The organism is Nonomuraea glycinis, from assembly GCF_014646515.1.
GTDB classification, from domain to species: Bacteria; Actinomycetota; Actinomycetes; order Streptosporangiales; family Streptosporangiaceae; genus Nonomuraea; species Nonomuraea glycinis.
This window is the reverse complement of the sequence record NZ_BMNK01000006.1, coordinates 343006-398925: the sequence shown is the minus strand read 5'-3', so window position 1 is coordinate 398925 and position 55920 is coordinate 343006. Positions and strand designations below refer to the sequence as shown.

Sequence of the window (55920 nt, the reverse complement as noted above, 5' to 3'; positions counted from 1 at the left end):
CTTGCGCAGCAGCCGGGCCGAGACGCCCTTGAGAGAGTTGACCAGAGTCGAGAGCGCGACCTTGGGCGGATAGTGCACCAGCAGGTGGACATGGTCGTGCTCGCCGTTGAACTCCACCAGCGTGGCGCCGAAGCTGTCACACACCTCGATCATGATGTCCTCACAGCGGCGCAGGGTCTCATCGGTGAACACTTCGCGCCGGTATCTGGTGGTAAAGACCAAATTGGCGTGCAGGCTGTGGACCACACTACGGCCCCGCCGGACCTCGGGGTTCGGCTCCCATCGCGGTGACATAGACCTAATGATAATATGTTCGATTGTGAAACTGGTGGTGCAGGTGAAGCTCCTGCCGACGCCGCAGCAGGCGGCGGCGCTGGAAGCCACCCTGCACGCCGCCAACCGGGCGGCGAACCTGGTCGCGGCACTCGCGTTCCAGCAACGCTGTTTCCGCACCTTCGACCTGCGCAAGCACACCTACGACCAGATCAAGGCCGACTTCGGCCTGGCCGCCCAGGCCGCCCAGCACGTCATCAAGAAAGTGTGCGACGCCTACCGCACCCTGCACGCCAACCTCGCCGCCGGGAACCTGGGCAAGCCCGGATCGCCACGCCGGATCAAAACCGAGACCAAACCGATCTCCTTCCGACCGCTGGCGGCCCAGCCCTATGACGACCGGTGCCTGTCCTGGCAGCATGATGCGCGGACGGTGTCGATCTGGACGACCACCGGGCGACTGAAAGGGCTGGCCTTCACCGGCTCAGCCGGACAACTGGCCCTGCTGGCCGCCCATCGACGCGGTGAGTCGGATCTGATCTGCCGGGACGGGATGTGGTTCCTGTATGCCACGGTCGAGGTGGCCGACCGGCCGCTGTCGGAACCGGACGGCTTCGTCGGGGTGGATCTGGGCATCGCCAACATCGCTACCACCTCTGATGGGGTCCGTCATTGCGGCAAGGGCCTCAACGCGGTCCGCCACCGTCATCGCCAGCTCCGCCGCCGCCTGCAGGCCAAGCGGACCAAGTCCGCCAAGCGGCTGCTGAAAAGACGCCGCCGTAAGGAGGTCCGTTTCGCGGCGAATGTCAACCACGTCATCGCCAAGAGCATCGTGACCGAGGCGACACGCACCGGGCGCGGGATCGCTCTGGAGGATCTCCAGGGCATCCGCGAACGGGTACGGCTTCGCAAGCCCCAGCGGGTCACGCTGCACTCCTGGAGTTTCTACCAGCTCGGAGTCTTCATCGCCTACAAGGCGGTCCGGGCAGGAGTGGCGGTGATCGCCGTGGATGCGGCCTACACCTCACAGCAGTGCTCGCACTGCGGGCATGTGGACAGGCGCAACCGGCCCGACCAGGCCACCTTCTCGTGTACGTCGTGCGGTTTCGCTGAGCACGCCGACGTCAACGCAGCCCGGAACATCGCCTCACGCGGTGAGACGGGCTGGGCAGTCAGTCACGCTGCCTGACGCGGACCGGACCGTCGAAGCCATCGACGGCGAGGAGCTGCAAGCTCGGTCGTTCACGGCCGAGAAGCTGACAGGCCCAGCGTCGTGCGCAGGGAGGCGGCGCCGGTGTAGTGGATGCCGGTCATGCCGGCTGCCTCGGCGGCCGTGACGTTCTCCGGGCGGTCGTCGACGAAGAGCACGCCGGCGGGGTCGGCGCCGAGCTCGCGCGCGACCTCTTCGTAGATCTTCCGGTCCGGCTTCGCCAGGCCCATCCTGCCGCTGTAGAAGCGGCGGGGGATGGCGGCGACCCAGGGCAGCTCGTCCAGGCCGTCGGCGACGCGGGCCGGCGCGTTCGACAGCAGGGCGACGTCGCGGCCGGCGGCCAGCAGCTCACCCAGGAGGGCGACCGCCTCCTCGTCGGGATGGGCCCAGCTCGCCACGTCCAGCGCGATCAGGCGGTCGAGCTCGGCTCCGGTCACCGGCCTGCCGGCCACCAGCGACCAGTAGTCCGCCGGGGTCAGGGAGCCGGCGTCGAACGCCAGGCGGTGCTGCCAGTAGCCCTGCCCGAACGCCGCCGGGTCGGCGCCGGCCGCGTGGGCCATCGCCTCGGCGTCGGCGGCGGGCTGGGCGAGGGACAGGACGTTGCCGTAGTCCAGGAGAATCCAGTTCACCCCAGGAATGGTCGCAGATGCGGGTGCAGGGCCGGGCAGCCGAGGTATTTCTCCGCGGTGTGAAAGTCGATCCAGTCCAGGTTGACCAGCTCCTCGACGTCGACGCCGGTGAAGCTGCTCGCCAGGGCGGGCGGGATGGCGGCGATGTCGTCCTTGTCGGCGATGTTCACCCAGCGGCGCACGCCCTTGGGGCGCTCGCCCCGGCCGTTGATGGGGGCGGGCAGCAGGCGTTCGAAGATGACGTTGCGCATGCCGAGGGGGCTGCCGAGGGTGAGCAGCAGGTCGACTTCGAGCTCCGGGTGGGCCCAGAGGGTCTCGTAGGCGACGACGCTGCCCAGCGAGTGCGCGATCACCACTTTAGGCTGATTTTTCCGGATAGCTTCGGCTACGGTCCGCCTGGCCAGCTCCCGCTTCTCCTGGTCGGCCAGGTAGATGGCCACCTCCGGCGCGAACAGCTCGGCGAACGCCGCCGACCTGCGGTCGAGCCTGGTCAGCAGCCAGCCGGTGAACGACCTGAGCGCCCCCGTGAAGTGCTCGCCGAACCCCAGGTTGGCGGCCCAGCCGGCCACCACCCGCTGGGTGGACGCCTCCACCGCCGCGACCCGCCGCGGATCGTCGCCGCCCTCGTCCTCGGCGAGCAGGTGGGAGAAGTACGCCACCTCGCTGAAGTAGCCGCGCGCCTGCCCGCCGAGGGAGGCGTGCAAGTAGCGGTCCCATTTGAGGCGCATCGCCTCCGCCGCCCCCGTGGCCGAGCGGCCGGCGTCGAGGTAATAGTTGTACTTGCCGATCCCGTGCACGCCGACGATGCCCGCCGTACTGCCCGCCACAGCGACTCCCTGCCTGGAAAGGTCTTCTGCCTCGTAGTTTCCGCGCGATATTGGCATACGCCGCCCGCGTGCGGCCGTCAAGCCGAACCCTCTCGCACAGGTCGCCATATACGGAAATGCTGTTGCTCGCCGCATATGTCGTACAGATACGGTGAGACTCGCTTACGAGGGATATTTCAGAATCAGGAGCACCTTGCCATGCCCGGCCCGCTGGTCGTCAACGCCTCGGTCGTCATCCCCGACGCCGAGCTCGTATGGCGTTTCTCCCGCTCTTCCGGCCCCGGCGGCCAGGGCGTCAACACCACCGACAGCCGGGTCGAGCTCACCTTCGACGTGGCGGCGAGCACCGCGCTGTCACCGGCGCTGAAGGCCCGGGCGGTGGAGCGGCTCGGCGCCGCCGTGATCACCATCGCCGCCTCCGAGTACCGCTCCCAGCTGCGCAACAGGGAGGCGGCCGAGCAGCGGCTGGCTCAGCGCATCCGCGAGGCCATCGCGCCGCCGCCCAAGCGCCGCCGCCCCACCAAGCCGAGCCGCGGCGCGGTCGAGCGCCGCATCGCCGGCAAGAAGCGCCGCTCCGACCTCAAACGCCTGCGCCGCGACCTCTGAGCCCCACCGTCACCACGACAGCACCGTCACCCCGACAGCACCGTCACCACGACAGCGCCGTCACCTCGACAGCACCGGCTCCCTGATCTGCGCCGGGCAGAGCTGCGAGATCACCTCGCGCACCTGGGCGCGCAACTCCCGGGCCCACAGCCGGCCGTCCTCGTCGAAGTGCGGGCAGACCGGCGAGATGACGAGCTCGGCCCCCATCACCACCGCCCCCGCCGCGACCAGCTCCTTGAAGAGCTCCGCCTGAGCCCACATGGCCCCGCAGGCCCGCGCGCTGGCGCACATGACGGCCACGTGCCGCCCCGCCAGCCCGCCGCCCGCCGACATCCACGACAGCGTGTGGTCCAGCTCGGGCGGCAGCAGGCTGTGCTCGGGAGCGGTGAGCACGATCGCGTCCGCCTCCTCGATCAGGGTGAGCAGCTCGCGCACCACCGCGGGCACCGGACCCGGCCCATAGGGCGGCACCTCACCCAGTCCCTGCCACGCCTCGAAGCCGACGCCGGGCGGCAGCTCGCCGCGCACCGCCTCCAGCAGTCTGTTGATGTACGAACCCGCGTGGAGACTGGCGGCGATCCCGACGACCCTCATCCGGCACCCACAGCGGAGGGAAGGGCGAATCCGGTTGTGCGCATCTTGATCCCTCTCGTCCCAGTGAACGACATACGCCCTGCATGGCGTCGATGGGGAGGAGCCACTGCCCACGACTCCCTGAAGGATGTGGGCCGGTAGTCGGAAACCTGCCCGATGCCGTGGATGTCCAAGACCATCCACTGGTCAAGAAGATGTACTGGCTTGTAGACCTATGCCCGAGCCGCCTGATTTACACCATTGGGCGGTGCGGCTCGGCGTCACGGGGACGCCGGAAGATCAGGACGAGCACGCGCAGCACGAGGATGGCGCAGATGACCAGCAGGTTGTAGCCGATGAGCTCGAACAGGCTCAGGTCGAGCGCGCCGCTCACCCGTGGGCCGCCGTCGGTGCCGAGCAGCAGGACCGCCATCAGCCCCGCGGTGGCGCCCAGCACGGTGAGCAGCACCTGGTGCAGCAGGCCGGTGACGAAGCGGCGGTCGCGGTCGTCGGCGAGCAGGCGCACGTTGAGCCCGAGGCGGCCGTGCTCGGCGGAGCTGGCGATGCGCTCGACCCGCCGGGGCAGGCGGCGCAGCATGGGGATCAGGGCGGCGAGCTCCTGGGTGGCGGCCTCCTTGAGGGTGCCGCCGTCGAGCTTCTCGGACAGGTGACGGCCGGCGAACGCGCGGGCCTCCCCGATGAGGTCGAAGCCGGGCGAGAGTCGTACAAGAGTGCCTTCGAGCGTCGCCAGCGCCCGGAAGACGGCGGCGACCTCCGGCGGGATCGACAGCCCGTACGCGGAGACGATCTTGAACAGGTCGGTGAACATCTGGACGCTGTTCATGCCGGGCCCGAGGTTCTTGGCCATGAACTGGCCGAGCGCCCGCTCCAGCGCGGCCTCGTCGATCTCCTCCGGCCGGGGCACCACCTCCAGCAGCGCGTCGGTCACGCCGAGCGGGTCCTGCCGGTTCATGGCCAGCAGGAAGCGCTGCAGAGCCGAGCGGATGGAGGCGTCGAGGCGGCCGACCGAGCCGAAGTCGAGCAGGCCGAGGCCGCCGTCGTCGAGCAGCATGAGGTTGCCGGGGTGCGGGTCGGCGTGGAAGACGCCTTCCACGAGGATCTGCCTGAGCAGGCAGTCCAGCAGGTCGCGGGCGAGCCGCGGCCCCTGCTCGGCGGATGCCCTGGTCACCGGCCCGCCCACCAGGCGCTGCATGACCAGCACGCGCTCGGTGCACATGGGGCCGATCGGGGCCGGGTAGGTGACGCCGCCCCCGTTGGTGGCGGCGACGGCCGCCATGTTGACCGCCTCGACGCGGAAGTCCAGCTCTTCCCTGATGGCGATCGCGAAGCCCTCGGCCAGGTCGCCCACGCCGAGCGAGCGGCCCCAGCGGGTCCTGGACTCCAGCGTGCCGGCCAGCCGCCGGACGATGTCGAGGTCTCGGTCCACGGTCGGGCCGATGCCCGGCCGCCGCACCTTGACCACCACGCTCTCACCGGTGTGCAGGCGGGCGGTGTAGGCCTGCGCGATCGAGGCGGCGGCCAGCGGCTCGGTGTCGAACGCGGCGAACACCTTGTCCACCGGCCCGCCGAACTCGGCGGCGAGCACCGGCTCGATCTGCTCCCAGGGCACCGGCGCCACCTGGTCCTGCAGGAGGCCGAGCTCGTCGATGAACTCGGCCGGCAGCAGGTCACGCCTGGTGGACAGCACCTGTCCGAGCTTGACGAAGGTGACGCCCGCCTCGTCCAGCGCCTCGCGCAGGGAGCGGGCCAGCCGGACCGTGCCCGGCCGGTCCGTCAGGCGCTCGCCCCTGCCGCGCAGGTAGGGGCCGAGGCCGTGCCGGACGGCGATCCTGGTGATCTGGGAGTAGCGCCTGGCCCGGGAGATCCGGCCGCGCAGCGATCGGAAGAACTCCAGCGGTCCCGGGATCGAGCCCGGCGGCACCAGCGCCTCGGCGAGCACCAGGATGACCATCGGGATGAGCACGACGCACATCGCGACGAGGAACAGCACCCACACCGGCCCGATGCCGGGGTCGCCCGCCACCCCGGTGCCGTTCAACGAGCCGAGGATCGGTGACAGCAGCGGCCCGGCCAGGACGAAGGCCAGCAGAGCTGCCAGGAATGTGCGGATCACCCCGAATCTGACGCCCAGCAGCCGCCGCGCCGCCGTGGCCAGCGCCACGATCATCAGTAACGTGACAAGCGCGACAATCAGTGCGACAGGTGCATCCATGGGGATGAATCATTTCATGGCGCGCGCCTTACGCTCCTCACGCCGGGCGACGAACCTGGCCGCCGTGGCGTCGGCCCTCTCCAGGTAGGCCGACAGCTCCTCGCGGGCCTGCTCCCCCTCGGCGTTGAGACCGGTCTGGTCGAACACCGCCCACTGGCGCAACACCGGCATGAGCACGTCGTCCAGGTGCAGGCGAAGGTCGTAGATGCCCTCGTGCGCGATGATCATGGCCTTGCGGGCGAAGCCCTGGATGTTGGAGCCGGGCATCTGGAAGGTGGTGACGACATCGGTCACCGCCCGCATGGTCTGGTTCGGGTCCAGCTCGAAGGCGGCCTTGAGCAGGTTGCGATAGAAGAGCATGTGCAGGTTCTCGTCGGCGGCGATGCGGGCGAGCAGGCGCTCGCAGCCCTCGTCGCCGGAGGCCCTGCCGGTGTTGCGATGCGCGATCCGGGTGGCCAGCTCCTGGAACGACACGTAGGCGAGCTGCTGCAGCATCGTGTCGTACTCGGTGATGAAGCCGCTCTGCATGTGCTCCATGCGGGCCCGCTCCAGCGCGACCGGGTCGACCGCGCGGGTGACGGTCAGATAGTCGCGCAGCGCGGTGCCGTGCCGGTCCTCCTCGGCCGTCCAGCGGTGCACCCAGGTGCCCCAGGCGCCGTCACGGCCGAAGGTGCTGGCGATCTCGTGGTGGTAGCTCGGCAGGTTGTCCTCGGTCAGCAGGTTGACGACGAGCGACACGCGCGCCGGCTCGGGCAGCTTGGAGTGGCTCTCCTGCCAGGCCTCGCCCCCGTAGATGCCGTCGAAGTCACGGCCTTCGCTCCACGGGATGTACTCGTGCGGGAACCACTCCTTGGCCACCTTCTCGTGGCGGTCGAGCTCCCCCGCCACCACGGGCTCCAGCTCGTGCAGGAGCTGCGTCTGGGTCATCGCCATGCAAGGATCCTCTCCCTCAAGGTTACGGCACCGTAAGTTAGATTACCGGAAGGAGATACAGGGCGAATAAGGTGGTCCGTATGCAACCCAGTGTGCGGGGCATTCTGCTGGATCAGGACGAGCGCCTGGTGATCTTCCGGCGCACCGTGCCCGACCGTGACATCTACTGGTCGGTGCCGGGCGGCCATGTGGAGCCCGGCGACGCGACCCTGGAGCACACCCTGCACCGCGAGCTCCTGGAGGAGCTCGGCGCGACCGTCTCCGCCGTGACCCCGCTGACCACGGTCAGCTACCCGTGGCAGGGCGGGGTCAAGATCCAGCACGTGTACGGATGCCGCCTGCTGTCGATGGATCCGGCCCTGCGGCACGGCCCCGAGTTCGAGGACCCCTCGCGCGGCGTCTACGAGGTGGAGCGGCTCCCGCTGGCGGAGTCGGAGATCACCTCACGCCACCTCGTCCCCGAGGCGGTGGCCGCCTACCTGTCGGCCCACATCACGGCCCTGCCGCGGCTCATCGCCGATCCTCGATCTCCCACAGATGGTCGATGACGTGCCAGACGAGCCGCCGCCTGGCGTAGCTCGGCGGCCAGCCGGTCTCCAGCGGCGGCTGCCAGGCGCGTGACAGCGTCTCGGCCAGCTCCGCCCGCATCGCCTCCCGGTCCGCCCGGGACTTCAGCGGCCGATGCTTGACGCCGACCTTGCGGGCGTAGGCGCGCTCGGAGTCCTCCACGTGGTGCACGATCTTGGTCAGGTCGCGCCCGCCGCCGCGCGGGCCCTTGCGCAGGTCCTCCGGCGCGACGGCGGCCACCTCGTCGAACAGCTCCCAGGCGGTCCGCAGCAGCGCCACCTCGCGCCGCGCCGTCGCCTCGTCGAACGGCTGGAGGTCCAGGTCCGGGACCTCGTACGGGACCCCGAAGTCGGTCATGTCGCCGCCCTTCACCTGCGCGACCACCACCGGTTCACCGGGCTCGAACGCCAGCCCGGTCCGCTCGGCGATCACCCGGTAGCGCGGCGCGTAGTCCATGAACCGGTCGATCGCGGCTTGTTCGTCCTTGGCCAGCCGGCACCAGCCGGGCCAGTCCAGCGAGCAGGCGAAGACCTTCTTCGTCCCTAGTTCGAGGTAGATACGGGTCATGCTGCCAGACAATCACTTTCGCTGGTCAGCGTCCTGCGGGTTCGACCAGATCGATCAGATCGGCGACCGAGTCGACGATCAGGGAGGGGCGGTAGGGGAAGCGGTCGATCTCGTGGCGCTGAGTGACACCGGTGAGCACGAGAATGGTGAACAGGCCCGCCTCCATGCCGGAGACGATGTCGGTGTCCATCCGGTCGCCGATCATGGCGGTGGTCTCGCTGTGGCCGCCGATCTCGTTGAGCGCGCTGCGCATCATCCGCGGGTTGGGCTTGCCGACGAAGTACGGCTCCACGCCCGTGGCCCGGGTGATCATGGCGGCGACCGCGCCGCAGGCGGGCAGTGAGCCCTCGGTCGAGGGGCCGACCGGGTCCGGGTTGGTGGCGATGAAGCGGGCGCCCGCCTCGATGAGGCGGATGGCGCGGGTGATCTGGGTGAAACTGTAGGTGCGGGTCTCGCCGAGCACCACGTAGTCGGGGTCGAGGTCGGTGAGCACGTAGCCGGCCGCGTGCATCGCGGTGGTCAGCCCGGCCTCGCCGATCACGTAGGCGGAGCCGCCCGGCCGCTGGTCGTCGAGGAACTGCGCGGTGGCCAGCGCCGAGGTGTAGATGGACTCGGCCGGCACGTCGAGACCGGCGCCGGCCAGCCGTACGGACAGGTCGCGCTGGGTGTAGATGGAGTTGTTCGTCAGGACCCTGAAGGGCATGCCCGACTCGCTGAGCCGCTTGATGAACGTGTCGGCCCCGGGCACCGGCCGCCCCTCGTGCACGAGGACGCCGTCCATGTCGGACAGCCAGTAGTCGATCTTCCTTCGGTCGGTCACGCGGCCCATCGTACCGATTCCGGCATATCGACTTCCCACCCCGTACGTGAACAATGTTCTTCATGTCGTTCACCGAATCCGCGCAGGACATGCGGGACGAGCTCGTCCAGTTGCGTCACTCGCTGCACACCACACCGGAGCTGGGCCTGGCGCTGCCGCGCACCCAGGAGAAGGTGCTCACCGCCCTCGACGGGCTGCCGCTGGAGATCACCCTCGGATCGGGCCTCAGCTCGATCACCGCCGTCCTGCGGGGCGGCCGGCCGGGGCCCGCCGTGCTGCTGCGCGGGGACATGGACGCGCTGCCCGTCGCCGAACGCAACGACCTGCCGTACATCTCCCAGATCGACGGGCGGATGCACGCCTGCGGGCACGACCTGCACACCACGATGCTGGCGGGCGCCGCGCACCTGCTGAGCGCCCGGCGCGAGGAGCTGGCGGGGGACGTGATCTTCATGTTCCAACCAGGTGAGGAGGGGTATGAAGGCGCCAAGCACATGATCGACGAGGGGGTGCTGAACGTGACGGGCACGCCTCCGGCCGCCGCCTACGGCATGCACGTCGTCTCCTCGATCCTGCCGCCGAAGGTGTTCGCCTCCCGGCCCGGCCCGATCATGGCGGCGGCCGACGTGTTCACCGTGACGGTCAAGGGCAGTGGCGGGCACGGCTCCACCCCGCACCGGGCCAAGGACCCGATCCAGGCGGGCTGCGAGATGGTCTCGGCGCTGCAGTCGATGGTCACCAGGACGTTCGACGTGTTCGATCCCGTCGTGGTCACGGTGGGCAGTTTCCACGCCGGGTCCACCGACAACGTCATCCCGGACGAGGCCCGCTTCGAGGCCACGGTGCGCACCTTCAGCAAGAGCAACCGGGCGCTGGTGAAGCGGCGGCTGGTGGAGGTGGTGGAGGGCATCGCGGCGGCGCACGGGCTGGGCGTGGAGGCGTCGTTCGGGATGGGCTATCCGGTGACGGTCAACGATCCCACCGAGGCCGACTTCGCCGGGCGGACGGCGGACGCGCTGTTCGGGCCCGGCCGTTACTTCGTCGCGCCGCAGCCGGTCATGGGCTCGGAGGACTTCTCGTACGTACTGGCGGAGGTGCCGGGCGCGTTCGTCTTCCTCGGCGCCTGCCCGCCGGACCGCGACCCGGCGACCGCGGCCTACAACCACTCCCCCGAGGCGCAGTTCGACGACGCGGTGCTGCCGGACGGGGCCGCGCTCTACGCCTCGCTCGCGCACACCCGGCTGAGCACCGCCGATGCGAGCCTGGGCGGTTGACCGGCCCGGCCCGATGGGGTCCCGGCCGCTGCGGATGGTGGAGCGGCCGGTGCCGGTCCCCCGGCCCGGCGAGGTGCTGGTGCGCGTCGCAGCGTGCGGCGTGTGCCGGACCGACCTGCACCTGGCGGAGGGGGATCTGGCGCCGCACCGGCCGCTGACGACGCCCGGCCATCAGGTGGTGGGGCGCGTGGTGCGGCCCGACGGAAGCGACGGGGGCCGCGCCGGCGTGGCCTGGCTGCGCTCGACCTGCGGAAGCTGCCGCTACTGCCTGCGTGACCAGGAGAACCTCTGCCCCTCCTCCACCTACACCGGCTGGGACGCCGACGGCGGCTTCGCCGAGTATCTGACGGCGCCCGCCGCGTACGTGTACCCGCTCCCTGAGGACGTGCCGGCCGAGCGGCTGGCGCCGCTGCTGTGCGCGGGGATCGTCGGCTACCGGGCGCTGCTGCGCTGCGACCTGCCGCCGGGCGGCCGGCTGGGCGTGTACGGCTTCGGCGCGTCGGCGCACCTGACCGCGCAGGCCGCGATCGCGCTGGGCGCCGTCGTGCACGTGGTCACCAGGGCGGCCGCGCACCGGGAGCTGGCCCTGGAGCTGGGCGCCGCCTCCGCGCTGGACCGGCCGCCGGAGCCGCTCGACGCGGCCATCCTGTTCGCGCCCGCCGGCGAGCTGGTGCCCGTCGCGCTGGAGGCGCTCGATCGGGGCGGCACGCTCGCCGTGGCCGGGATCCATCTGACCGACATCCCGTCACTGAACTACGACCGGCACCTGTTCCAGGAGCGGACGCTGCGCAGCGTCACCGCCAACACCCGAGCGGACGGCCGCGCTTACCTGGATCTGGTACGAGCGCATCCGCCCGTGGTGCGCAGCGTCCCCTACGCCTTCGAGGACGCTGACCAAGCCCTGACAGATCTGTCCAATGACCAGGTCAAAGGCGCTGCCGTTCTGCACGTATGCTGAGGACACGCAGCGTGGAAAGAAGCGTCATCTCGCAGGGGCATGAAGGAAAGTTACATTAGCCTCACAACCACTGGAGATTATTGACGCGCCCCGCCCCCGACCGTAGGGTCCGGTCAACCCCAACAGATCCTCATCAGGTCCGAACTTCCCCGGAGCGGTACATGAAGCGACTAGCAGCGGTAGTGACGCTGGCGAGCCTCGCCGCCGTCACGGCCTGCAGCGGCGGCGGCACCACCAACCAGTCCGGTTCGGGCGGTGGGGGCGGCCTCTTCACCACGATCGACGTGAACAGGCCGGGCCTTGAGCCATCGGCCCCGGCCAACCCGTACGCCCCCAAGGGCAACTCGTTCGTCGGCTACAACGCGATGAACATCGCCTGGGTCAACAACCATCTGACGGACCCCAACCAGGCTCTGCCCGGCATCGCGGCGAGCTGGGAGATCGCTCCGGACAACTCCTCCATCACCCTCAAGCTCCAGCCGAACGCCAAGTGGTCCGACGGCAAGAGCGTCACCGCCGAGGACGTCAGGTTCTCCATCGGAGTCGCCTACACCCAGGGCAGTACGGCCTTCTCGACCACCCCCGGCGCGGCGGGCGCCGCCGCTGAGGTCACCGTCGTGGACAACACGACCGTGAAGATCACACAGGACATGGCCAATCCCAGCCCCAAGTTCGCTCGGGGAGTTTTCGACACCATCGTGCTGCCCGCACACGTGTGGTCCAGCGTGCTGCCCGCCGACTTCTGGGACAAGTTGAAGGCCTCGCGTGGTGAGGGCGCCGACGCGGAGAAGGCGCGGGAGGAGATCCTGGCCCTGGGTGCGAAGGTGCTGGCCTTTGCCCCGCCGAAGGACGTGTCCGCTGGTCCGTTCGTGCTGGAGCGGGTCAACCCCGGCGAAGCCCTGCTGGTCAAGAACAAGAACTTCTTCAACGCCGCCAACGTCGCCCCCTCCCAGGTGAAGTTCCTCAACTACACCGGCAACGAGCAGATCTGGAACTACCTGAGCTCCGGCAAGCTCGACCACTCCGGCTTCGTCGCGGCCCCCACCGACGTGATGAACCGGATCAAGGCGGCGCCGGGCAGCGAGGTCATCAAGGGCTACTCACCGGTGGCCGTGGGCCTGGCGTTCAACCAGTCCAAGAAGCCCTACGACAACGTGCATGTCCGCAGAGGCCTGGCCTACCTCATCAATCGCGAAGAGGTCACCAAGGTCGCCTCGCCCGAGGGCGGCACGGCGGCGACCACCACCAGCGGCATCCACCAGAAGGCCGCGCAGGCGTGGATCCCCGAGACAGTGGGCGAGCTGGAGCCGTACAAGACGGACGTGGCCAAGGCCGAGGAGGAGTTCAAGGCGGCCGGGCTGACCAAGAAGGACGGCAAGTGGACGCTGGCCGACGGCAAGCCGTGGAAGATGTCCATGCACGCGCCGTCCGGCTTCTCCGACTGGCTGTCCGCCCAGGAGAACATCAAGAGCCAGCTCATCAAGGCCGGGGTCGACGCTGAAGTCGTCACCACCACCGACTACCCGCTCTACCTGGAGGAGCTGGCGGCTGGCAAGTATGACGCGGGCTTCTGGCTGATGGCACTCGGCCCCGCGCCGTACGACATCTTCCAGCGCCTCTACGGCGCCTCCAACGGCTGGGCCAACGTCGCGGGCAAGGTCTCGCACTCCCCCGCCGGCAAGAGCGGCAACTGGATGGGCGGCGCCGAGGAGATCGAGGTCGACGGCGCCAAGATCAACCCTGGCGAGCTGACCGGCAAGCTCAACTCGTCCACCGCGGATGAGGCCAAGCCGATCATGGCGCAGCTGGCCAAGGCCGCCAACCAGGACCTGCCCGTCATCCAGCTCTGGGACTACGTCAACAACCAGTTCGTCAACAACAGCCGCTTCACCGGCTGGCCGCATGACGACGAGATCCTCCGTTCCGGCGCCAAGGTGCTCCTGTCCGGTGTGTGGATCCAGACCGGCATGATCAAGGCAAAGAAGTAGCGGCTTATGACACCTATCGCCAAGCGACTCGCGGGCCACCTGGCCCGCGGGTTCGTCATGATCCTCGTCGTCGCCACGATCAGCTTCTTCATCATCAACAACATCCCCGGCGATCCCATGGCGGCTCGCTTCGAGGAGCTGATCGAGCAGGGCGCGTCGCCGGAGGCGGCCGCGCAGTCGGTCAAGGTGCTGTACGGCTTCCAGCCGGACGGCTCGATGTGGCAGCAGTACCTCGACTACATGGCCGGCCTGTTCCGCCTGGATCTCGGCCAGTCCGTCACCAGGCCGGGCACCCCGGTGCTGGACGTGCTCCTCGAAAAGGCGAAATGGACCGTTCTACCGGTGCTGATCGGCACGCTGGTCAGCTTCCTCGTCGGGATCATCCTCGGGGTGTACGCGGCGATCAAGCGCACCGGCAAGCTGGGTGACGCCCTGGCCATCTCGGGATCCCTGCTGCACGGCATTCCGCAGTATGTGCTGGCGATGCTGCTCGTGGTGATCTTCGCGACGCTCATCCCGATCCTGCCGGCCGACGGGCCGGTGGACATCCTGTTCGAGCCGGGCTTCAACGCCGGCTACATCGGCTCGCTCGCCGAGCACGCGGTGCTGCCGGTGGTCACCTACGCGCTGTCGGCCTACGGCGGCTGGATCCTGGCCATGAAGTCCAGCGTGGTGACCGTGCTGGGCGATGACTTCATCCTGGCCGCTGAACTGCGGGGCATGAAGCGCTCGATCGTCTTCCGTTACATCGCGCGCAACGCCATCCTGCCGCTGTTCACCATCCTCGCCCTCTCCCTGGGGCTGCTGATGGGCGGCGCGGTCTTCATCGAGAAGATCTTCAACTATCCGGGGCTCGGGCTGCTGCTCATCGACAGCGTCAACGAGCGTGACTACGCGACCATGGGCGGCGCCTTCCTGCTGATCACGGGCGCGATCATCATCGCGAACATCGTGGCCGACCTGTTCTACACAGTCATCGACCCACGGGTGCGCAGCGGAGAGGAGTCGGCATGAGCGCCACACTCATCCCCGAGGCGGCGTCGGCCACCGGGACCATACGCCGCAACTTCTGGCGCGGCGTATGGCGGGTGATGAAGCGCAAGCCGAGCCGGATGGCCGGTGTGATCATCTGCGCCGGCTTCGCCTTCATGGGCGTCTTCGGGCCGATGTTCTACCCGGGCAACCTGCCGGGCGACGCCAACCAGATCACCCAGCCGCCGAGCTGGGCGCACTGGTTCGGCACCGACCCACAGGGCCGGGACGTGCTGGCGCTGGTGATCACGGGCTCCCGCTACGTCCTGCTGTGCGCGGCGGTGACCGCGGTCATCACGGTCGTCGTCGGCACCTCGCTCGGCCTGTTCTCCGGCTTCAAGCGGGGGCGCTGGGACACGGTGCTGATGCGGATCACCGACATGAAGCTCACCATCCCCGGTCTGCCGCTGCTGCTGGTGCTGGCGACCGTGTGGAAGTTCGGCAGCCCGATCCAGATGGGCCTGGTGCTCGGCCTGCTCGGCTGGGGCGGGGTGGCCAGGGCGGTGCGCGCGCAGACGCTGTCACTGCGGGAGCGCGGCTTCATCGAGGCGGCGCGCGGGCTCGGCCTGTCCACGAGACACATCGTGAGCAGGGAACTGCTGCCCAGCATGGCCCCCTATATCGCGATGAACATGCTCATCTCGGTCACGGGTGCGGTCTATGCGCAGGTGGGCCTGTTCTTCCTCGGTGTTCTGCCGTACGAGTCCGACAACTGGGGGGTCATGCTCAACCTGGCCGTGTTCCAGGCAGGGGCCATGATCCAGCCGAACGCGCTGGGCTACCTGATGGCGCCCTTGCTCGCGATCCTGCTGCTGACGCTCGGCATCGTGCTCGTGGTGGACGCCATGGACGAGATCTTCAACCCCCGGCTGCGTGAGGAGTAGCAGTGCCAGAACAAGCGCCGGGAGTGCGCATCGACGGCCTCACGGTCGTCTACAAGACGGCGGCGGGCGAGCTGCCCGCCGTGCGTGACATCAGCCTGACCCTGGAGCCCGGCACGATCACCGGCATCGTCGGCGAGTCCGGCTCCGGCAAGTCGACGCTGGCCCTGTCGCTGCTGAACGCGGTCCAGCCGCCGGGCCGGATCGCGGCCGGCAGCGTGGAGATCGACGGCCTCGGCGACGTGGTGGGCCTGCGGGGCGAAGAGCTGCGCAAGGCCAGGGGCAGGCACGTCGGGTACGTCTTCCAAGCCGCCCAGAACTCCCTGAACCCTCTCAAGACAGTCGGCAAGCAGCTGCTCGACCTGGGCCGCTCGCACGGCGTGGAGGACCTGCGGGGCCTGGTCCGCGAGGCCAAGGAGCTGCTGGGCCGGATGGGCCTGGACGGCGCCCGGGTGCTCGACTCGCACCAGCACGAGCTGTCGGGCGGCATGCGCCAGCGCGTCGGCATCATGCTGGCGCTGGTGCTCAACGCCCACCTGGTGGTGCTGGACGAGCCGACCACCGCCCTGGACATGATCACGCAGGCGAACATCCTGAAGATCGTCCGTGAGGTGCACGCCGAGCGCGGCCTGACCACCCTGGTGATCACGCACGACATCGGCGTGGTGGCCGAGGTCGCCGACCGGCTCGCCGTCATGTACGGCGGGCGGCTGGTGGAGCAGGGTCCCACCCGCGAGGTGCTGGGCGCGCCCAGCCACCCCTACACCAGGGGCCTGATCAAGGCCATCCCGCGCCTGGTGGGCGACATCGACGAGGCCCAGGCACTGCCGGGCCGGCCGCCGACGCTGACCTCGGTGCCGGACCAGGGCTGCGTCTTCAGGGACCGGTGCCCGCTGCGCATGGACGTCTGCGACACCGTGGACCCGGCGGCGGTCCCGCTCGGATCGAGGATCGTCGCCTGCCATGCGGTGAACGTGAAGGAGCACGCGTGATTACCGGCCAGGGCATCGTCAAGACCTTCAAGCAGCGCGGCAACATCCTGGGCAGCCGGGAGGTGCGGGCGCTGCGCGGGGTGGACTTCGCCATCCCCAAGGGCGGCGCGGCGTCGTTCATCGGCGAGTCCGGCTGCGGCAAGACCACGCTGGGCCGGATCATCGCCGGGCTGGAGTCCTACGACGAGGGCGAGCTGGTCATCGGCGACACGGCCATGTCGGAGCTGAAGCACAAGCAGCGGCAGCCGCACTTCCGCAAGATCCAGCTGATCCACCAGGACCCCTACTCCGCGCTCAACCCGACCCGGACCATCCACCAGACGCTGCACGCCCCGCTCAGCCTGCGCGCCAAGCAGACCGGCCGGTCGAAGAAGTGGATCGAGGAGCGGGCGGCCGAGGTGCTGTCGCTGGTGGGGCTGGACGCGGGCACCGTGCTGGCCCGCTACCCGCACCAGCTGTCCGGCGGGATGCGCCAGCGGGTCGTGATCGCCCGCGCGCTGACGGTCGACCCGGAGATGCTGGTCGCCGACGAGGCCGTGTCGATGATCGACGTGTCGCTCCGGCTGGGCATCCTGGCCCTGCTGAAGGACCTGCGCGAGCGGCTCGGCGTCAGCGTGCTGTTCATCACCCACGACGTGGCCACCGCCCGCTACATCGGCGGCGACGGCGAGCTCTACGTGATCTACCGTGGTCAGGTCGTCGAGCGCGGCCCGGTGGACACGGTCATCGCCGATCCGGTGCACCCGTACACGCAGTCGCTGCTGTCGGCCATCCCGGTGCTGCACGGGCTGGAGCAGCCCGGCGAGCAGCCGGTGGTGCCGCTGGAGCCGCTGGACCAGCTCCTGGACGACACCGGCTGCCTGTTCACCGGGCGCTGCCCGTTCCGCGGCGAGCGGTGCGCCGGGGAGCGCCCGCTGCTGCAGGTCACGGAGGGGGTCCCGCAGGAGCACGCGTGTTTCTATCCGGAGCGCCGCAGCGTGATCGCGCGCCCGCTGAGCGAGGTGTGAGGTGGCCGCTGCCGAGCGGGTCCGTCTCGCCGGGGCGGCCGAGCTGGACGAGGCCGGCGAGGTGGCGGAGGCGGCGCTGACGTACGACGCCGGCGAGGGGGCCGAGCTCGTGCGGCGGCTGGCCCGCCCGCCGCGGGACCGGCGCTGGACGGCGTTGCTGGCCGACGGCGGCGTCGCCATGGCGTCGATGTCCACCGCCGACCCGGCCGTCGGCCACCTCGACCTGCTGGCCGTGCACCCGGACGCGCAGGGGCGCGGGCTCGGGCGCGAGCTGGTGCGCGCGGCCGAGGACTGGCTGCGCGAGCAGGGCGCGCTACGGGCCCGCTTCGCCGGCAATCCGCCGTGCTACGCCTGGCCGGGCATCGACGTGCGCTACACCGCCGCCGCCTGCCTGGCCGAGAGGCTCGGCTACGAGCGCTACCAGGTCGCCTGGAACATGACCGCCGACCTCGACGACGCGGATCTGAGCGTGGCCGAGGGCCTGGAGCGGCTGGCGGAGGCCGGCGTGGCCGTGCACGCGGCCGGCCCGCCGGCGAGCGAGGACCGCGAGCGGGTGGTGGCGTTCGTCCGCGAGCACTGGAACGACAGCTGGGCGTGGGAGGCCGCCACCGCCGCCGGCGTGCACTACGCCGAGCGGGACGGCGCCATCCTGGCCTTCGCCGCCTGGGGCGCCAGGCCCGGCTGGTTCGGCCCGACGGGCACCGCGCCGGCTGCCAGGAAGCTCGGGCTGGGCCGGGTGCTGCTGCGCCGCTGCCTGGCCGACCAGCGCGCGGCCGGCCAGCGGACCGCCCAGATCGGCTGGGTCGGCCCGCTGCGGTTCTACTCACGCGCCGTCGGCGCCCGCGCCGAACGGGTCTTCTGGCTGTACGGGCGCGAACTGGCGTGAAATCACCCGTACAGGAGCGATCCGTCGGGGTGGCCGGGCTCGGGGCAGAGCGCGCGCGGATCCTCGCCGGCGTCCAGGCTCCGGCTGAGCGTGTCGGAGCCCCACAGGTGGTCCAGGAACAGCTCGGGCCCCCGCCAGACCAGGTCGTCGGCGTACAGGGTGCGGGCCACGTGCAGCATCGACAGCCCCGTCAGCACGGGCCGGAACGCCGACGCGTCGTGCACGTGCAGCTGGACGCCGCTCACGGGGGTGCCGGCGTGCTTGTGGAACGTCGGGGTGAACCACGTCTGCCGGAACCGCACCCCCGGCAGGCCGAGCGCGGTGAGCGCGGGCGCGAACCTGTCGTCCGCGTACGGTGCGCCGACCAGCTCGAACGGCCGGGTGGTGCCGCGCCCCTCGGAGAAGTTCGTCCCCTCGAACAGGCCGGTGCCCGGATAGACCAGGGCGGTGTCGGGCGTCGGCATGTTCACCGACGGCATCACCCAGGGCAGGCCGGTGGCGGCGAAGGTGAGCTGGCGCCGCCAGCCTTCCATCCGGATCACCCGCAGATCCACGTCGAAGCCGAACAGCGTGGCCAGCTCGCCGGCCGTCCTGCCGTGCCGCAGCGGCAGCGGGAACCTGCCCACGAAGCTGGCGAACGCCGGATCGAGCGGCGGCCCCTCGGTGATCGTGCCGCCGAGCGGATTGGGCCGGTCGAGCACCACGAACCGCAGCCCCAGCCGCGCCGCCGACGCCAGCAGGTCGTACATCGTCCAGACGTAGGTGTAGAAGCGGGCGCCCACGTCGGCGATGTCGAACACCAGGGTGTCCACGCCGGAGCGCGCCACCAGCTCGTCCAGCGCCTGGCCTGCGGCCTTGTGCGTGTCGTAGATCGGCAGTCCGGTGCGGCGGTCCACGGTGTCCTGCTCGCTGAAGTTCGCCTGCGCGGTGCCCCGGACGCCGTGCTCGGGCCCGAACAGCGCGGTGAGCGGCACACCGGCCGCCATCAGGGCGTCGACGGTGTGGGTCAGGTCGGGCAGGACGCCGGTGGGGTTGGTGATCAGGCCGAGGCGGGATCCGCCCGCCAGCGAGGGATCCGCGGCCAGCCGTTCGGCGCCGGTTCGTACATAGGTCATAACCCCATAGTCTGAAAGATATTTACAACAGATACGTAAAGGGTGGAAATTAGCGTCATGATTGATTCGCTACCCGAGCTGCCCACCGAGCAGAGCGATCCCCGCTACAGCCAGATCGATCAGCTCCCCACGGGCGAGATCGTCAAGCTGATGAACGAGGCCGACGCGAGCGTGCCCGCGGCCGTCGCGCTGGCCGTGCCCGCCATCACCGGCGCGATCGAGGCGATCGCGGCCCGCATGCTCAAGGGCGGCCGGCTGCTCTACGTCGGCGCGGGCACGTCGGGGCGGCTGGCGGTCCTCGACGCCTCCGAATGCCCGCCCACCTTCGGCACCGACCCCGAGCTCGTGCAGGGCGTCATCGCCGGCGGCCCGGACGCGCTGACCCGCTCCGTCGAGGGCGCCGAGGACGACGCCGAAGCCGGCGCCGCCGCGCTCGCCGGCCTTGACGTGGGCCCGCTCGACTCGGTGGTGGGCGTCTCCGCCAGCGGGCGCGCCCCCTTCGTGCTGGGCGCGCTGGCCGAGGCGACCCGGCGGGCGGCGCTGACCGTCAGCCTGTCCTGCAACGACGGCGCGCCGCTGTCGGCCGCCGCCGAGCACCCCATCGAGGTGGTCGTGGGACCCGAGGTGGTGACCGGCTCCACCCGGCTCAAGGCCGGCACCGCCCAGAAGCTGGTGCTCAACATGATCTCCACGGTCTCGATGGTCCGGCTCGGGCGGACGTACGGCAATCAGATGATCGAGATGTCGGCGATGAACACCAAGCTCGCGGGCCGGGCGGTGCGCATGGTCAGCGACATCGCCGGCGTCGGCCGCGAGGTCGCCGCCGAGGCCCTGGACGCGGCCGGGGGGCAGGCCAAGGTGGCGGTGCTGATGATCCAGCACAGCCTGGACGCCGAGCAGGCCCGCGCCCTGCTGCACTCCCACGGCGAGCGCCTCAGCGACGCCCTGAGCGGCTGAACACCTGACGAGCCTGAACGAACGGGCTCACGGGGACGAGAGAACGGGGATGTGGGGGAATGTCTGATCGGCTGGACGCCATCCTGGCGGAAGCGGTGCCGCGCGTGTGCCCGGCCGCGGTGGCACTGATCGCGGTGGACGGGGCAGTGGTGGCCGCCCGCGCCACCGGCGAGCTGATCCGGTACGGCGACGCCGCCTTCACCCTCGCCGAGGACAGACCGCCCGCGCGGCGCGACTCGGTCTTCGACCTGGCGTCGATCAGCAAGCTGTTCACCACATCCGTCATCGGGTCGCTGGTGGAGGAGGGGCTGCTGGATCTGGACGAGCCGGTGGCGACCTGGCTGCCGGGACGCGACGCCAGGATCACGATGCGCCGCCTGCTGACCCACACGGCCGGGTTCCAGCCCACCCGGCGCATCGACCTGGAGCTGCCGGACGCCGACCCGGCCACCCGCCTGGCCGCCATGCTGGACACGCCCATCACCGCGCCGGTCGGCGGGCCGTACCTCTACTCGGACGTCGGCCTGATCATGGCGGGCCGGGTGGCCGAGGTGGCCGGCGGCGCGCCGCTCGACAAGCTGGTCCGGGCCCGCGTCACCGGAGTGCTGGGAATGGCCGGCACCGGCTACCGGCCCGCGGCCGGCCTGCTGCCCCGGATCGCCGCCACGGAGTGGAAACCCGAGCGCCCGGGGCCCGGCTGCGTGCGCGGCGCGGTCCACGACGAGACCTCCTACGCGCTCGGCGGCGTCGCCGGGCACGCGGGGGTGTTCGGCACCGCCGACGACCTGCTGCGCCTCGGCGAGGCGCTCCGGCTCGGCGGCGGCCCCATGCTGGGCCCGGAGATGGTGGCCGAGATGCTGCGCGACCAGGGGGCCGAGGGCGCGCCGTTCCGGCACGGGCTCGGCGTCCGGCTGGGCGACCCCGGCATCGTCGGCCCGCTGGAGGGCGCCTTCGGCCACTCCGGCTTCACCGGCACCAGCCTGGTCGTCGACCCGGCGCACCGGCTGACGGTCATCCTGCTGACCAACGCCGTACACCCGCTGCGCGGCCGCGACGGCATCCGCGACCTCCGCACCGCCGTCGCCACCGAGGCCCTGCACCTGGCCCGCCGAACGTAGCCTGGCCCGCCAGATCCAGGCCGGCCTGCCGGACGTAGCCTGACTCACCGAACCGAGCCTGGCCCACCGACCCAGACCGGCCCGCCGGACGTAGCCTGGCTCCTGAAGCCTGGAAGGAGCGCACCCGTGCCCGTGCACCTGAATCACACCATCGTGGCGGCCCGCGACAGGGACGCGACCGCCGAATTCCTGACGGACGTCCTCGGCCTGCCACCCGCCACGACCTTCGGACCGTTCAAAGTGGTCTCGCTCGGCAACGGCGTCTCGCTCGACGTCGTCCAGGCCGGGCCCGACGTGCCCTCCCAGCACTACGCCTTCCTGGTCGGGGAGGACGAGTTCGACGAGATCTGGGGGCGTATCAAGCGCTACGGCCTCACCTACTACGCCGACCCGTACCACCGGCAGGCCGGCCAGATCAACACCAACGACGGCGGCCGCGGCCTCTACTGGCTCGACCCGAACGGCCACAACCTGGAGATCATCACCGTCCCGTACGGCGGCTGACCCGGCGGGGACGACGTCCGGCTCCCGCACGGCGGCCGGACGGTGACCCCCGGGCCGTGGACCGCAAGAATTCCCGGGAAGGACCGTGTACGGGCGGGCAAAGACAGGTGTGCCCATCTCATTCCGGAGTTCTTGAGTGATCACCGCCCCAGACGCGTTCACAGCGGTCTTCGACGCCCACTACACGGAGATCCACCGATATCTCGGCCGCCGGGCCGGCCTGGACGTGGCCGAGGACCTCGCGGCCGAGACCTTCCTGATCGCCTTCAGACAGCGGAAGCTGTTCGACGCCTCGGTCGGCGAGATCAGGCCGTGGCTCTACGGCATCGCCACCAACCTCCTCAGGAGGCATCGGCGTGCCGAGCTGCGCCACTACCGTGCGCTGGCCAGGACCGGGCCGCCACCCGACGACGACGGACACGACCAGCGGGTGGTGGACCGGCTCACCGCCGGGGTCACGATCGCCCGGCTGGCCGAGCTGCTGTCAAGGCTCTCGACCGGCGAGCGTGACGTGGTGCTGCTCGTCGCGTACGCCGGGCTGAGCTACGCGGAGGTGGCCCATGCCCTGAACGTCGCCGAAGGCACCGTCGCCTCACGGCTGAGCCGGGCCAGGACGAAAATGCGCGAGGCGCTGGGAGTGGAAGCATGAAGAGCGAATTCGAGTTCATCGACCGCGTGATGCCGGACGTCCCTCCGCCCACACCCGCGCAGCTCGCCGCGGCGCGCGCCCGGCTGGCCGAAGCCGCGCGTGCCACGCCCCCGGCGGCACCGGGCCGGCGGGTGATGGTGCTGGCCGCGGCGGCCGTCGTGCTGGTGATCGGCGCGATCGCGGCCCTGATGCCCCCGGCCGCGCGGCAACCCGCCGCCGCCACGCCCTCGCAGGTGCTCGCCGCGGCGGCCGGCAGGCTGGCGGCCCAGCCGCCGGGTGCCGGGCGCTACTGGCGGATGGAGACCGAGGAGCTTCTCAGGACCAAGGGCGTGGACGGCTACCTCGTCGAGGAGCGCGGCCTCGATGTGCTGGCCTTCGGTCCGGACGGCGACGTGTACGGCTGGTACGAGGCCGTCTCCACCACACCGTACGGCGCGAAGAACACCGAGACCTGGCGACGGGCGGGCTCCCCCAGGCTCTGCCCCGCCCCCGGCTGCGACGAGAACCTGCGCCACTACCCGCGCCAAGCCCTCGATGAGGCCCTGACCTTCCACGCGGTCCGGAGACCGGGCGGCGGAGGGGCCAGGTGGGCGCCGACGCGGGCCGAGCTGCTCGCACTGCCCCAGGAGGCGGCCGCGCTCAAGGCCGAGCTCTCGAAGAGGTATCCGGCCGGCGGCTCGGTGAGCCGCGCGGACTGGCTGCTGGAGACGGGCTCCCGGTTGGTGCTGAACGTCCCGGCCACCCCCGGCACCCGTGCCGCGGCCTACCGTATGCTGGCCACGCTGCCCGGCGTCAGTGTGATCGACGACGTGCGCGACCCCGCAGGCCGGGCCGGGGTCGCCCTCCAACTGCCCGCCTCGGGAGCCGACCTGGTCCAGCTCGTCATCGACCGGCAGAGCGGTGACCTGCTCGCGGTCCAGCACGTCGCCCCCGTACCGGGGCTGCCTCCGGGCGTGCCGTGGTCGGCCTCGATCATCAAGCGGGCCGGCTGGGGTGACGCCCGCCCGGTGCCGCCGCCCGGTTGCGCGGGTTGTGCGGGTACGTACTGAAACCTCGCTCAGGCCGGCGGGGCCAGGGCTTCCAGGGCCTCCGCGGCCCGGCGCATCGCCTCCTTCGGGTCGGCGGAGATGATGTCCGGCGAGAAGTTGAGGTCGTGGAACACCTCCGTCACCCCTTCGGCCGCGAGCGCGTCGACGTCGCGCCGGATCTGCTCCGGCGTGCCCTGGAGCAGCCGCCGGTCCGGGCCGCCGTCCGGCCCGATCCGCGTCACCCCCCGGCAGACGAACCGCAGCGCCTCAGGGTCCCGGCCCGCCTCCTCGGCCTCCGCCTTGATCATCCGGATCCGCGGCCCGATCGCCGACAGGTCCTCCTTGCTGGAGCTGACCCACCCGTCCGCCAGCCGGCCCGCGCGCCGCAGCGCCGCGTCGGTCTTGCCGCCGAGCAGGAGGGCCGGCGCCGGCTCCGGCTTTGGCTCCAGGTAGGACGGCGGGATCCGGTAGAACTCGCCCCGGTGCTCGACCACGTCGTCCGTCCACACCTTGCGCAGCACCTCGACGAACTCCTCCGCCCTGCGCCCGCGGCGCGCGAAGTCCGTCCCGGTGGCCTCGAACTCCTCCGGCACCCAGCCGAGCCCGATCCCGGCCGTCAACCTGCCGCCGGAGAGGATCTGCAGCGTGGCGAGCTGCTTGCCCAGCATGGCCGGCTGGACGTAGGCGTTGAGCACGGCCACACCGAGCCGGATGGAGTGCGTCGCCCCGGCCAGGTAGGACAGGGCGACGAGCGGATCGTGGGCGCTGCGGTAGGTCTGCCCCATCGGGTGCCCGACGGGATAGAGCAACCGCTGGAAGGTCCACAGCTCGTGATAGCCGAGCTCCTCCGCCCGGGTGGCCACGCGGCGCATGTGGTCGGGGGTGGCCCAGGGCCCTGACTGAGGCACGGCGAAACCTATTCTCATGAGCCCTAGTCTGTACGAGTGGGTCTTGAGGCGGAGCTGGCAGGGGTCGCGGGAGCGTACGGCGGCAGGGGTGAGCCCGTCCTCCATCCGACGCGGACGGACGTGGTGGTGCTGCGCCGCGGCGAGGTCGTGGTCAAGGCGCACTCGTTACGCGACGACGTGGAGGCGCTGCGGCCACGGCTGCGCGCGACCGCCTCGGCCGCGCTGGCCGGAATCATGCTGGCGCCGCTGGAGCCGGAGGTGCTGTCGGTGGCGGGCCGCGCGGTGACGGTCTGGCCGGCCGGGCGCCCCATCAGGCAGGACGAGACGGACTCCGCGCCCTGGGAGGAGGGGGCGAGGCTGCTCGCCCGGCTGCACGCCGTCCCGCTCACGCTGCTGCCGGCGCTGCCTCCCGCGGGTGGTCCCGCCCGGGCGGCCCGCGCGGTGCGGCGCATGACCGGCGACGGCCCCGTCGAGCAGCTCGTACGGCGGGCGTTCGCGGAGTTGCCCGCCCCGGAGCGGCTCCCGGCCCTGGCGACCCATGGCGACTGGCACCTGGGCCAGCTCGTCCGGCGGGACCGCTGGCTGCTCATCGACGTGGACGACCTCGGCGTGGGCGACCCGGCCTGGGACCTTGCCAGACCGGCCGCCTGGTACGCCGCGGGGTTACTCGAACCTGCCGTCTGGGATCGCTTTCTGGGCGCTTACCAAGCCTCCGGCGGGCCCGCGCTGGGCGCCGGTCAGGACCCGTGGCAGCGCCTCGACCTGCCCGCCAGGGCGCTGACCGTGCAACTGGCCGCGGTGGCGGTGGTCAACGCCGCCCGCGAGAGCCGGGAACTGGACGAGGTCGAGCATTCGTTGGTCGAATCGTGCAACAGAATCGTCAGAGCATGACGGCGTTGCGCGCGGTAGGTTTTGCTCAACACCACGAGGCCGAGGAGACCGACTAGATGCAGTGCCCGAAGTGCCGCGGAAACATGCGGACATATGAGCGCAACGGCGTCCACATCGAGCAGTGTGACGGCTGCCGGGGAATCTTCCTGGACTACGGCGAGCTCGAGACGCTGTCCCGGATGGAGTCGGCCTACCACGCCACTCCCCCGCCTCCCGCGCCCGGCCCGGCGTGGGGAGCCCCTCAGCACCATGGCGGCCACGGCGGCCACTACGGTCACAAGCGCCAGCGCAGCTGGGTCAACCAGCTGTTCTCGACCTGATCGAGCGAGCCGGCCGCGCGCCCCTGGTGCGCGGCCCGGTTCGTACGGCCGGCTCAGCCGAGGATTACGGCCGGCTCAGCCTTCGTACGGCCGGCTCAGCCGGGGAAGTCGTCGGGGTCGACCGGTGAGGTGCGGGCGTTGCCGCCGGTGATCGCGTGCAGGGTGATGCGCCAGTCGGTCCAGCGGATCTGCGTGGCGGTGATCGTCGTCTTGAACTTCACGGACTTCTGAAACCGCTGGAAGCTGCATTCGCGGTTGAAGGCGCCCCCCTTGCGGTCCCAGTCGACGCCGTGGGTGAAGTAGACCCGGTAGGTGCCGTCGCTGACGTTGTTGATCTTGAACTTGGCCTTCCTGCGCACGTACACGCTGAGCACTTTCGACTTGCCGCGCATCACGTTGATGACCGCGTCGCGGCTGCCGCCGTTGTGGATCTGCAGGAAGCTGCGCCCGCCCAGGCCGCTCTTGCGCAGGAAGGTGCCGTTGCTCAGCCGCCTGGTCTGCTTCTTGCCCGCCTTCACCGACACGATGTCGGCCGGATAGTCGCCGGCCGCCTGCAGCGCCTCGCCCGTCTTGTCGAGCTCGGACAGCGAGCCGCCGAGGTCGGCGAGCACGGCGGGCGGGGTGCACAGGTCGAAGGCGCCGACCTTGACCGCGGTCGCGTCGAGATCGCCCGCCACCTGGCGCAGGCTGGCGACGTAGGCGTCGTGCTGGGCCTGGACCTCGGGCGGCGGCGCCAGCGCGGCGAGCTCGGTGGCGGCGCCGTCGAGCGCCTTCCTGGTCCGTTCCACCCGCTGGTCCAAGGTCTTGACGGTACGCGCGGCCACCATCGACTTGATCGCGCCGCTCATGCTCTTCTGCCTGGTGGCGAGCTCGGTCTTGTACGCCTCGGCGGTCAGCGCGCTCGGCGTGGGGCTCTGCTCCACCGAGGTGCCGGGGTCGCCGCCTCCGGCGACGCCGCTCGCCTTGGGCTCGCCGCCGGTCAGGGTCGGGCCCGTCGAGGTGCACGCGCTGAGCGTGAGTGTCGCCAGGGCGAGTGCGCAGGGAATCATCCGGGAGGCAGCCACCCGCCACACTATTTCCCGCTTCATCCCACCACGTCAATCTGCGTTCAAGCCACTACACCCTTTATGTCCCGCAGCAGGTGACAGGCCACGACCATCGACTGATTCGCTCCGTTCGTCCTAGAGTCGGCTCATCCCCCCACTGGAGGTCAGGCATGTCGAGCATCCCCGTCCTGCTCCGCGACCGGATCGCGGCCACTCCCGACGCCGAGGCCTACCGCACGCCCTCGGGTGACGGCTGGAGCTCGATGTCCTGGCGGGAGGTCGGCGAGCGGGTGCGCGGGCTGGCGCTCGGGCTGGCCGAGCTGGGGGCCGGCCCGGGCACCAGGGTGTCGATCCTCTGCTCCACCAGGGTCGAGTGGGTGCTGTGCGACCTGGCGGTGCTGTCGACCGGGGCCGCCACCACCACGATCTACCCGTCCAACACCGCGGCCGAGTCGGCCTTCGTCATCACCGACTCCGGCAGCACGATCGTCATCGCCGAGAACGACGACCAGGTGGCCAAGCTCACATCCGTGCGCAAGGAGCTGCCCGACGTCACCAACGTCGTGGTGATCGACGGTACGGCCGGCGACGACGGCTGGGTGATCACGCTGGACTCGGTGCGCGGCGAGGGCGACTACGACGCCATGGTGGACGCCATCGGGCCGGACGCCGTGGCCACGCTCATCTACACCTCCGGCACCACGGGCCGCCCCAAGGGCGTCGTCCTCACCCATGACAACTGGCTCTACGCCGCCGGCGCCGTACGCGAGCTCGGCCTGCTGTCCGGCGATGACCTGCACTTCCTGTGGCTGCCGCTGTCGCACTCCTTCGGCAAGCTGCTGGAGGTGGTGATGATCGGCGTCGGCGTCCCCACCGCCATCGACGGCCGCCTGGACCGGATCGCCGACAACCTCGGCATCCTCCAGCCGACCTTCATGGCCGCGGCGCCGCGCATCTTCGAGAAGATCCACAACACCGTGACCGCCACCCAGCGGCGCGAGGGCGGCGTCAAGCTGAAGATCTTCGAGTGGGCGCGGGCGACCGGCATCAGGGTCGTCAAGGCACGCCAGCACGGCGCGGCGATCCCGCTGACCACCCGGCTGGAGTTCGCGGTGGCGGACCGGCTGGTCTTCAGCAAGCTGCGGGCCAGGTTCGGCGGCCGTATCCGCTTCTTCATCTCGGGGGCGGCGCCGCTCTCGCAGGAGATCGCCGAGTTCTTCGACGCGGCGGGGCTGACGATTCTGGAGGGCTACGGCCTCACCGAGTCCTCGGCCGGCAGCTTCCTCAGCCGGCCCGGCAACGTGAAGTTCGGCACGGTCGGGCTGCCGTTCCCCGGCACGAAGGTGCGCATCGCCGAGGACGGGGAGATCCTGATCGGCGGGCGCGGCATCATGCGCGGCTACCACGACCTGCCGGCGGAGACGGCCGAGGCACTGGAGGACGGCTGGCTGCACACCGGCGACATCGGCGAGCTCGACGCCGAGGGACGGCTGGCCATCACCGACCGCAAGAAGGAGCTGATCAAGACCTCCGGCGGCAAGTACGTCGCGCCCACCTATCTGGAGGGCCGGCTCAAGGCGACGTGCCCGTACCTGTCGCACGTGTTCGTGCACGGTGACCGCCGCAACTACTGCACGGCGCTGGTGACGCTGGACCTGGACGTGACCGTACCGTGGGCGCGGTCGCTCGGGCTGCCCACCGACCCGGAGGAGCTGCGCACGCACCCGCGCATGCGCGAGGAGGTCGAGAAGGCGGTCGAGCAGGTCAACGCCGAGCAGGCCAGCTATGCCACGATCAAGAAGTTCGCCATCCTGGCCCAGGACTTCACGGTCGAGGGCGGGGAGCTCACGCCCAGCCTCAAGGTCAAGCGCAAGTCCGTCGAGCAGCGGTACGGCGACACCCTCGACGCCTTCTACCAGGATCCCGTCTGAGCGGCGGGACGCCCTCCGACGAGCTTCCGCGGCGTCGGCGCACCAACCCCCGAGGTGACGTTCCACGAACGGTTCCGGCGCCGCTCGTCACGTCGCCACGCCGACGGCGTACGATCTCCAAAGCGCATGGTGGCCGAACCGTTCGGCATGGCAAGATAGTCCGATCGATTCGCGGCGATCTTCGCCGATCTAGGAGCATCTATGCGACGTGCTCGCAGTATGGGTGGCCTGAGGGACATGCCCGAGGGGGAGTCCCGCAGGACAGGGCCGACGGCCCTGCGCATGCTGGTCGGGGCGCAACTGCGGCGGCTCCGCGAGGCGCGGGGGATCACGCGCCAGCGCGCCGGCCACGAGATCCACGGCTCGCACTCCAAGATCAGCCGCATGGAGCTCGGCCGGAGCGGTTTCAAGCTCCACGACGTGGCCGACCTGCTCTCTCTGTACGGCGTGGACGAGGCCGAGCGCTCGGCCGTGCTCTCCCTCGCCGAGCAGGCCAACTCCCTCCCCTGGTGGCAGGAGTACCGCGACGTGATCCCCGACTGGTTCGAGGGCTATCTCGGGCTGGAGCAGGACGCGTCACTGATCCGCATCTACGAGGTGCAGCTCATCCCGGGCCTGCTGCAGACCGAGGACTACGCGCGCGCGGTCATCGCCCAGGGCTATGACACCGTCACGGCCGAGCAGATCGAGCGCCGGGTGGCGATGCGGATGCACCGCCAGCGGATCCTGATCCCGCCCTCCTCGCGCAAGGTCTGGGTGGTGCTGGACGAGGGCGCGCTGCATCGGCAGGTCGGCGGCAGCGCCATGATGCGCGCCCAGCTCGAACACCTCGCCGAGGTCGCCGGCCGGCCGCACATCACGATCCAGGTGCTGCCGTTCACCTCCGGCGCCCATGTCGGCGGGGTGGGGCCGATCACCATCATGCGCTTCGCCCAGGCGGAGCTGAACGACGTGGTCTACCTCGAACAGGTCAACGGCGCCCAGTACCTCAGCAGGGAGTCCGAGGTGCTCCCCTACCAGCATCTGCTGAACAAGCTGGGCATCCACGCCCAGCCCATGGCCTCCACCCCGGCGATCCTCCGCAGGATCATGAGCCGGCTGTAGGCGGTCCCACCATGGTCGCGGCTGCAAGACCCGCTGTGGTCGCAGCCGTAAGGCCTACTGTGGTCGCGGCCGTAAGACCCCGCCGAGGTCGTACGGCTCAGTCCGTGCCGCGCTTGAAGGCGGACAGCAGCCGGTCGGCCGCCAGCGACGGGGGCAGCGTGCCGGCCAGCACCTCGCGCTCCACCTCGGCGCTGATCGCCGCCACCTCCGGGTCGTTGCGCAACTCGGCGAGCAGACGGTCGCGGACCAGCGCCCAGGTCCACTCCACCTGCTGACGGCTGCGCTTGGCGGCCAGGTCGAGGCCCTGCTGGTGGGCGCGGACCTGACGCCACACCTCCTCCAGCCCTTCACCGGTGAGCGCGCTGCAGGTCAGCACGGGAGGCGGGGGCGTGTCGGAGCGGAGCATGCGCAGCGCCCCGGCCAGCTCGCGGGCCGCCTTCCTGGCCGCGAGCGCGTGCTCGCCGTCAGCCTTGTTGACCGCGATGACGTCCGCCAGCTCCAGCACCCCCTTCTTGATGCCCTGGAGCTGGTCCCCGGTGCGCGCCAGGGTGAGCAGCAGAAAGGTGTCCACCATGTCCGCCACCGCCGTCTCGGACTGGCCGACGCCGACGGTCTCGACCAGCACCACGTCGAACCCGGCCGCCTCCACCACGACCATGGCCTGCCTGGTCGCCTTGGTGACGCCGCCGAGCGTGCCCGAGGTGGGCGAGGGCCGGATGAACGCGGCCGGGTCCACGGACAGCCGGGCCATCCGCGTCTTGTCACCGAGGATGCTGCCGCCGGTCCTGGTGGAGGAGGGGTCCACGGCCAGCACGGCCACCTTGTGCCCCTGGCCGGTCAGCGCCGTGCCGAGTGCGTCGACGAAGGTCGACTTGCCGACGCCGGGCACCCCGGACACGCCCACCCGCCTGGCCTGGCCCGAGAGCGGCGTCAGCTCGACCAGCAGCCGCTGCGCCAGCGCCTGGTGATCCGGCCTGGTGGACTCCACGAGCGTGATCGCCCGAGCGACCCACGTACGCGAGCCGGCCTTGACGCCCCCCACGTAGTCCTCCAGCGACCGCACCCGCGGCCCCCTTTCTCGGATCTTGTTCGCTGCGGCCTACCGGCGTTCGCCGAGTTCCTCGAGGAGTTCCAGCGCGGCGGTGGCGATCACCGTGCCGGGCGGGAAGATCGCGGTGGCTCCGGCGGCGCGCAGCTCGGCGAAGTCGTCCGGCGGGATGACGCCGCCCACCACGATCATCACGTCCTCGGCGTCCAGGTCGGCGAGGGCCCGCTTGAGCGCCGGCACCAGGGTGAGGTGACCGGCCGCCAGCGTGGAGACACCGACGATGTGCACGTCGGCCTCTACCGCCTGCCGGGCCACCTCCTCCGGCGTCTGGAACAGCGGGCCGACGTCCACGTCGAAGCCCAGGTCGGCGAAGGCGGTGGCGATGACCTTCTGGCCGCGGTCGTGGCCGTCCTGGCCCATCTTGGCGACCAGGATGCGCGGGCGGCGGCCTTCGGCGCGCTCGAAGTCCGCGCACGCCTGACGCGCCCGTTCGATGTCTCCGGCCGGTCCGGCCTCGTCGCGGTACACCCCCGAGATGGTACGGACCTGCCCGGCGTGCCGGCCGAACACCCGCTCCAGCGCGGCGGAGATCTCCCCCACGGTGGCCTTGGCGCGGGCGGCGTCGACGGAGAGCTTGAGCAGGTTGTTCTCCAGGCCGGGCGCGGCGTTGTCGGCGGCCTTGGTGAGCGCGTCCAGCGCCCGGCCGACCTCGTCCTCGTCGCGCTCGGCCCTGAGCCTGCGCAGCTTGTCGAGCTGCTGGGCGCGCACCGCCCCGTTGTCGACCTTGAGCACCTCGATGGGCTCGTCGGCGTCGGGCCGGTACTTGTTGACACCGATGACCGGCTGGCGGCCCGAGTCGATGCGGGCCTGGGTGCGGGCGGCGGCCTCCTCGATGCGGAGCTTGGGCAGGCCCGCCTCGATCGCCTTGGCCATGCCGCCCGCCTCCTCGACCTCCTGGATGTGGGTCCAGGCGCGTTCGGCCAGGTCGTGGGTGAGGCGTTCGACGTAGTAGGAGCCGCCCCACGGGTCGATCACCTGGGTGGTGCCGGACTCCTGCTGCAGCAGGAGCTGGGTGTTGCGGGCGATGCGGGCCGAGAAGTCGGTCGGCAGCGCGAGCGCCTCGTCCAGGGCGTTGGTGTGCAGGGACTGGGTGTGGCCCTGGGTGGCGGCCATGGCTTCGACGCAGGTGCGGGCGACGTTGTTGAAGACGTCCTGGGCGGTGAGCGACCAGCCGGAGGTCTGGGAGTGCGTCCGCAGACTCAACGATTTCGGATTTTTCGCATTAAATCCGGATACGAGGTTGGCCCACAGCAGGCGCGCCGCCCGGAGCTTGGCGACTTCCATGAAGAAGTTCATGCCGATGCACCAGAAGAAGGACAGCCGTGGCGCGAACCGGTCCACGTCCATCCCGGCGGCGATGCCGGCCCGCAGGTATTCGACCCCGTCGGCCAGGGTGTAGGCGAGCTCCAGATCGCAGGTGGCTCCGGCCTCCTGGATATGGTAGCCAGAAATACTAATAGAGTTGAATTTCGGCATCTTTTCACTCGTATAAGCGAAAATATCCGAGATTATGCGCATGGATGGGGTCGGCGGATAGATGTACGTGTTCCGTACCATGAATTCTTTGAGGATGTCGTTCTGGATGGTGCCGGCGAGCTGCTCGGGCGCCACCCCCTGCTCCTCGGCCGCGACGATGTAGAGCGCCAGGACCGGCAGCACCGCCCCGTTCATGGTCATCGACACCGACATCCGGTCCAGCGGGATCCCGTCGAACAGCTGCCGCATGTCGTAGATGGAGTCGATCGCCACCCCCGCCATCCCGACGTCGCCGGCGACCCTCGGGTGGTCGGAGTCGTAGCCCCGGTGCGTGGCCAGGTCGAAGGCCACCGACAGGCCCTTCTGCCCGGCCGCCAGGTTGCGCCGGTAGAAGGCGTTGGAGTCCTCGGCCGTGGAGAAGCCGGCGTACTGGCGGATCGTCCACGGCTGGTTGACGTACATGGTGGGATAAGGACCCCGCAGGTACGGCGCCGCACCCGGATAGGTGTCCAGGAAGTCGAGCCCCCGCAGGTCCTGGGCCGTATAGAGGGGTTTGACCGCGATCCCCTCCGGCGTCAGCCACGGCTCGCCCCCGGGCGGCTCGGTGGCCGTCGCCGACGGACCCGTGCCGTCCGGTACGGACCGGGCCGGGTCGTCCGACGCATCGGGGGGCACGGGCCGGGCCGGGTCGGTCAGCGGGATGCCGGCGAAGTCCGGGATCATGCGGTCACCTCCAGGTCGCGGAAGGTCGTGCGGAGGACGTCGAGCGCGTCACACCCGGCGAACAGGCACGCGTCGACACCGGCATAGCGTTCCTTCCCGGCCAGCCAGACACGATGGGCGCCCGCCCGTCTCAACGCGGCGGCCACCGCCTCGGCGTGCTCGCCGTACAGCCTGTCGCTGGAGCACAGACAGGCGACGGTGGCGCCGCTGACGGCGAAGGCCGTGGCGATCTGCTCCGGGTCGGTGCCGGGACCGGCCGTCTCGGTGGCCAGCCCGCCCGCGTGGAACAGGTTCGCGGCGAACGCGGCCCGAGCGGTGTGCGCCGCGACCGGGCCGATCGTGGCCAGAAAGACCTTCGGCCGTACGGGCTGCGCGTCGGCGAGATCACGCAACGCCTCGAACTCCTGCGCGTACCGGATCACCGGCAACTCGGCCTCAGGAGGAGACCCGCCTGGCGCGGCTACCCCCTCATGGTCGACGGATCCGGCCGTGGAGGCGCGGAGAGGATCGTCGCCGATGCCGGATGGGGTCGTGGAGGCGCGGAGGGGTTTCTCGTCGAGGTGGGCGAACTCGCTGACGCCGGTGATCGGGAGGCGGCGGTGCGCGATGTCCGCGGCGCGGCGCTCGCGGGTGGCCGCGATCCGGCCGGAGATCAGCTCGCCCGCCGCCTCGACGCCGCCGGCCGCCTCGATCTCCTGGAACCAGGCCCACGCGCGCTCGGCCAGGTCGGCGGTGCGGCGCTCGACGGACCAGGAGCCGCCCGCCGGGTCGGCCACCCGGCCGACGCCCGCCTCCTCCAGGAGCAGCAGCTGGGTGTTGCGGGCGATCCGGCGGGAGAACGCGTCCGGCTGCCGCAGGGCGGCGTCGAAGGGCTGGACGGTGACCGCGTCGGCGCCGCCGACCCCGGCGGCGAAGCAGGCCAGGGTGGTGCGGAGCATGTTCACCCAGGGGTCGCGGGCGGTCATCATGGCCGAGCTCGTCACCGCGTGCTGGTGCTGCCGGCTCTCGACGCCGCACACGTCCGCGACCCTGGCCCACAGCTTTCTGGCGGCGCGCAGCTTGGCGATGGTGGCGAACTGATCGTCGGTGGCCGCGTAACGGAACTCAAGCTGGCCGAACGCGAGCGCCGTCCCGAGGTGGTCCAGGGCCCGCAGGTTGGCGACCGCCAAGGCGATCGAGCAGCCCAGTTCCTCTGCGTCACTGGCGCCGGCGTCGTGGTAGGGCGTGGCGTCCACGGTGACGGCCCGCAGCCCTGGAAACTCGGCCGCACACCGCGCCGCGAGCTCAGCGGCCACCGCCGGTCCCACCGCACCGGGACCGACGGCCGAGGCGCCGAGATTCCCGCTGAGCACGGACTCGCCGCCCCGCACGGAGTCCCCACCCTGCGCGGACTCTCCGCCCTGCGCGGACTCTCCGCCCTGCGCGGACTCTCCGCCCTGCGCGGAGCCGCCCTGCGCGGCGCGTGCGGTGGCCAGGGCGAACAGGGCTTCGGCCGCTTCCCGCGTGCGGGTGCCCGCGTCCAGGGTGATCGGCGCGAGGTCGAGGTAGACGTCCTTCAGGAGCGTGGGCAGCTCGGCGACGGGGATCGCCCCGTCGCCGACGACCAGCCAGAGCGAGGTGACCCCACCGGTCAGGTCGGCCAGCACCGCCTCAGGGTCGGCGAGGGCGTGCCGCTGCCTGATGTCCCACCCGGTGTCAGCCCGCGCTCGCCGCTCGAACGGCTCGGCACCGGGCAGGTCGGCAGCGTCGTAGAGCGGGGCGACCGTGATCCCGTCGAAGGTCCCGCTCGCCAGGGCCTCTTCCGGGGTGGCGGCCTCGACCCCCGACTTGCGGAGGACCGCGAGCGCCAGTGCCCGCCAGCCGTCACGGTCGGTGGAGGGGAATCCCGCTGCCAGATCCATGTTCTGGATAGTAAGCGCATGCTGGCACAGGTGGGACAAGCGGGGTCAGATCGTCGGTGCGTCCCAGGTCAGGCGCCAGGTGACCGGCCCTACGACGCCGTCGTCCTCGATGTCCTGCTGACGCTGGAAAGAGCGACAAACCTCACGCGAGGCGGGACCGTACGCGCCGTCGACATCGAGCTCGAAGCCGCGCTCGACCACCTTGGCCTGCCAGGTCCGCACGTCCTCGCCGCGCATGATCGGCGGGTACTTCAGCAGCCGGCCGGGAAACGGCGGGGCCGTCGTGGACGGGCCGCCGGGGACGGGGTCGGTGCCGGGACGGGGCGCGCCGCGCTGGACCCAGGCGTAGAGCGGACCGCCGGGGCAGTCGGTGGGGAATCCGTCCCGGTGCCCCTTGATCTCCTTGCCCGCCCGCCCCTGATCACGTACGTGGTCGACGGCGTCGAGGATGGCGTGCAGCAGGGCATCGGGCGGCTCCACCAGGCCGGAGTTTCCGACCAGGCCGAGCACGGCGTAATGGCCCGAGTTGAGCCCGGAGCCGTTGGCGGCTGGTAAGTGGTGCAGCCCCCGCCCCTCAAATACCTTTTTATGTGGACACGCGACAAATGAGTAGCCAATGTCGATCCACCCATTGCCATCCATATGGTGACTCTGAATGGACCGGACGAGCTTGACGCAACCGGCGTGGTCGCCGACGATTCCGGGATCGACCCGCCCACCGGTGTAGTGAACTTTCACCCCCTTGGTGGTACCAAGCTGTGTGTAGTCGCCGCGCGGCGACCGTGCGTCCCAGTCCTGTCGTCGCACAAGGTCAATGGCCATACGATGCTCCAGAAATCGGCATTGATAGCAACCGAGCGTAACGCGGAAGCATGAACAGGTCTCCGGATCGGCCTATTTCACCGTTTCCTTCCGAGGATGCTCCGGCCCTTCAGGCCGGGGCGGAATCGGACTCCTGCGGAGCGGAGCAGAGGTGGCCGGATCGCCGCCAGGGCGATCCGGCGTCCACCATCTCGCAGGTGAGGGACACCACAAAGATCGATAAGGCTCAAAACTGTCAGTCCTCCCGGATAGGTTCGGATGCATGACGGCACAAGCGGCTACGCAGGGCGCCGGGCACGCCCGGTACACCTTCCGGGTGCGTCTGTCGTCTGCGGCCCGGTGTCTGCTTGAGGCTGAGTGGGATCGGTGCCGGTGGGTCTGGAATGAGTCGGTCGCCAAGTCCAGGCAGGTGCACCGGTACAACAAGGCGACCGGTGAGAAGCGCACGTGTGGTCCGGCGCAGCTGGACAAGATGCTGACCGAGGCCCGCGGGCGCACGCCGTGGCTCGCGCAAGGCTCCAGCGTCGCGCAGCAGCAGGTGATACGCGACTTCGGGAAGTCCCGGGCCAAGGCCTGCAAGGACATCAAGGACCGGTTGCCGATGCGGCAGCGGGCCGGGATGCCGCGCTGGAAGACCAAGCGTGAGGCTGCGGCGAGCCTGAACTACACCAAGCGCGGGTTTCGCCTCAAGGACGGCCGTCTGCATCTGGCGGGCGGGATCGTGGTGCGTCCGGTGTGGTCGCGGGAATTGCCCGCCGTCCCTTCCTCGGTGCGGGTGTACCGCGATGCGGTGGGGCACTGGCAGGCGTCCTTCGTCGTCGTGGTGCAGGTCGAGCCCTTGCCCGAGACCGGCCGGGCGATAGGGGTCGACTGGGGCGTGAAAGAGACGGCCACGACCACCAGCGATGCCTACGATCTTCCCCAGGCCGGGTACGGGCGCACGGCCGCGCAGCGGCTGGCCCGCTATCAGCGGATGATGGCTCGCCGTAAGCCGGCGAAGGGGCGGGCGGGATCGAAGGGTTATCGCGAGGCGAAGCGGCAGGCCGCGAAGCTGCATCGGAAGGTGGCGGCCCAGCGGCAGGACACCGGACGGAAGTGGGCCAAGGCCGTTGCCCGCGACCACGACCGGATCGCGGTGGAAGACTTCCGGCCGAAGTTCCTGGCCAGGTCGAACATGGCGCGTAAGGCCGCGGACGCGGCCATCTCGGCGACCAAGCGCGCCCTGATCGAGATGGGCCGCAAGCACGGGCGGGACATCCGCCTCGTGCACCCCGCGCACACCACCATGGACTGCGCACGGTGCGGAGCGAGAACCAAGCACGCACTACCTCTCTCAGAACGAACCTATGCCTGCACCGCGTGCGGCGCTGTCTCTCCCAGGGACAAGAACAGTGCTCGCGTGATGCTGGTCCGGGCAGGTTGGAACCCGGCAGGTGCCGACGGCGTAAGCCCTCCGGGAGCGCCGCTCCCAGAGGCCGCCTGAGCCTGGAATCCCCACGCACACCCGAAGGTGCCGCGCAAGCGGCGTCCGGCCATAAGGCCGGGCGGGAATCCCCGCCTTCAAGCGGGGGAGCCTTCAATCAGGGCCGGATGACCCGCCTCTCCGTCACAATGGCTGTGATCAAGTCGTGTGGCGTCACGTCGAACGCCGGATTGGCGACCTGTGTGCCCTCAGGAGCCACTCTTACTCCCGCGAAGGTGACGACTTCGCCGGAGGCCCGGTCCTCGATCTCGATGTGCTCGCCGGACGGGGTCGCCGGGTCGATCGTGCTCTCCGGGGCGACGACGATGAAGGGCACCCCGGCCCGCCGGGCGCCGAGCGCGAGCGCGTACGAGCCGATCTTGTTGGCGGTGTCGCCGTTGACGGCGATCCGGTCCGCGCCGATGAGCACCGCGTCGACGCCTCCCCTGGACAGCAGGTACGGTCCCGCCGAGTCGGTGATCAGCCGGTGCGGCGCGCCCATCCTGGCGAGCTCCCAGGTGGTGAGCCGGGCGCCTTGCAGCAGCGGCCGGGTCTCCAGCGCCAGCACCTCGGCCAGCCGCCCGCGTTCGTGCAGCGTCTGCACGACGCCGAGCGCGGTGCCCCGCTCGACGGCGGCGAGCCCACCGGTGTTGCACACGGTCATGATCCGCAGGCCGTCGCCCTCCAGCAGGTCCGCACCGCGCTCCCCCATGGCCAGGCACGCGGCGATGTCGTCGTCCCTGATCCGCAGCGCCGCCCGCAGCACGGCCTGCGACCCCTCCCCCAGGTGCGCGGCGGCCTGGTCGACGCCCCAGGCCAGGTTGACGGCGGTCGGCCGGGCGGCGCGCAGCCTGGCGATGGCGTCGCGGTCGTCCCCGGCGAGGACCACCCCCAGCGCCCCGGCCACCCCCAGCGCGGGCGCGCCCCGCACGGCCAGCCGCTGGATCGCCTCGACGAGCTCGTCCACGGTACGCAGGCGCAGCATCACGCACTCGCCGGGCAGCCGGGTCTGGTCGACGAGCTCGACGGCGCCGTCCACCCAGTCAATGGTTCTCACGTCTGCACGCTAACGCAGGCCGTACAAGTCATGACCTATTCCCAAAGGTAACGTAACGCCCGTGACCGCCGAAGGTGGTCATAGGGGTTCCGACGGCGTTCGCCGGCGCCTGGTCGGGTGCGGCGGACGGCGAGACGGCGGGCGAGCGGTTCGACAGGAGAGCCGACCAAGACAGGGTGATTTTCCGCAAACCCTTCGACATCAAGTCCTGCTAACTGTGATCATTGGAGTTATGTCTGTGATGAAGGAGGTGCCGTTCCCAGGTCAGGAGTCGGCCGAGCTGCCGATGAACATCTGGATAGACGACTCCGACTCGGCCATCGACGTCATCGACGCCCTGGCGCTGTCGCCGTTCGCCACCGGTGTCCAGCCCTGGTCGAGGCTCGCCAGCCTGGAGCGGGTCCGCCCGGACGCCCCGCTGCGTCCCCCGCACGGCCGCGTCGTACGGACCGCGCAGATCGAGGACGGCTCGGAGTCGCGGCTGATCTGCGGCGACGGCTGGACCCTGCGGGTCATCCGGCACCGCAACCGCGCCGCGACGATCAGCGTCACCGCGATCAGCGAGGAGCTGGCCCGCTCGGTGCTCAAGGAGAGCCTGGAGGGGGCGGAGGAGCCGGAGCCGGAGACCGACCACGTCGACATGGGCTTCTGGTGGCGCGGCTCGCACGGGGGAACGCGCTCGGACAAGCCGATCACCGCCCAGCCCTGGCAGGACATCAGCGGCAACTACTCCGCGTCGGTACGCCGTTCGCTCGAGGACCTGATGGCCGTCACCCCGGCCGATGTGAACGGCCGTCTCATCCTCCTGCACGGCCCGCCCGGCACCGGCAAGACCACGCTGCTGCGCACGCTGGCCAAGCAGTGGCAGGACTGGTGCCAGGTCGACTGCGTGCTGGACCCGGAGCGGCTGTTCGACGAGCCCGGCTACCTGATGGAGGTGGCCGTCGGCTACGACAACGACGAGGACGAGAAGCAGCGCTGGCGGCTGCTCGTGCTGGAGGACTGCGACGAGCTGATCAGCGCGTCGGCGAAGACCCAGACGGGTCAGGGTCTGTCGCGCCTGCTCAACCTCACCGACGGCCTGCTCGGCCAGGGCCGGGACGTGCTGGTGGCGATCACCACCAACGAGGACCTGGCCCGCCTGCACCCGGCCGTGGTGCGCCCTGGCCGCTGCCTGGCCCAGCTTGAGGTCGGCCCGCTGACCAGGGACGAGGCGGTGTCCTGGCTCGGCCACGCCGACGGTGTCGGCCCTTCGGGCGCGACGCTGGCCGAGCTGTACGCCCTCCGCTCGGGCCGCGCGGTCACCCCGTCCACCTCCGCCGGCGAGAACACCGGCCTGTACTTGTAGGGGTCCCCGCCCGGGTGCGCCCCCGCGACTCTCCCGGGCGGGAAGCTCTCAGGTGAGGCTCGCGTGCAGGCGGCGGGCCGCACGGATCAGGCCGCTGTCGCCCGTACGTCCGGCGATCTCCGCCACGCACGGCAGCGCGCCCCTGGCCCCGGTGCGGTCGGCGATCCGGGCGGCGAGCCCGAGCGCCTGGGTGTGCGCGGCGTGCGCCCGCTCGCCGGGCCCCGGCAGATAGACGGGCAGCAGGCCGGTCATGACCTGCCACAGGTGGTGGCCGCCCCGGTCGGCCGCGAGCTCCATCGACTCGCGCAGCGACACCGGCTTCAGCCAGGTCCGCCGCAGCAGCAGCGCGAGCTGACGCCCGACCTCGGCGGCGGGCAGATCACCCCTGGCGGCCAGGTCGAGGAGCAGCGACACCCCGGAGGAGGCGCGGTTCCCCTTGCGGTTGAGCAGGAAATAAGCCACCAGGAGCGCGATGGCCTCCCCCGGCTGCCCGTCCGTGGCCGTCAGGGTCTGGACGTGCGCGAGCTCGAGGTGGGATCCGTGCTCCCGGCAGAGGAGGTGGGGAAGCAGGTGCGCCGCCATGGCCTCCCGGTCGTGAGGCAGCATCGCGACCCAGCCGCCCGGATCGTCACCGTCGGCCTGCCACCGGGACGGCCGGGGATCGGACAGCAGGTGGTCGACGAGCTCCAGCCCGGTGGGCTCGGCCCGGATCCCAGGGACGAGGGAGGGGTCGTCCGTGGCGGCCGGTTCCCGGTCGTCGAGATAGCGGCCCGAGCCGTGCCGCCAGCCGATCCGGGTCCGCGGCAGGGGCCTGCGGGCCAGCCAGCCGGCCAGTGTGACGCCCGCCGCACAGGTCAGCCGGCTCGCGCGGGCCGCCACCTCGGGCGGGGTGCGGTGCGGCAGCCGGAGCAGCGCCTGCTGCAGGTCGGCGGGCAGCGCCTCGACGCCCGCCCGCTCGTACCCCTCGATCCTGGCGACGAGCGCGGCCGGGGCGAGCCCGCCGGTGCCGGTGGTGGGGGTGGCCAGCAGGTAGGGCGGCGGTGTGCCGTCGCGCACGGCGGCGTGGAGCTCCGCCAGGCGGCGCAGGAGCAGCCAGTGCGGTGCGGAGACCCGTGAGAGGTCGGGGAGCCGGCCGCCGGGGTGAGGTCCGGGGGTGGCGATCACGGCGGCCATCGCTTCCACCCAGTGCGCGGGATACTGCCATTCGCGCTTGTCGTACGGGGGTGGCCGCCGCTCCGCCAGCTCCTTCATCGCCGCCCTGAGCCCCTGGAGGTCCTCGGTGTGGAACCGGACGAACGCCGCCAGCCACCGCTCCAGGTCCTGCCACGTCGTCCAGTAGACCGCGGCCCCCAGCCCCGCGACCCAGCTGATCGGCGGCAGCGGCGGAGGGGCGGGGTCGGTCGTCTCTTCGAGTGCGCGCTCCAGCTCGGCCACCGTCGCCGCGTCGACGGTGTCGGCCCGGGTGTCGGCCCGGGTGTCGGCCCGGGTGTCGGCCTCGGTGGCGGCCTCGGTGTCGGGTGCCGGTGTTGTGTCTCTTCCGAGGCTCATGCGGGCATGTCCACGGTCAGGCGGGCGGCGATCCTGGCGGCGAGCACGTGCTTGCACGGGCCGCGTGAGCCGCGGTGGTCGAACCACCACTCGCAGGTGCAGGTCCCCTGCTCGATCGCCACCTGCCTGACGCCGCCGGAGGTGGTGACCTGGGCCTGATCGCCGTCGAGCCGGACCGCGCCGGAGTCGGCCAGCGCGCGGGCGGCGGTGAGCCGGGGGTTGAGCTGGGCCACCTGGTCCCGGTCGTAGGGCAGCTCCCGGTGGAAGTGGGCGGCCTCGTGCAGGTCGTAGCCGACGCGGCCGGCGGTGCCGAGCTGGGTGAGCGCGGCGCGTACGCGCTCGACCGTCAGCCCGGAGCGGTCGGCGAGCAGGCCGATCTCCACGGTCGGCTCGAAGTTGAGCAGCATGCCGACCACGTCGGCGTCGCCGGCCGCCTCGTCGGTGGCCAGGTGCTCCAGGACGGCGCCCTCACCGGAGAACCCGCGCCACGGCTCGGGCGAGACGGCCAGGGTGTAGCGCATGCCGGGCAGCTCAAGCTCCCACGCGCACGCCTGGTGGCCCGCACCGGCCGCCGGGCCGTAGACGCGCAGCGCCTTGGCGAACCTGAGCAGCGGCATCAGCGTGGCGACGCGGCCGACGCCGGCCAGGCTCACCGCGCCGCGGCCGGGGCCGGAGGCCAGGCGCAGGTCGCGGCCGGACGGCGCGGCCCACACGGCGGTGGACGCCTTGCGCGGCAGCGACCGCAGGAAGCGCACCGCCTGCGGCCCCTGCAGCTCCGCCCGCAGGTCGAAGCCGGCCGCGATCACCTGCACCTCGGCGAAGCCGCGCAGCCAGCGGGTGGGCAGCGGCACCTTCTTCTCCACGACCGCGCCGTCCAGCGTGGTGACGGTCAGCTCGTCGGGGCCGACGCCGAGGTGCAGCGGGTCCTTGCCGCCGACCCTGGCCAGCGACTCGCGCAGCGGGCCGTTCACGTCGACGTTGGTGGTGCCGCGGTCGAGCACGTCCCCGTCGAGGCCGAGCACGTCGAGCCGGGCGTAGACGCCGCCGCAGGCGGAGAACGACTCGAACCTGAGCCGGTCTCCGTCGCACGTCACCACCGGGTCGCGGGTCCAGCCGGGGCGGGGCTGGTGATAGCGGGTGAGCGCCACGTCCGCCACGGCCAGCAGACCGGCGGCGGCCGGGGCGGCGTGGGTGAGCAGCCCGCTGAAGAACCGGGGGTGGGTCTGGGGGCCCGAGAGGGCCGTGCCGCCGGAGGTCGACAGTCCGAGACGGCCGTCGGCGAGCACGGAGGGCCCGGCGTAGGAGTACGCCTGCACCGCTTGAGTCATGATCGGGACGATAGTGATCACCACTGACACATTCGGAAGGCGTACGTAAAACCTCCGATGCGCGGGCGGTGCGGCCGGTCCACAATGGGCCTGGTGCTCACCGTCGACCTGGCCGAAGTCGCCTTCACCCGCTTCACCGTGCCCGCCGGGGACGGCGTGTGGACGAGCGACGAGCACCCGATCGGTTTCGCCGCGACGCAGCTCGTCGCCTCGTGGACGGCGCACACGCCTCCCGGCTCCTGGATCGAGGTGGAGCTGCGGGCCACGACCGGGTCGGGGCAGCGCACCAAGTGGTACGTGATGGGCCGGTGGTCCGCGCACGGCCGGCCGCGCAGCTCCGTTCCCGGGCAGGGCGACCAGGACGGCGACGTGGCGGTGGACACGTTCGTGGCCCGGCGGCCGATGGCGGCCTTCCAGGTGCGGGTCACGGCGCACGGCGCGGGCGCGCGGGTGGACTGCCTGGGCGTGCTGGCCTCGGCCGTGCCGCCGCGGCCGGTGACGCCGAGCGCCTCCGCCTCGGCGGGACCGTTCCAGCTGGTGGTTCCCGCCTACTCCCAGCACGAGCACGCGGGGCACCATCCCGAGTACGACGGCGGCGGCGCGCACTGGTGCGGCCCCGCCGCGGTCGCCATGGTGCTCGCCTACTGGGAGCGCGGCCCCGGGCCGGACGAGCTCGGCTGGGTGGGCGAGGACGACCCGTGCCCGGCGGTCGACCACGCGGCGCGCGGCTGCTACGACACCAGCTACCAGGGCACCGGCAACTGGCCGTTCAACGTCGCCTACGCGGGGACGTACGGGCTGGCGGGGTTCGTGACGAGGCTGCGGTCGGCGGCGGAGCTGGAGCGGCTGGTCCGCGCCGGCATCCCGGTGATCACCTCGCTGTCGTTCAGGTCGCATGAGCTGCCGGGCTCCGGGTATTCCACCAGCGGGCACCTCATGGTCGTCACCGGCTTCACCGCCGGGGGCGACATCCTGGTCAACGATCCGGCCGCGCCGGGGAGCGGCGCGCGGGTGCGCAGGGTCTGCCCGCGGGCCGCGTTCGAGAACGTCTGGCTCAGGAGCGCCGGCAGCGCCGGTGGCAACGGCAGTGGCGGCATCGTGTGCGTCCTGCATCCTCCCGAACTGTCCCTGCCCCCATCCGATGGCAATTGGTGAAATATGAGTATTCGACCGATCGATGTGGCACGCACTGACGGCGGACCCCAGTGGGTGGAGGCCGTCGCCACGCCCGACGGCGTCGAGGTGTGGTGGGACGAGCCGCGCCCGCACGAGGGCGGCAGGCGGTGCGTGGTGCGCCGGCTGCCCGGCGGCGAGCGCGTCGACGCCCTGCCCACCGGCTGGAACGCGCGCAACCGGGTGATCGAGTACGGCGGCCGCTCCTGGCGTCCGCTGCCCGGCGGCGGCCTGGTCTTCACGAACTGGGCCGACCAGCGCGTCTACCGCCTCGACGGCGGCGACCCGGTGCCGCTCACGCCGGCGGGCCCCGCCCGCTACGCCGACCTCTACCTGCCGCCAGGCCGCGAGGAGGTGTGGGCGGTACGGGAGATCGAGGACGTGCGCGACCTGGTGGCGATCCCGCTCGGCGGCGGCCCGGTCAGGCGGATCGTCCAGGCGCAGCACTTCGTGATGAACCCCCGCCTGTCCCCCGGCGGCGGCCACCTGTCCTGGATCGGCTGGAACCATCCGGCCATGCCGTGGGACGGCACCGAGCTGTGCGTCGCCCCGCTCGGCGCGGACGGGGTGGCGGGCCCGCACGAGGTGGTCGCGGGCGGGCCGCAGGAGTCGGTCGTGCAGGCCGAGTGGCGCGACGACGACAGCCTGTACGCGGTCACGGACCCGACCGGCTGGTGGAACGTGCACGTGATCGGCCGGGACGGTACCCGTGGCCGCAACCTGACGCCGATGGCGGCCGAGTTCGGCGCCGCGCCGTGGAAGCCCGGCCTGACCTGCCTGGCGGTGGCGGACGGGCGGCTGGTCGTGGTGTACGGCACGGCGGACCGCCGCCGCCTGGGCGTGCTGGATCCCGACAGCGGGCAGGTGCGGGAGATCGGCGGCGAGGCGGCGACCTACTGGGCCTCCACCGTGTCGGCGGCCGGGGGCAAGGTCGCGGCCGTGGCGGCCAGCCCGTACACGCCGCTGGAGGTGGTCCTGGTGGACCTGGACGGGGGCGAGCCCGAGGTGGTGTCGGCGCCCAAGCCGCTGCCCGACCGCGCCCTGCTGCCCGACCCGGAGCCGGTGACGATCGAGGGCGTGCACGCGCACCTGTATCCCCCGGCCGGGGTCCAGGGCCCCGCGCCGTACCTGATCTTCGCGCACGGCGGGCCCACCGGCAGCAGCCCGATCATGCTCGACCTGGAGATCGCCTACTTCACCAGCCGGGGTCTCGGCGTGGCCGAGGTCAACTACGGCGGCTCCACCGGCTACGGCCGGGCCTACCGGGAGCGGCTGCGCCACCAGTGGGGCGTGGTGGACGTGCAGGACTGCGCCAAGGTGGCGCGCGGCCTGGTGGAGCTGGGCCTGGCCGACGCCGCCAACATCGCCATCCGGGGCGGCAGCGCCGGCGGCTGGACGACGGTGGCGGCGCTGGTGCACAGCGACGTGTTCGCGGGCGGCGTCGCCCACTACGCGATCACCGACCCGGAGAGCTGGGCGGCCGAGACGCACGACTTCGAGTCCCGCTACCTCGACGGCCTGATCGGCCCGCTGCCGGAGACCCGGCAGCGCTACACCGACCGCTCGCCGCTGCTGCAGGCGGGTCAGGCGTCCGGGCCGTGCCTCATGCTGCACGGGCTGGAGGACGCGATCGTGGACGTCGGCCAGGCCCGGCGGTTCGTCGCCGAGCTGGACAGGCACGGCAAGCGGTGGGCGCTGCTCACCTATCCGGGCGAGCAGCACGGCTGGCGCAGGGAAGAGACCATCGTGGCGGTGCTGGAGGCCGAGCTGGCCTTCTACGGCATCCTCTTCGGGTTCGACACCCCCGAGGTGGCACCGCTCAAGCTGGAAGGACACGCGTGAAGAGCGTCGCCGAGATCTGCTCGGACCTGATCAGGTTCGACACCACCAACCCGGGCTCGGGCGAGCGCCCGGCCGCCGAGTACGTGGCCACGCTGCTATCCGAGGCGGGACTGGAGCCGGAGGTGTTCGAGTCGGCGCCGCGGCGTACCACCGTGGTGGCCAGGCTGGAGGGCGACTCTCCCGACGCGCTGCTCATCCACGGGCACCTGGACGTGGTGCCCGCCGAGCCCGCCGAGTGGCGGACGCACCCGTTCTCCGGCGAGATCGACGACGGCTGCGTCCATGGCCGGGGAGCGGTGGACATGAAGGGTTCGTGCGCGATGACGCTGGCGACCGTGCTCGGCCTGCGGGCGCGCGGCGTACGGCCGAAGCGGGACGTCGTGCTGGCGTTCCTGGCCGATGAGGAGGCGACCGGCGACTACGGCTCGCGGCACGCGGTGACCGCGCACCGGGAGCTGTTCGACGGCGTGACGCAGGCGATCAGCGAGTCCGGCGGCTTCAGCGTCGTCTCCGGCGAGCACCGGGTCTATCCGGTGGCCGTGGGCGAGCGGGGCACGGCCTGGATGAAGCTGACCGCGCACGGCGTGGCCGGGCACGGCTCCCGGCCCGCGGTGGACAATCCGGTCGCCACGCTGGCGCACGCCCTGTCGCGGGTGGCCGCCCACCCGTGGCCGGTACGGCTGACGCCGTCCGTGGCCGCTCTGCTCCGGAGCCTGTCGGAGATCACCGGCACGCCGATCGACCTGGACCGCCTGGACGAGGAGGCGGCCCGGCTCGGCGCGCTGGGGCACCTGTTCCAGAGCCAGATCCGCAACTCGGCCAACCCGACCATGCTGCGGGCCGGTTACAAGGTGAACGTGGTGCCCTCGACGGCCGAGGCGCACGTGGACGGGCGTTACCTGCCGGGCCTGCGGGAGGAGTTCCTGGAGACGATCGACGAGCTGCTCGGCCCGAAGATCGTCCGCGAGTTCGTGAACCTGGAGGACGCCCCGGCCGCGCCGTACCCCTCGGCGTTCTTCGACGAGCTGGCCGGCTCGCTGGTGGCCGAGGATCCGCTGGCCAGGCCGGTGCCGTACGTGATGAGCGGGGGCACGGACGCCAAGTCGTTCGCCGGGATCGGCATCGAAGGGTACGGGTTCGCGCCGCTCATGCTCCGGCCCGATCTGGACTACTTCGGCATGTTTCACGGCAAGGATGAGCGGGTGCCGGTGGAGGGACTGGAGTTCGGCACGAGGGTGCTCACCCGGCTCCTCACTTGAGTGGAACAAACCATTCCGTTCTGCTATAGTAGTGACAACGGGAAACGCCGAAAGGGGCACCAGTCATGACCTCCGGTTGGACACTGCTCGACCACGCACACGAGGCTCTTCGCACCGTCGTGGGCCACGTGCCCGCTGACGCCTGGGAGCTCCCCACCCCCTGCGCCGACTGGAACGTCACCCAGGTGCTCCAGCACGCCGCGGGCGACCAGATCGGCTACGCCGCCTTCCTGACCGGCGAGCCCGGCCCGGACGAGAACCCGTTCGCGCCCTCCGGCACCCTGCCCGCCGACCCGGTGGCGTACGCGGAGGACGCCATGGGCCGCGCGGCCAGGGCGTGGGCGGGTGTCGACAGGGCCGCGGGCGAGGTGCCGGTGCCGATGCCGCCGAACAAGATGACGCCCGAGCTCGGCGCGGGCGCCTGCGCCATGGACGCGGCGGTGCACGCGTGGGACATCGCGGTGGCCACCGGCCAGCCTTCGCCGCTGACGCCCGAGCTGGCCGCCGGGCTGCTGCCGGTGGCGCGGCAGACCGCCGAGGCGGTGCGCGGTTTCGCCTTCGGGCCGGCGCTGGCGCCCGAGGCCGCGGACGACGACATCGCGACCCTCCTGCGCTACCTCGGCCGCGACCCGCACTGGAGCCGTCCCTGAGCTTCACGGCCTGACGCTCACCACGAACGGGCCGCACGGCTTCAGCGGCTCGCTCAGGTGCCAGCGGCTCGCTCAGGCGAGGGTGGTGGCTAGGCCGTGCGGCGGAGGGTGCGCCGCACGGCCAACCCGCCCATCACGCCGGAGGCGAGCAGCAGGATGCCCGCCTCCGTCCACTGGAAGCGCCAGAACATCGTGGGCGGATGATAGGAGACGGCATAGCCGTACCCCTTGCCGAACAGGCACTTCTCCCACGCCTCGGTGTTCCGGTTGCTCCGCCCGGCGTCCACTCGGCGCGGGCAGACCTCCGCGCCGGGGCTGTCGATCTCCCGGCCCGACGGGTCCACCCAGGTCGCGCCGACCAGCCGCGCGTCCGGATCGGCGAGCACGGTGGTGTCCGAGAGCACCACCCGCTCAGGGGTCGCGTAGTGCTCGCTCAGCGCGAACAGCGTGAACATGGTCACCGCCACCCCCGCGACGACCAGCGCCATCGCGGGCATGGTGCGCCGCAGCACGGTCCCGGCGAGCGTGCCGAGGGCGAACGCGTACAGCCACCACGCGGCCGGCGCCACCCCGACCATGTTGAACACGCCGACGTTGCCGAACGACGACTCGATCCCGGCCCGGAACACCGGCCGCCACAGGCTGACCATCAGCGACAGCAGCAGCCCGCCGGCCACCACGACCCCGCCGAGCACGGCCAGCTTGACCGCCAGCCAGCGCCACACCGGCACCGCCTGGGTCCAGGCCAGCCGGTGGGTGCCGCGCTCGTACTCCCTGCCGAGCAGCGGCGCCCCCCAGAACGCGCCGATCAGCGCGGGCAGCACCAGCGGCATCCAGCCGAAGATCGAGTAGATCGCGTCGTACCGCTCCCCCAGCGCCACCTCCAGCGGGGCGCACGCGGGCGCGCTCCCCGGGCAGCCGGGCGCGGCGTGCCCGGAGACGTACAGCGTGGCCTCGATCGCCGACCCGAGCAGCAGCAGCCCGAGCGCGGCCAGGAAGGCGGCGGTGAGCAGGATCTGCGCCCGGTGCTGACGCCAGGTGACCCAGATCATCGGCCCACCTGCGCGAGTCCCGGCAGCGCGACCGACTCGGGGCTGCGCAGATAGCCCATGACCAGCTCGTCGAGCCCCGGCTGCCGCGCCCGCCAGCGCGGGTCCAGCGGTGGCTCACCCCTGACGAGCATCCTGACCTGCCGCGCGGTACGACTAGCCGCCACGACCTGAACCCTGCCCATCGAGCCTCCGGCGCCCGTCAGCGTCCCGGCGAGCTCCGCCGGGCCCGTCAGCACGAGATGTCCGGCCAGCAGGTCCTCGATGTCGCCGCTCACCTGCAGCCGTCCGCCGTTCAGCACGACCAGCCAGTCGCAGGTCTCCTCCAGATCGGAGACCACGTGGGAGGACAGCAGCACGCTCAGCCCGTGCTCGGCCACCTCCGCCATGATCGCCCGCATCACGTCGTGCCTGGCGACGGGGTCGAGGTTGGCGAGCGGCTCGTCCAGCACGAGCAGGTCGGGGGTCCGGGCCAGCGCGATGGTCAGCGCCACCTGCGCCTGCTGCCCGCCGGACAGCCGGCCCACCTTGCGGTCCAGCGGAATGTCCAGCCCGGCCAGCCGTTTCAGCGCCGCCGGCTGGTCCCACCGGAGGTTCGTCCGGCGGCCGAAGGTGAGCATCTCGGCGACGGTGAACGTCTCGTACAGCGGCTTGTCCTGGGCCACGAAGGCGGCCTGTCCCCGTACGACGACACTGCCCCGGGCGGGGGCGAGCAGCCCGACGGCGGCGTGCATGAGCGTGGTCTTGCCCGCTCCGTTCGGCCCGACCAGCGCGGCGACCCGCCCGGCCGGGAGGGCGAGCGAGCAGTCGCGCAGCGCCCAGCCACGTCGATAGCGCACGCCCAGCCCGGTCGCCTCCAGCACGGGCGGCCTCACGCGACCCCCTCCCGCGCCGCGTCGGCCAGCACCGCGCCGAACAGCGTCCGCAGATCCTCCTCGTCCAGCCCGGCCTCCCGCGCCTGCCGCACCCACGTCTCAAGCCCGCGCCGCAGACGGGTGTGGTCGGCCAGCGTCCCCCCGGGAAGGCCGCGCTCCACGAACGTGCCGAGCCCCGGCTTACCCGCCACCAGCCCCTCGCGCTCCAGCTCGCGGTAGGCCTTCAGCACGGTGTTGGGGTTGATCGCCAGGCTCTCGACGACCTCCCTCGCGGTCGGCAGCTTGTCACCCGGCCGCAACGTGCCCAGCCGCAACGCCTGCCTGACCTGGTGGACGAGCTGGAGGTACGTGGACACCCCCGAACTCCTGTCCAGCTGGAACTCGATCACCAAAACACCCTTTCACTATTCGATTAGTGAAAGGGTGTTGGATCCGGGCCGGATCTGTCAACCGAACTTCGTCTTCGGCCGCTCCTCCAGCTCACCGTCGAGGTAGATGTCGAGCTTCTCGTTGTAGAAGGCGACCAGGCCGGCGACGCGCTCGCTCTCGGGCAGCGGCGTGCGATAGGACCACGCCAGATCCTCGTGCCCGTTGACCGACCAGTATTCCGCGCTCCCCTTGTAGGGGCAGTGGGTGACGGTGTCGGTGTGCTCCAGCAGGTCCAGCCGTACGTCGGTCTTCGGCAGGTAGTAGCGGGCCGGCAGGCCGGTCTCGAAGAGGATCCTGGCGTGGCGGGAATCCGCCACCGTCACCCCGTCCACCTCCACCCGCACATGACGCGAGCTCGGCAGGATGTCCACGCGCGTGTACGGGTCCCGCGGGTGGAAGTAGACCTGCTCGTCCTCCTCGAACCAGGCGTCCATCGCCGCCCACTCGAAGCGCACATGCCCCCGGATGACCTCCAGCGGCGACTCCGGGTAGGCCAGCGCCGCCTCCGGCGCCTCCACGACCCCGGACGTCACCGTGTAGACGACGCCGTCGCCCCTGCTCGGCGAGTGCTTGGTCGTGTCCGTCCGCTTGAGCGCCGACTCCTCGACGTCCTCCAGCGGGAAGTAGTAGGTGGGATAGTAGGGGACCTCCCAGACCAGCAGTGCCCGGGTGGTGTCGGCCACCACCCGGCCGCCGAGGTAGGTCCTGACACGCTTGGCCGAGCGCTCGACACGCACCCGGCCGCGGTTCGTGGCATCCATGCTCGCGAAAACCCCCGTCCGCACCCCACTATTCCGTCCCACGACCCCTGCCCGCCCAGCGCCCTTGAACGCCGGCACACCCCCTCAGCCTTCCCGGGCCGGCGCGCCGCTTGATCACCCCGCTGTCACAGGCCGAACGCCGCCAGCGTCACCCATGTCACCAAGGCCCCCACCACGGCTCCCGCGCCCACCTGGGCCGAGGTGTGGTGGGCCAGCCGTACCCGCGCCCAGCACACCAGCGCCACCACGGCCGCTCCGGCGGCCAAGGTGGGCAGAGCGGGCAGCACTCGCGCCAGCACCACGACCGTGCCCGCGGAGACGGCGGCATGGAAGGAGATCTTCCAGCGCAGCGTGACCGGGATGGTCACGGCCAGGGCGGCGAGCATCGCGGTCACGGTGGCCACCAGCAGCCTCGGCGCACCCAGCGTGGCCAGCACCAGCAGCGCGAGCAGCACAGCGGCGACGGCGGCAAGCAGCGGACCGGTCCGACGGGCCCGGTCGACGATGTGATGGGAGTCAAGCCGCCCCGAGCGCACCCCCACGGCGATCACCGTAGCGGGTACACCACCACAGAGAGCGGAGGCCAGCAGCCCCCACGCGGCTCCAGGCCAGCCCTGAGCGATCAGACCGACGGCAGGCGGCATCGCGATCACGAGCACCTGCGGAGCCAGCAGATCCGTGACCCTCCGCGCCAACGAGTCGGCCATCATGACAGGAAAGATTACGCGATCATGCCCACCCACCAAGGCCCAGCCACACCCGCCCCGTGTCACCCCGCAGCCACAACCCAGCCCTGGCCTGCATGCACTCCGAGTGGGCCGCTTCCCTGGCAGGAGCTGGCCCGATCTGGAAGAAATCCTGGCTGGCTACCGCTTCCACGCCGCACTCAAAGACCTGCCCACCGCCCTGCGCGACGCCTCCGCCCCCGACGACAAGAAAACCCACTTCATCGAACACGCCGGCAAGACCTACCGCATCGGACCCAGCACATCGACGTAGACCTGTGAACCTTCCACCAAGCCCTCACTGACGCCCGCACCGCCACCACCGAACAAGCCAAACTCACCGCCCTGGAAACCGCCACAACCCTATGCCGCGGCCCACTCGCCCGAGGCCTCAAATACGACTGGCTCGACCAAGACCACCGCTGGCCCCTCACCATCGCCAGCGTAAAAGCCCTGCTCCAACTCGACGCCCTCCACGAACGCGCCCTGGAAACCTACGATCAGGCCTGCGCCCTCGACCCCGACATGGAAACCGCCACCCGATCCACCATCCGCCTCCGACCACCCTCGGCCGCACCAACGAAGCCCGCCAACGCGCCCGCCACCTCAAAACCCGCCTCAACACCCTCGGCGCCATCCCGTCACCCGAAACCCAAGCCGTCCTGCAACAACTGAACGCCCCCTCGAAACGCGTCGCGCATGCTTAGTACGCCCACTGCAGGAACCAATGCATGATCGCCGATCACCAGCGGCCGCAAGCGAGATCACGTTGCGATCCTTCAAAGTAATGAGCACCCAGCATGCGGACGTACATCTTGACGATGTTCTCCCACAGTTGCGATCCCTCGCAGGGGCGATGAGGACACTCACATCGCCCGCCATGACCCGGCCCGCGTGCTGGTCTAGATCCCTCGCAGGGGCGAGGAGGACCGGGGACTTCGACGTCGTCGTCTCCGCCACTCCGCAGTTGAGACCCCTCGCAGGGGCGATGAGGACCTGGTGCCTGGATGCGTCGAGCCAGACGGGGTTCTCACTGTTGAGACCCCTCCCAGGGGCGATGAGGACCTCAGCGCACCAGCGGCATTAACTGTCGGTCATGTTGAGACCCCTCGCAGGGGCGATGAGGACGGCTCTTGAGAGCTTGATAATTTCCAGGCGCTTTGCGCGTTGAGACCCCTCGCAGGGGCGATGAGGACCCTGGATCGGCCGCTAAGCCCACGTTCCACCCAGTTGAGACCCCTCGCAGGGGCGATGAGGACTGGCGCTACTCCAAGGCCGCGTTACTTACGACCTGCTGTTGAGACCCCTCGCAGGGGCGATGAGGACCCAGACGTGCAGGCAGCCCACGCCTTCCTCCTCAACGTTGAGACCCCTCGCAGGGGCGATGAGGACACGGGAGGTGGGACCGCATCGCCGCCGAGATGCTGGTTGAGACCCCTCGCAGGGGCGATGAGGACGGGCCCAGCTCCCACGGGATCTCGACGCGGTGGCCGTGTTGAGACCCCTCGCAGGGGCGATGAGGACCCCAAAGTAAAGTCCCAGGCCAGAATGCGCAATAGGGCCCGCTTGCTGACCCGTTCTGCAGCGAACCTCCGGTCGCGCAGAAACCCCCGGAGGTTCGCTGCACGAACCTAGCTCAGTAGGTACGTGGAGATCATGTTCGAGCACCTCCGTACTTCCTCCCCCGATCCGGTCCAGGGCTTCAAGGAGTGGCAGGACATCGAGTGAGGTCCTTGATGAAGGCACGGTTGATCGCAGGGTCACGGTTGTCCATGTACCGCTCTGTCGGCTGGTAGCCCATCCGGGCGTACAGCGCCAGAGCCGCGGTGTTACGTACTCCAGTCTCCAGGATCGAGCGTTGCACGCCGTCCAACATGGCCTGGCGTTCGAGCGCGGTGATGATGCGCTCGCCCAGCCCCAGACCGCGCAGGTGCGGAACGGTGTACATCTTCTTGATCTCGACGATGCCCAGTCGTCCGGAAAAGGGCCGGTATCCGCCACAGGTGACCGGGACTTCGTCGTGGTAGCCGACGAGGAACAGGCCATCCGGCGGTGCGTAATACGCGGCATCGGCCTCGAAGGGGTCAGCGTAGCCGTACCTCTCCACCTGGTCGTCGAACAGTGCCCGGACCAGCAGCGATGAGTCAGGATGATCGTAGGAGCGGGCGTGGAGGAAAAAATGATCCAGGTGGACGGTGATGGTCATCGCTGCAGCACTCCCCTGTCGAACTCAGGAAGAAACTGCGACACCACAGCAGAACGGCTCCGCCGCGCGAAGGCCGGACGTAGGTGCCGCAGATAGGTGATGCTCCGGATCGACTGGACCTCGTCGAGCCGACTGAGCGTAGCCCGGGCCGCGCCCACGGCCGCTTCGGTGTCCCCACACAACAGGTAGGCCTTGGTCAGGAAAACACCGTGGATCACGGCGGAGCGAGGATACTCGGGGCGGGCTCCGGCCTGGGAAAGCGGCGCCAGCAGGTCGATCGCTTCCGCGAGCAGGCGCTTGCGGTAAACGGTCATGTGCTCGCCCAGGACGACGAGCGCCTGCCCCGCTTCGGCGGCGAGTTGGTCGGGCTCCAGGTAGTACAGGTACGGCGGAGGATTTCCGCCCTCCGCCAGAAGCTCCCTGGCCTTCTCCGCCGCCTGCCGGAACGCCGATAGATCGCCTACGGCGGCTGCCGCCGTGGCGACTCGTCCCATGGTCCTGGCCTGCAGGATGGAGTCATCAGGGCAGCAGCGCATGGCTGCGGAAGCGATGCTGATGGCCTCTTGGCCGTGGTCGGAGAAGGCGGAGATGTAGGCCAGCATGCCGATGGCGTTGCAAGCGCGGCCCGACTCTCCCAGGCCACGGGCGATCCGCTCGCTGAGCAGCAGGTAACGCTCAGCCGCACCGTACCGGTTGGCGTCGAAGTGGACCCACCCGACGAGCTGGGACAGGTCGGCGATGGTCGCCATCAGCTCACGTCCGACAGCCGGCTCGTAGTCCGCGAACTGCACCAAGTCCAGAATGTTGCGCAGTTCGCTGGTGACGTAGCGAAGGCTGAGCACGCCGCCACCGTGCCTGTCATCGAGCTTGCGCAACGCCTCGACGTGCGCGCCGATGACCCGTACCTGCGGTGGCAGTACGCGCTCCCGGCTCGCGTTCCGCCGCGTCCAGGTCGTCGTCATGCGAAGCCCGTCGAGTACGGCCGCTGCGAGGTCATGACCCGATGCCGCTCCGACATCGGCGTTCCGTGCGGCGCTCACGGTCGTCAGCTCGCTGATCGACTGGAGCATCTCGTCGACGGTCCCGTCCTTGTCGAAGCCGGAGACAGCGGAGATGGTCGCCTGGCGCCGAGCCGGCCAGAGATGGTCTACACGGACCGTATAGCCGACCTGCTCGGAGAGCACGGCTGCCACCACCGAGGGAAGGGGATCATACGGTTTGTAGCCGTGCCTGACCCAAGCGTAGGGAGCGGTGGGGTCGATGCGCCGGGAGCCGAGGCCGCGGTCCACCAGCCACGCGTTCACGGCCACAGCAAGCTGCCGTGGATTCATGCCAGCACGCTGCAAGACCTCGGCCAGCGCCGTAGATGCATGTGTCATCGCGGCCCTTTCCTGCCTGAGACGACGGTAATTCCCAGCCTTACGTCTTTTCGAGGCCCTCTTGGGCCGCCTATCCAACCTTCACGACCTTCACGAACCGGTCCGGAGATTCATGACCTTCACACCACCAGAACATTCACTATTCGTAACCATTCTGATGCACTGAGCGACGAAATCGTCGTGGCCCATTCCGGAGGTAGGCGTGGAACTTCCCATCAGACTGCACGACTACGACGTGCTGATCGAAGGGCTGCAGCCTGGTTCCGTCGCCCACCAAGCCCGCGCCATCCTCCGCCAGGTGCTCCAGGACGCCGGCGTTGCCACCGAGGACATCGACGACGCGGAGCTCGCAGTAGGCGAACTCGCCGCCAACGCCGAAACGCACGCGTGCCCGCCGTACGAACTGCGGATCGTCTCCGTGAACGGCATCCCCACCTGGTGCGAGATCGTTGACGGCGACCCGTGCTTCACCCGTGTCGCAAAGATTCTTCGCGACCTGAACACTGCTGACCCGCTCACGAGGTGGTTCCAGGAGAGCGGCCGGGGGCTTCTCCTGGTCCACCAGCTCTCAGGCGCCCGCTGCGTCACCTACTTGACCAGATCCTCCGTCACCGGCTGCCCAAGCAAGGCCGTGACTTTCGCTCTTCCTGCCAAGTCGAGCCCGACTCCGGACACCTGCAGGACGATGTTCAGTTTGAGGCCGTAGGAGCAGTACGGCGTCATTCCCGTTGTCCGTGATCTTCACGGCTTGTTGAGCTACCTCACAGGGCGATGAGGACCCCAACGTGACCGACCACTACAGGGGCAAAGTCACCCGTTGAGACCCCTCGCAGGGGCGATGAGGACACCGTGGCCATACTCGGCGCGGTCCTGCACTTCCTGTTGAGACCCCTCGCAGGGGCGATGAGGATGACTGCCGATCTGTCCCGCTAGGAAGAGATGGATGTGTTGAGACCCCTCGCAGGGGCGATG

General features: G+C 70.7%; 53 protein-coding genes and 1 CRISPR repeat array (1 of these 54 only partly in view). Of the genes, 28 read left to right on the top strand and 25 right to left on the bottom strand.

Going from position 1 to position 55920, the window contains the following annotated elements; genetic code table 11:
- A protein-coding gene (gene tnpA, locus IEY87_RS20110; RefSeq protein ID WP_189140222.1) for an IS200/IS605 family transposase crosses the window boundary here: on the bottom strand, nt 1–294 show its 5' portion. It extends 135 nt beyond the left edge of the window; only the first 294 of its 429 coding nucleotides appear in the window; the start codon lies at nt 292–294; its stop codon lies beyond the left edge, outside the window.
- Nucleotides 295–319: 25 nt separating this feature from the next.
- Here tnpA and IEY87_RS20105 point away from each other — a divergent pair, with 25 nt between their 5' ends.
- A complete protein-coding gene (locus IEY87_RS20105; protein ID WP_225277509.1) occupies nt 320–1462 on the top strand; it encodes an RNA-guided endonuclease InsQ/TnpB family protein in 1143 nt (380 codons plus the stop codon).
- 53 nt (nt 1463–1515) lie between these two features.
- Here the strand turns inward: IEY87_RS20105 and IEY87_RS20100 are convergent, their stop codons facing one another.
- Nucleotides 1516–2112, bottom strand: a complete 597-nt coding sequence (locus IEY87_RS20100) for an HAD family hydrolase (RefSeq protein ID WP_189140220.1) — start codon at nt 2110–2112, stop codon at nt 1516–1518.
- Nucleotides 2109–2939: a hypothetical protein gene (locus IEY87_RS20095; protein WP_189140219.1), complete on the bottom strand. Its 831-nt coding sequence runs from the start codon at nt 2937–2939 to the stop codon at nt 2109–2111. The genes IEY87_RS20100 and IEY87_RS20095 overlap by 4 nt, the downstream gene beginning before the upstream one ends.
- Nucleotides 2940–3137: 198 nt before the next feature.
- On the opposite strand from IEY87_RS20095, the gene arfB reads away from it, so the two are divergent.
- Entirely contained in the window at nt 3138–3545 is a 408-nt protein-coding gene (gene arfB, locus IEY87_RS20090; protein WP_189140218.1) for an alternative ribosome rescue aminoacyl-tRNA hydrolase ArfB, read from the top strand.
- A 60-nt stretch (nt 3546–3605) separates the two neighbouring features.
- Here arfB and IEY87_RS20085 read toward each other — a convergent pair whose 3' ends face one another.
- The 3 genes from IEY87_RS20085 to IEY87_RS20075 all read right to left on the bottom strand — a co-directional run bounded on the left by IEY87_RS20085 (nt 3606) and on the right by IEY87_RS20075 (nt 7284).
- A complete protein-coding gene (locus IEY87_RS20085) occupies nt 3606–4139 on the bottom strand; it encodes an NADPH-dependent FMN reductase (RefSeq protein ID WP_189140217.1) in 534 nt (177 codons plus the stop codon).
- A gap of 232 nt (nt 4140–4371) precedes the next feature.
- Nucleotides 4372–6351: an ABC1 kinase family protein gene (locus IEY87_RS20080; protein WP_189140216.1), complete on the bottom strand. Its 1980-nt coding sequence runs from the start codon at nt 6349–6351 to the stop codon at nt 4372–4374.
- Between the two features lie 9 nt (nt 6352–6360).
- Nucleotides 6361–7284 carry an acyl-ACP desaturase gene (locus tag IEY87_RS20075; protein WP_189140215.1) on the bottom strand — a complete coding sequence of 308 codons (924 nt, stop codon included), beginning with the start codon at nt 7282–7284 and terminating at the stop codon, nt 6361–6363.
- Nucleotides 7285–7364: 80 nt separating this feature from the next.
- Between IEY87_RS20075 and IEY87_RS20070 the strand changes: the two genes are divergently transcribed.
- Complete coding sequence (locus IEY87_RS20070) at nt 7365–7832, top strand: NUDIX domain-containing protein (protein WP_189140214.1); 468 nt, start codon at nt 7365–7367, stop codon at nt 7830–7832.
- Here IEY87_RS20070 and IEY87_RS20065 read toward each other — a convergent pair.
- Nucleotides 7795–8418 carry a hypothetical protein gene (locus IEY87_RS20065; RefSeq protein ID WP_189140213.1) on the bottom strand — a complete coding sequence of 208 codons (624 nt, stop codon included), beginning with the start codon at nt 8416–8418 and terminating at the stop codon, nt 7795–7797. The genes IEY87_RS20070 and IEY87_RS20065 overlap by 38 nt on opposite strands.
- A gap of 25 nt (nt 8419–8443) precedes the next feature.
- On the bottom strand, nt 8444–9247 hold the full coding sequence (locus IEY87_RS20060) for an HAD-IIA family hydrolase (RefSeq protein WP_225277508.1): 804 nt from the start codon (nt 9245–9247) through the stop codon (nt 8444–8446).
- Nucleotides 9248–9300: 53 nt separating this feature from the next.
- Between IEY87_RS20060 and IEY87_RS20055 the strand changes: the two genes are divergently transcribed.
- The 8 genes from IEY87_RS20055 to IEY87_RS20020 all read left to right on the top strand — a co-directional run bounded on the left by IEY87_RS20055 (nt 9301) and on the right by IEY87_RS20020 (nt 18256).
- Complete coding sequence (locus IEY87_RS20055) at nt 9301–10512, top strand: M20 metallopeptidase family protein (RefSeq protein WP_189140211.1); 1212 nt, start codon at nt 9301–9303, stop codon at nt 10510–10512.
- The gene (locus tag IEY87_RS20050) at nt 10493–11470 is read left to right on the top strand and encodes a zinc-dependent alcohol dehydrogenase family protein (protein ID WP_189140210.1); all 978 of its coding nucleotides are present in this window, start codon (nt 10493–10495) and stop codon (nt 11468–11470) included. The genes IEY87_RS20055 and IEY87_RS20050 overlap by 20 nt, the downstream gene beginning before the upstream one ends.
- Before the next feature lie 161 nt (nt 11471–11631).
- Nucleotides 11632–13458 carry an ABC transporter substrate-binding protein gene (locus IEY87_RS20045; protein ID WP_189140209.1) on the top strand — a complete coding sequence of 609 codons (1827 nt, stop codon included), beginning with the start codon at nt 11632–11634 and terminating at the stop codon, nt 13456–13458.
- 6 nt (nt 13459–13464) lie between these two features.
- Nucleotides 13465–14472, top strand: coding sequence for an ABC transporter permease (locus IEY87_RS20040; protein WP_189140208.1), 1008 nt, complete (start codon nt 13465–13467; stop codon nt 14470–14472).
- Nucleotides 14469–15374: an ABC transporter permease gene (locus IEY87_RS20035; protein WP_189140207.1), complete on the top strand. Its 906-nt coding sequence runs from the start codon at nt 14469–14471 to the stop codon at nt 15372–15374. The genes IEY87_RS20040 and IEY87_RS20035 overlap by 4 nt, the downstream gene beginning before the upstream one ends.
- A gap of 2 nt (nt 15375–15376) precedes the next feature.
- Nucleotides 15377–16363: an ABC transporter ATP-binding protein gene (locus IEY87_RS20030; RefSeq protein ID WP_225277507.1), complete on the top strand. Its 987-nt coding sequence runs from the start codon at nt 15377–15379 to the stop codon at nt 16361–16363.
- Complete coding sequence (locus IEY87_RS20025; RefSeq protein ID WP_189140206.1) at nt 16360–17370, top strand: ABC transporter ATP-binding protein; 1011 nt, start codon at nt 16360–16362, stop codon at nt 17368–17370. Before IEY87_RS20030 ends, IEY87_RS20025 begins: the two co-directional genes overlap by 4 nt.
- A 1-nt stretch (nt 17371) precedes the next feature.
- Nucleotides 17372–18256, top strand: a complete 885-nt coding sequence (locus IEY87_RS20020; RefSeq protein ID WP_189140205.1) for a GNAT family N-acetyltransferase — start codon at nt 17372–17374, stop codon at nt 18254–18256.
- Nucleotides 18257–18258: 2 nt separating this feature from the next.
- Here the strand turns inward: IEY87_RS20020 and IEY87_RS20015 are convergent, their stop codons facing one another.
- The gene (locus IEY87_RS20015; RefSeq protein WP_189140204.1) at nt 18259–19371 is read right to left on the bottom strand and encodes an exo-beta-N-acetylmuramidase NamZ family protein; all 1113 of its coding nucleotides are present in this window, start codon (nt 19369–19371) and stop codon (nt 18259–18261) included.
- 57 nt (nt 19372–19428) lie between these two features.
- Between IEY87_RS20015 and murQ the strand changes: the two genes are divergently transcribed.
- The 5 genes from murQ to IEY87_RS19990 all read left to right on the top strand — a co-directional run bounded on the left by murQ (nt 19429) and on the right by IEY87_RS19990 (nt 23648).
- On the top strand, nt 19429–20328 hold the full coding sequence (gene murQ / locus IEY87_RS20010; RefSeq protein WP_189140203.1) for an N-acetylmuramic acid 6-phosphate etherase: 900 nt from the start codon (nt 19429–19431) through the stop codon (nt 20326–20328).
- A 59-nt stretch (nt 20329–20387) separates the two neighbouring features.
- Nucleotides 20388–21446 carry a serine hydrolase domain-containing protein gene (locus IEY87_RS20005; RefSeq protein WP_189140202.1) on the top strand — a complete coding sequence of 353 codons (1059 nt, stop codon included), beginning with the start codon at nt 20388–20390 and terminating at the stop codon, nt 21444–21446.
- A 126-nt stretch (nt 21447–21572) separates the two neighbouring features.
- Nucleotides 21573–21950, top strand: coding sequence for a VOC family protein (locus tag IEY87_RS20000; RefSeq protein WP_189140201.1), 378 nt, complete (start codon nt 21573–21575; stop codon nt 21948–21950).
- 136 nt (nt 21951–22086) lie between these two features.
- Nucleotides 22087–22599: an RNA polymerase sigma factor gene (locus tag IEY87_RS19995; RefSeq protein ID WP_189140200.1), complete on the top strand. Its 513-nt coding sequence runs from the start codon at nt 22087–22089 to the stop codon at nt 22597–22599.
- Nucleotides 22596–23648 (top strand): CU044_5270 family protein, encoded by a 1053-nt coding sequence (locus IEY87_RS19990; RefSeq protein ID WP_189140199.1) that lies wholly within the window; start codon nt 22596–22598, stop codon nt 23646–23648. Before IEY87_RS19995 ends, IEY87_RS19990 begins: the two co-directional genes overlap by 4 nt.
- An 8-nt stretch (nt 23649–23656) precedes the next feature.
- On the opposite strand, the gene IEY87_RS19985 is transcribed toward IEY87_RS19990, so the two are convergent.
- Nucleotides 23657–24553: a TIGR03619 family F420-dependent LLM class oxidoreductase gene (locus tag IEY87_RS19985; protein WP_189140198.1), complete on the bottom strand. Its 897-nt coding sequence runs from the start codon at nt 24551–24553 to the stop codon at nt 23657–23659.
- An 18-nt stretch (nt 24554–24571) separates the two neighbouring features.
- On the opposite strand from IEY87_RS19985, the gene IEY87_RS19980 reads away from it, so the two are divergent.
- Nucleotides 24572–25426, top strand: coding sequence for an aminoglycoside phosphotransferase/kinase family protein (locus IEY87_RS19980; protein ID WP_189140197.1), 855 nt, complete (start codon nt 24572–24574; stop codon nt 25424–25426).
- Nucleotides 25427–25482: 56 nt separating this feature from the next.
- Nucleotides 25483–25746 carry a TFIIB-type zinc ribbon-containing protein gene (locus tag IEY87_RS19975; protein WP_189140196.1) on the top strand — a complete coding sequence of 88 codons (264 nt, stop codon included), beginning with the start codon at nt 25483–25485 and terminating at the stop codon, nt 25744–25746.
- 95 nt (nt 25747–25841) lie between these two features.
- Here IEY87_RS19975 and IEY87_RS19970 read toward each other — a convergent pair whose 3' ends face one another.
- Nucleotides 25842–26810: a hypothetical protein gene (locus IEY87_RS19970; RefSeq protein WP_225277506.1), complete on the bottom strand. Its 969-nt coding sequence runs from the start codon at nt 26808–26810 to the stop codon at nt 25842–25844.
- Nucleotides 26811–26962: 152 nt separating this feature from the next.
- On the opposite strand from IEY87_RS19970, the gene IEY87_RS19965 reads away from it, so the two are divergent.
- Together IEY87_RS19965 and IEY87_RS19960 are read left to right on the top strand one after the other, a co-directional pair.
- A complete protein-coding gene (locus tag IEY87_RS19965) occupies nt 26963–28723 on the top strand; it encodes an AMP-dependent synthetase/ligase (protein WP_189140194.1) in 1761 nt (586 codons plus the stop codon).
- Between the two features lie 237 nt (nt 28724–28960).
- Nucleotides 28961–29827, top strand: coding sequence for a Sco1979 family transcriptional regulator (locus IEY87_RS19960; RefSeq protein WP_225277505.1), 867 nt, complete (start codon nt 28961–28963; stop codon nt 29825–29827).
- A 97-nt stretch (nt 29828–29924) separates the two neighbouring features.
- Here IEY87_RS19960 and meaB read toward each other — a convergent pair whose 3' ends face one another.
- Genes meaB through IEY87_RS45860 form a run of 4 tightly spaced genes read right to left on the bottom strand, consistent with a single transcriptional unit; the run spans nt 29925 to nt 35545 of the window.
- The gene (gene meaB / locus IEY87_RS19955; protein ID WP_189140192.1) at nt 29925–30890 is read right to left on the bottom strand and encodes a methylmalonyl Co-A mutase-associated GTPase MeaB; all 966 of its coding nucleotides are present in this window, start codon (nt 30888–30890) and stop codon (nt 29925–29927) included.
- A 36-nt stretch (nt 30891–30926) separates the two neighbouring features.
- Nucleotides 30927–33134: a methylmalonyl-CoA mutase gene (gene scpA / locus IEY87_RS19950; RefSeq protein WP_189140191.1), complete on the bottom strand. Its 2208-nt coding sequence runs from the start codon at nt 33132–33134 to the stop codon at nt 30927–30929.
- Entirely contained in the window at nt 33131–35035 is a 1905-nt protein-coding gene (locus IEY87_RS19945; protein WP_189140190.1) for a methylmalonyl-CoA mutase subunit beta, read from the bottom strand. Before IEY87_RS19945 ends, scpA begins: the two co-directional genes overlap by 4 nt.
- 45 nt (nt 35036–35080) lie before the next feature.
- A complete protein-coding gene (locus IEY87_RS45860) occupies nt 35081–35545 on the bottom strand; it encodes a peptidoglycan-binding domain-containing protein (RefSeq protein WP_225277504.1) in 465 nt (154 codons plus the stop codon).
- Nucleotides 35546–36119: 574 nt separating this feature from the next.
- Between IEY87_RS45860 and IEY87_RS19935 the strand changes: the two genes are divergently transcribed.
- Entirely contained in the window at nt 36120–37340 is a 1221-nt protein-coding gene (locus IEY87_RS19935) for an RNA-guided endonuclease InsQ/TnpB family protein (RefSeq protein WP_189140188.1), read from the top strand.
- Nucleotides 37341–37437: 97 nt separating this feature from the next.
- On the opposite strand, the gene mtnA is transcribed toward IEY87_RS19935, so the two are convergent.
- Nucleotides 37438–38376 (bottom strand): S-methyl-5-thioribose-1-phosphate isomerase, encoded by a 939-nt coding sequence (gene mtnA, locus IEY87_RS19930; RefSeq protein WP_189140187.1) that lies wholly within the window; start codon nt 38374–38376, stop codon nt 37438–37440.
- 232 nt (nt 38377–38608) lie between these two features.
- On the opposite strand from mtnA, the gene IEY87_RS19925 reads away from it, so the two are divergent.
- Nucleotides 38609–39724 (top strand): DUF5925 domain-containing protein, encoded by a 1116-nt coding sequence (locus IEY87_RS19925; RefSeq protein ID WP_189140186.1) that lies wholly within the window; start codon nt 38609–38611, stop codon nt 39722–39724.
- Nucleotides 39725–39772: 48 nt separating this feature from the next.
- On the opposite strand, the gene IEY87_RS19920 is transcribed toward IEY87_RS19925, so the two are convergent.
- Together IEY87_RS19920 and IEY87_RS19915 are read right to left on the bottom strand one after the other, a co-directional pair.
- The gene (locus IEY87_RS19920; RefSeq protein WP_189140185.1) at nt 39773–41272 is read right to left on the bottom strand and encodes a hypothetical protein; all 1500 of its coding nucleotides are present in this window, start codon (nt 41270–41272) and stop codon (nt 39773–39775) included.
- The gene (locus IEY87_RS19915) at nt 41269–42600 is read right to left on the bottom strand and encodes an SWIM zinc finger family protein (RefSeq protein WP_189140184.1); all 1332 of its coding nucleotides are present in this window, start codon (nt 42598–42600) and stop codon (nt 41269–41271) included. The genes IEY87_RS19920 and IEY87_RS19915 overlap by 4 nt, the downstream gene beginning before the upstream one ends.
- Before the next feature lie 84 nt (nt 42601–42684).
- Between IEY87_RS19915 and IEY87_RS19910 the strand changes: the two genes are divergently transcribed.
- From IEY87_RS19910 to IEY87_RS19895, 4 genes are all read left to right on the top strand, one after another.
- Entirely contained in the window at nt 42685–43755 is a 1071-nt protein-coding gene (locus IEY87_RS19910; RefSeq protein ID WP_189140183.1) for a C39 family peptidase, read from the top strand.
- 24 nt (nt 43756–43779) lie between these two features.
- Nucleotides 43780–45615, top strand: coding sequence for a S9 family peptidase (locus IEY87_RS19905; RefSeq protein WP_225277503.1), 1836 nt, complete (start codon nt 43780–43782; stop codon nt 45613–45615).
- Nucleotides 45612–46874, top strand: coding sequence for a M20/M25/M40 family metallo-hydrolase (locus IEY87_RS19900; RefSeq protein WP_189140181.1), 1263 nt, complete (start codon nt 45612–45614; stop codon nt 46872–46874). The genes IEY87_RS19905 and IEY87_RS19900 overlap by 4 nt, the downstream gene beginning before the upstream one ends.
- Nucleotides 46875–46939: 65 nt before the next feature.
- Complete coding sequence (locus IEY87_RS19895; protein ID WP_189140180.1) at nt 46940–47524, top strand: TIGR03086 family metal-binding protein; 585 nt, start codon at nt 46940–46942, stop codon at nt 47522–47524.
- Between the two features lie 89 nt (nt 47525–47613).
- On the opposite strand, the gene IEY87_RS19890 is transcribed toward IEY87_RS19895, so the two are convergent.
- The 5 genes from IEY87_RS19890 to IEY87_RS19870 form a co-directional block, all read right to left on the bottom strand.
- Nucleotides 47614–48576 (bottom strand): ABC-2 membrane transporter-related protein, encoded by a 963-nt coding sequence (locus IEY87_RS19890; protein ID WP_189140179.1) that lies wholly within the window; start codon nt 48574–48576, stop codon nt 47614–47616.
- Nucleotides 48573–49448, bottom strand: a complete 876-nt coding sequence (locus IEY87_RS19885; protein ID WP_189140178.1) for an ABC transporter ATP-binding protein — start codon at nt 49446–49448, stop codon at nt 48573–48575. The genes IEY87_RS19890 and IEY87_RS19885 overlap by 4 nt, the downstream gene beginning before the upstream one ends.
- The gene (locus IEY87_RS19880) at nt 49445–49837 is read right to left on the bottom strand and encodes a GntR family transcriptional regulator (protein WP_189140177.1); all 393 of its coding nucleotides are present in this window, start codon (nt 49835–49837) and stop codon (nt 49445–49447) included. Before IEY87_RS19880 ends, IEY87_RS19885 begins: the two co-directional genes overlap by 4 nt.
- A gap of 57 nt (nt 49838–49894) precedes the next feature.
- Complete coding sequence (locus IEY87_RS19875; RefSeq protein ID WP_189140176.1) at nt 49895–50638, bottom strand: DUF427 domain-containing protein; 744 nt, start codon at nt 50636–50638, stop codon at nt 49895–49897.
- Between the two features lie 125 nt (nt 50639–50763).
- Nucleotides 50764–51348 (bottom strand): hypothetical protein, encoded by a 585-nt coding sequence (locus IEY87_RS19870; protein ID WP_189140175.1) that lies wholly within the window; start codon nt 51346–51348, stop codon nt 50764–50766.
- 103 nt (nt 51349–51451) lie between these two features.
- Here IEY87_RS19870 and IEY87_RS19865 point away from each other — a divergent pair, with 103 nt between their 5' ends.
- On the top strand, nt 51452–51637 hold the full coding sequence (locus tag IEY87_RS19865) for a hypothetical protein (RefSeq protein ID WP_189140174.1): 186 nt from the start codon (nt 51452–51454) through the stop codon (nt 51635–51637).
- A 560-nt stretch (nt 51638–52197) separates the two neighbouring features.
- Nucleotides 52198–52887: a CRISPR direct-repeat array (repeat unit 30 nt; unit sequence GTTGAGACCCCTCGCAGGGGCGATGAGGAC).
- Nucleotides 52888–53065: 178 nt separating this feature from the next.
- Here IEY87_RS19865 and IEY87_RS19860 read toward each other — a convergent pair.
- Nucleotides 53066–53569: a GNAT family N-acetyltransferase gene (locus IEY87_RS19860; RefSeq protein WP_189140173.1), complete on the bottom strand. Its 504-nt coding sequence runs from the start codon at nt 53567–53569 to the stop codon at nt 53066–53068.
- The gene (locus IEY87_RS19855) at nt 53566–55026 is read right to left on the bottom strand and encodes an NsdA family TPR-like regulatory protein (protein WP_229699360.1); all 1461 of its coding nucleotides are present in this window, start codon (nt 55024–55026) and stop codon (nt 53566–53568) included. Before IEY87_RS19855 ends, IEY87_RS19860 begins: the two co-directional genes overlap by 4 nt.
- Before the next feature lie 124 nt (nt 55027–55150).
- On the opposite strand from IEY87_RS19855, the gene IEY87_RS19850 reads away from it, so the two are divergent.
- Nucleotides 55151–55654, top strand: a complete 504-nt coding sequence (locus IEY87_RS19850; RefSeq protein WP_189140172.1) for an ATP-binding protein — start codon at nt 55151–55153, stop codon at nt 55652–55654.
- Nucleotides 55655–55920: the final 266 nt, after the last annotated feature.

What these genes read in the sequence shown, in the direction of transcription:
- arfB (WP_189140218.1), top strand. Translation starts at nt 3,138, where the DNA reads ATGCCCGGCCCGCTGGTCGTCAACGCCTCGGTCGTCATCCCCGACGCC.
- IEY87_RS20085 (WP_189140217.1), bottom strand. Translation starts at nt 4,139, where the DNA reads ATGAGGGTCGTCGGGATCGCCGCCAGTCTCCACGCGGGTTCGTACATC.
- IEY87_RS20080 (WP_189140216.1), bottom strand. Translation starts at nt 6,351, where the DNA reads ATGGATGCACCTGTCGCACTGATTGTCGCGCTTGTCACGTTACTGATG.
- IEY87_RS20075 (WP_189140215.1), bottom strand. Translation starts at nt 7,284, where the DNA reads ATGGCGATGACCCAGACGCAGCTCCTGCACGAGCTGGAGCCCGTGGTG.
- IEY87_RS20070 (WP_189140214.1), top strand. Translation starts at nt 7,365, where the DNA reads ATGCAACCCAGTGTGCGGGGCATTCTGCTGGATCAGGACGAGCGCCTG.
- IEY87_RS20065 (WP_189140213.1), bottom strand. Translation starts at nt 8,418, where the DNA reads ATGACCCGTATCTACCTCGAACTAGGGACGAAGAAGGTCTTCGCCTGC.
- IEY87_RS20060 (WP_225277508.1), bottom strand. Translation starts at nt 9,247, where the DNA reads ATGGGCCGCGTGACCGACCGAAGGAAGATCGACTACTGGCTGTCCGAC.
- IEY87_RS20055 (WP_189140211.1), top strand. Translation starts at nt 9,301, where the DNA reads ATGTCGTTCACCGAATCCGCGCAGGACATGCGGGACGAGCTCGTCCAG.
- IEY87_RS20050 (WP_189140210.1), top strand. Translation starts at nt 10,493, where the DNA reads ATGCGAGCCTGGGCGGTTGACCGGCCCGGCCCGATGGGGTCCCGGCCG.
- IEY87_RS20045 (WP_189140209.1), top strand. Translation starts at nt 11,632, where the DNA reads ATGAAGCGACTAGCAGCGGTAGTGACGCTGGCGAGCCTCGCCGCCGTC.
- IEY87_RS20040 (WP_189140208.1), top strand. Translation starts at nt 13,465, where the DNA reads ATGACACCTATCGCCAAGCGACTCGCGGGCCACCTGGCCCGCGGGTTC.
- IEY87_RS20035 (WP_189140207.1), top strand. Translation starts at nt 14,469, where the DNA reads ATGAGCGCCACACTCATCCCCGAGGCGGCGTCGGCCACCGGGACCATA.
- IEY87_RS20015 (WP_189140204.1), bottom strand. Translation starts at nt 19,371, where the DNA reads ATGACCTATGTACGAACCGGCGCCGAACGGCTGGCCGCGGATCCCTCG.
- murQ (WP_189140203.1), top strand. Translation starts at nt 19,429, where the DNA reads ATGATTGATTCGCTACCCGAGCTGCCCACCGAGCAGAGCGATCCCCGC.
- IEY87_RS20005 (WP_189140202.1), top strand. Translation starts at nt 20,388, where the DNA reads ATGTCTGATCGGCTGGACGCCATCCTGGCGGAAGCGGTGCCGCGCGTG.
- IEY87_RS19990 (WP_189140199.1), top strand. Translation starts at nt 22,596, where the DNA reads ATGAAGAGCGAATTCGAGTTCATCGACCGCGTGATGCCGGACGTCCCT.
- IEY87_RS19985 (WP_189140198.1), bottom strand. Translation starts at nt 24,553, where the DNA reads ATGAGAATAGGTTTCGCCGTGCCTCAGTCAGGGCCCTGGGCCACCCCC.
- IEY87_RS19975 (WP_189140196.1), top strand. Translation starts at nt 25,483, where the DNA reads ATGCAGTGCCCGAAGTGCCGCGGAAACATGCGGACATATGAGCGCAAC.
- IEY87_RS19965 (WP_189140194.1), top strand. Translation starts at nt 26,963, where the DNA reads ATGTCGAGCATCCCCGTCCTGCTCCGCGACCGGATCGCGGCCACTCCC.
- IEY87_RS19960 (WP_225277505.1), top strand. Translation starts at nt 28,961, where the DNA reads ATGCCCGAGGGGGAGTCCCGCAGGACAGGGCCGACGGCCCTGCGCATG.
- scpA (WP_189140191.1), bottom strand. Translation starts at nt 33,134, where the DNA reads ATGATCCCGGACTTCGCCGGCATCCCGCTGACCGACCCGGCCCGGCCC.
- IEY87_RS19945 (WP_189140190.1), bottom strand. Translation starts at nt 35,035, where the DNA reads ATGGATCTGGCAGCGGGATTCCCCTCCACCGACCGTGACGGCTGGCGG.
- IEY87_RS19935 (WP_189140188.1), top strand. Translation starts at nt 36,120, where the DNA reads ATGACGGCACAAGCGGCTACGCAGGGCGCCGGGCACGCCCGGTACACC.
- IEY87_RS19925 (WP_189140186.1), top strand. Translation starts at nt 38,609, where the DNA reads ATGTCTGTGATGAAGGAGGTGCCGTTCCCAGGTCAGGAGTCGGCCGAG.
- IEY87_RS19920 (WP_189140185.1), bottom strand. Translation starts at nt 41,272, where the DNA reads ATGAGCCTCGGAAGAGACACAACACCGGCACCCGACACCGAGGCCGCC.
- IEY87_RS19915 (WP_189140184.1), bottom strand. Translation starts at nt 42,600, where the DNA reads ATGACTCAAGCGGTGCAGGCGTACTCCTACGCCGGGCCCTCCGTGCTC.
- IEY87_RS19910 (WP_189140183.1), top strand. Translation starts at nt 42,685, where the DNA reads ATGGGCCTGGTGCTCACCGTCGACCTGGCCGAAGTCGCCTTCACCCGC.
- IEY87_RS19895 (WP_189140180.1), top strand. Translation starts at nt 46,940, where the DNA reads ATGACCTCCGGTTGGACACTGCTCGACCACGCACACGAGGCTCTTCGC.
- IEY87_RS19890 (WP_189140179.1), bottom strand. Translation starts at nt 48,576, where the DNA reads ATGATCTGGGTCACCTGGCGTCAGCACCGGGCGCAGATCCTGCTCACC.
- IEY87_RS19875 (WP_189140176.1), bottom strand. Translation starts at nt 50,638, where the DNA reads ATGGATGCCACGAACCGCGGCCGGGTGCGTGTCGAGCGCTCGGCCAAG.
- IEY87_RS19870 (WP_189140175.1), bottom strand. Translation starts at nt 51,348, where the DNA reads ATGATGGCCGACTCGTTGGCGCGGAGGGTCACGGATCTGCTGGCTCCG.
- IEY87_RS19860 (WP_189140173.1), bottom strand. Translation starts at nt 53,569, where the DNA reads ATGACCATCACCGTCCACCTGGATCATTTTTTCCTCCACGCCCGCTCC.